Here is a 57,671-nt window from a genome sequence, read left to right on the forward strand (position 1 = left end):
GTGAATAAAATAGATATAGTAGGCTTCCTGTCGAAAAAAGCGCTGTTGAAAAAAGAAGATATCGGCCTGATTGAAGTGAAAGATTTCTTTTCCTTCGTGGCAGTAGTGAAAAGCAAAGTAGGCCACGCACTGGAACTGGTGAAGAATGAAAAGATCAAGAATAAGAAAGTGAAGATTGATATAGCAAGATAGGATATACGAAAATAAATTGCAGGCAGCGGTACACGTACTGCTGCCTGTTTATTTTAAGGCTCCCTGTAAAACGAATGCGTTAGCACTATTTTGCCAACAATATGATCATTAAAGGTTTCCAGCTCTTCCGCGGGGATCCATAATTCATTATGAATATCTCCGCCAACATTTTCTACGGTATATTTTTTCAGGTACTGACTGTCGACATCAAATTTAGTAACAAACCCCGCCCCATAGGCCGGAACATTCCATTCAACGGTGATCTGCACCGCATACGCTTCATTCATCACAGGATAAAAAATCGGCTGGTCAGGCAACCTCGGAGGGAAGCGCTGCCACCCCGAAGCCTCGATCAGCTTTAATTCCCCTTCGCCTACAGGGCGGTATAATGTGGTTAACTCCATTGGAAATAATTTGACTAATTTTAAAGACGAATTTAGCGAAACACCAATGAACGGCAAAAACACCACCGCAAAGATCCCCAGTTATGTGCTGCATAATTTCCGCCACCTGCATCGCCAGGAGGGAGATACCTCCGGCTTCGGATACAACAGCCTGGCGCCGGAAAAACGTATCCCGGGATTTGAGATATATTCCAGCGAAGGCCTGAAACCTGCCATGGGCCCGCTGAAATCAGACTTCTACCGCATCAGCATCACCCTCAGCGGTGGCGTAGATGTACGGCTTGGACTGGAAGAATTCAGGCACCGCGCCGGCACATTGAGTTTTACGTTTCCCGGACAGATCTTCAGTAAAAGCAATATGAGCGCCGATACCTTCGGCTATTACATCCTGTTCAATGCCGATTTCCTGCAGCAATTCCTGCCTGCAAACCAGCTGCCCGCTGAGTTCCCGTTTTTCAGCTACGAAGGCACCCCGTTCATTCAGCTGGATGAAGCCGCTATTACGGCCGTTGCGGCCGAATGCTGCAAGATCAACGACGAGCTGCAACGCTCCCTGCCAGGGCAGGAGCAGGCCGTGAAAATGCACCTCTACCTGCTGCTGCTGGAAGTAAAAAGAAGTTATCTGGCACAACAACTGCACTTAACGCAAACGGATACACGTAATACCTACCTGGTGGCCCGTTTCAAAAAGCTGGTCAGTCAGCATTTTCTTACCAGGAAAAGAGTGGCCGACTATGCCTCCCTGCTGGGCGTTACGCCCAATCACCTGAACCGCACGGTAAAAGAAACGACCGGCCACACTGCATCTGCGGCCATTGCCGATATGCTGCTGCAGGAGGCCAAAGCAGTGCTACGTTATACGGATACTTCCGTAGCGGAGATCTCCTATCAACTCAATTTCAGCGATCCTGCCGGTTTTAACCGCTTCTTCCGCGAACAAACCGGACAAACACCACTGGCCTACCGGAAGAATGCATGATCCGGTTAATACAATGCATAATACGGATAACAATCGCTTCCCGTTTCTGCTCCAATTTTACAGTCATAAAACAGCATGTTTATGTCACAGAAATTCGGAAATAAAAAAGTGATCATTGCCGGAGGCTCTTCAGGAATAGGACTGGCTACAGCAGCTATGCTGGCCGCTCAACAGGCAGAGGTAACCATCACCGGCCGTAATGCAGATAAATTGTCCCAGGCAGCCAGTGCCTATCCGGGAATTCGTACCGCCACCCTTAATAGCTGCGATCGCACTGAAACAGATGCTTTCTTCAAAACACATGGCCCTTTCGACCACCTGGTGATTGCGCTGAGCGGCGCCAAAGGCGGCGGTAAATTTGCCGATCTTTCCCTGCAGGACCTGCGCGATGGCTTCGAAGGAAAATTCTGGCCCCACCTGAACACCCTGCAGGCTGCACTGCCTTACGTCAGCAAAGGCGGCAGCATAACGCTGGTGACTGCCGTATCTGCTATTTCACAACAGCCGGGTGTATCCGGACTGGCAGCCATCAACGGGGCATTGGAACTGATGATTCCTTCCATTGCAAGAGAGATACAACCCTTACGCATAAACGCAGTTTCACCGGGTGTAGTAAATACACCGTGGTGGGACTTCCTCCCTGCTTCTGCTAAACAGGAAGCCTTCAACGGCTATGCCGCTGAAACACCGGTGGGCAGGGTAGGAGAGCCGGAAGAAGTGGCCGAGACCATTCTTTTTTTGATGGGAAATGGTAATATAACAGGAACGATTATACGCTGCGACGGTGGACTTGGGCTTTAAACAGCATCCCCGCTAAGGCCGCAACGCTTTCATGACCTGCTGAAAGGTTGTCTTCAGCAGGTCTTTCGTAAGCGAAAAAGGCTGACCCGACATACCTGCATTTTCGAGGTGAAACCTCATCAACGTGTAAAAAGTGCCATATGCCAGTGCCCAGAATATCTCTGTAGGCAACTCCACGATCTCTTTCTTTGCCACGGCATTCTCAACAAATTGCCGCATCATTTTCCGGAAATCATTTTCCTGCGTAGTATCCTGCTTCTTGATCAGTGGAGAACTCCGGAGCTGTTCCCAGAAATAATGGTGCATCGGATGTTTCAGTATAAATTTATACCGGTTCCGCCATTGCAGCCATAACCCGGTTTCAAAATCCAGGTCGGCATGGAAATCCTTTAAGGTTTCCTGTACAAACATCTCAGCGGTATAAGCATATAACTGGTTGAGCAGATCCTCCCGGTTCTTGAAATAGATATAAATAGTAGACACCGAAATACCAGCCGCTTTGGCCAGTTTGTGCATACTCAGTCCATCGAAACCTTCATGAACAATCATTTCTATAGCCTTCTCGCGGATGGCAACAGCTTTATTTTCATCTTTTACACGCATGGTGCAAAGATAAAAGAATGATTGTTCTTTTATAGTGTTGTCAGAAATTTATTTCAGGGCAGCAAGAGAACTGCCTGCCGGCAGCTCGTAGGGCTCTTTCCCGGCTTCAAATACCCGGGCACTCCCGTTGCCTTCCAGTGTGAGGGAGCCATCTTTGCGGTAAATCCAGCTGCCTTCTCTTAATCCCAGTACAGGTGTATTGTTTTGGGTATGGTATTCCCGTATACGTGTTTCCCTCGTTTCTCCCATATGCTGGGAACCGGCAACCGGATCCTGGTAATGGGGATTGATATTAAAAGTAAGCAGGCCCATGGTCGCGAAACTGGGTGGATATACGATGGGCATATCGTTGGTGTTTTGCATGGTCAGGCCGCCTATATTACTCCCCGCGCTGCATCCCATATAAGGGGCGCCGTTCTTCACTGCTTCTCCCAATACCTCCATCAATCCCAGCTCATGCAATTGCTTTACCAGCAGGAAAGTATTGCCGCCTCCCGTGAAGAAACCCTTTGCGGCTTTTATGGCTGCCACCGGATCGCTGAAGGTATGCAGTCCACGTACTTTTATGTTAATGCTCCCGAAAGCTTCCGTAGCGCGACTGGTGTAATCATCGTGCGAAATGCCGCCGGGCCTTGCAAACGGAATAAATATAATCTCATCGATCCCTGCATACAACGTTTTCATGGATGGTTGTAAGTAAGCCAGGTACGTTTCTCCAAACAGCGTGGAGGTGCTTGCCAGTATAAAATGCATCATATCCGAAAATTAAGCAAATGTAGGCCAAATAAGGATTTAAAAAGACAAGCGCGCGTTGGTGGTCTACTGCTGTAATCTTTCCAGTATTTTCTTCCCGTTGGTATTATCGGGGTTGAGCGTGATGGATTGCTGGTACATCCTGATGGCTTCCTGCCGCTGGCCACTCTTTAACAGGGCTTCTCCATAACTGTCATAAGCATTCCAGCTATCCGGGTAAATCTCCGTCACCAGCTTGAATACGGCGGTGGCTTCTTTCAGCTGCCGGCTACTCATCATCCGGTAGGCCCAGTCGTTCAGATCTGTTTCCGATGCGTTAAAGCCCGGATGCACTTTTTGCAGCTCCCGGTAAACCGGTAAAGCGGGATCAAAGCCCTTTTTCCTGAGTTGCATACGCAGTGTTGTTATCGGGTCGGCAGCCGGAATGTCCGGATTATAATATCCTGCCAGTTCATCTATGAAGTCCTCCGGATAAGAACCTGCCATGTTGGTCAGCACTACAATGGCCAGATCATCGTTCGGATACACGAAGAATGCTGAACGTCCGCCACCGGTGGCGATAACGGCACTATGACGGGGGCGTGGTTTAGTGACCCAGCCCAGCGCCCATTGTGTGGGCGTGCCATTGTTAAAGGTACCGGGCGTCCAGAGCCGGGTAAGAGATGCCTTCGAAGTAAACAGTTTGCCTTGCTGCAAACTGATGATCCAGTTGGCAACATCGCTGGCTGTGCTATTCAGGCCAGTGGCCGTGCGGCGGCTGGGGGCAACCTCTGCATAGTTCATCACCAACGTGTCGGCAGGCAGCTTTCGTCCATCCATATACGTTACATACCTGTATCCCTGTATCATATTTGGGATCACATCTCTGGAATCGCCAAACACAGTTTCCTTCATGCCAGCCGGTTCGAACTGTTTCTCTTCAAACACCCTCACAAACGGCTGATGGCTGTATTTGTCGATGATCTTTATTGACGGTGAGTTTTCAATCGATGAGGGCAGCATTGGCCAACCCGGTGAAGAGTTTGAAGGAGAGTTGAGAATAGGGCATGAAGAAATTGCGCGAAGATCTTAGTGAATAATACTATTATTCGCTAAGATCTTCGCGCAGTTTTTTAATTCTTCATCCCCTATTCTTAATTCTTTTATTATTTTCGTTTTGGTTGGACCATTACAAAATCTCTTCCACGGTATACATGAGCATATATAATGAAAAAGAACTATTCCAAAAAATAGCCGACGGAGAGGAAATTGCTTTCAGACAACTGTTTCACGAGTATAATGCCAGGCTGCTACCATTTATTTATAAGATATGTAAGTCGGATGTGATTGCCGAAGAATTAGTACAGGAAGTTTTTCTCCGGGTTTGGGTGAATCGCCGTGAACTCGCGGATATGGAGAAACCAGCGTCCTGGATCTTTCGCGTGGCATCTAATCTATCTCTTTCCTACCTCCGGGCACTATCGGGTAAAGAACGTAAGCTGCTGAATATTGATGCCGCACCTGAGCCGCCATCAGAAAATATGTTGGAGCAACTTACTATGAAAGAGCTACAGCTGCTGATAGAAAAAGGAGTGGCACAACTGCCGCCCCGGCGCCAGCAGATCTTCCGCCTTAGTCGTCAGGAAGGCCTTAACCATAAAGAAATTGCAGATAAACTGGAGCTGTCTCAGAATACAGTGAAAGATCAATTAGTCATTGCACTGAAGTTTATCAGGGAATATATTCACCGGGAGTGGGGCGGGCTGGTACCTGTAATGCTGCTGATCAGCGCACTTTAAAAAAAAATATTTTGTTGGAACAGTCCTTCTGTTATATTCCTGCGTTTTATTAGAGGTAGGCATTTATTATCACCTAAAATCAGACCGGCTTGACTAAAGAACGGATGCAGTATTTGCTGGAGCAATACATGGCTAACAGACTGTCCGGCGAGGAACGCACAGCATTCTTTGATGCATTGGAAAACGATCCTCAGCGGGAGGTGCTGGAGCTTACTTTGCAACAGATGATGGAGGAAGCGCCGGTAGACCTGCATTATGAGCAGGAACGCTGGGAAAAGGTAGTAAATACAGTTATTGCTACGCCGGCTAAACAGCCAGTAAGGTCGCACAGGGTATTCAAAATCTGGCGCATGGCTGCCGCTGCAGCAGTATTGGTGATAGCGTTGCTGGCTGCCTGGATATTGAGGAACCACGCAGGTTATTCAGCAGGTACGGAGCAGGAAAGCCGGGAGCTGGCTTCACATACACAAGTGAACTTGCACAGGCCTGCGCCTACGCTGAAGCTTTCTGATGGTACGGTGCTCGCGCTCGACACGGCCGCCAATGGCGTGCTGGTGAAACAGGGAGGGGCAGTAGTAGTAAAGAGTAGTAATACATCCTTGTCATATAAAGGGAGTGATACAGATCAATCAGTAAACTTTAATACGCTTTTTACACCCCGCGGATGCCAGTATCAGGTCGTTTTACCTGATGGCACCAAAGTATGGTTGAACACTGCCAGCTCGCTTAGGTTCCCGGTAGCTTTTACTGGTAACGAACGTACAGTGGAGCTAACAGGAGAAGGATATTTTGAAGTAAGCACTCAGCCTCATCAACCATTCTTTGTAAAGGTGAATAATCTCCGCATCGCGGTGCTGGGTACACACTTTAATATAATGGCCTATACCGATGAAACGGCCATTCGTACAACCCTGCTGGAGGGCGGAGTAAGATTAACAGCCGCCTCTGGTGAGGTAACACTGAAGCCCGGCCAGCTGGGAGCACTGACCAAATATGGTAAATTGGATGTGACAACGTTAACAGACCCCGAAGCTGCTATAGCATGGAAAGAAGGTTCCTTCCGTTTCGATAACAACGATATAGCCGGTGTCCTGCGCCAGCTTTCACGATGGTATGATGTGGAAGTCATCTATACCGGAAAGATTCCTGACTGGCATATTACCGGTAAGATGGAAATGAACCTTACGCTCCCGCAGGTATTGCAGGTACTGGAACAAAGTGGTTTAAAATATCACCTCGAAGGAAAAAAATTAATTGTCATGTAGCGCATTATCACGTGTCATGCGCATCGATATAATAATGAAACAATGATAGGTACCACGTTATACAAAGAAAGTCCGCTCAGAAAAAGCCTGGAGTGTTGGTGACACTTTAGCTATACGAGGGCTCAACCATTCACAAATATTTCCACTTATGAACTGACAGCTGTCAGGTTTAAACAATTGTAAAATTATGTTTTTGATGTCTTTGTTAAAAGGCAGGTTATCCTTTTGCCTTTTTGTCAACAAAATCATGTTGAGAATGAAACTCGCCTCTTTTTTGATCCTGATTATCTGCCTGCAGTCGAGCGCCAGGGGATATTCACAAACGGTTACACTGAAGGAACGGAATGCAGATCTCAAAACAGTATTGGAGAAGATCGAACGCCAGACGGGATATCATTTTGTATATCGCGGCGAATGGTTCGATAATATTCCTCCCATAACGGTTGAAGGACATAACATGTTGCTGCAACAGGCGCTGGAACTGTGCTTCAACAAACAACCGTTCAATTGGGTAATTGTGGGCAAAACAATAGCGCTCAGGCAGCTGTCTGCTGCCCGCGAATTTCCGCCAGTTACGCTGCAGGGGAAAGTGACGGATGAGAATGGTGCTCCCATACCTGGCGCCAGCATACGCCTGAAAGATGCCCGTGCAGGAGCTGTTTCTGATGCTAGCGGTCATTATTCACTGCAGCTGACAGGTAACGCCGGGGTATTGATATTTACCTGTGTCGGATTTACGACGAAAGAAGTATCGTGGAAAGGTGCACAGCAACTGGATGTAATACTGCAACGCCAGAGTACCGGTCTTAATGAAGTAGTGGTGGCAGTTGGTTATGGTAGTGTGAATAAACGCGACCTTACCGGATCCGTCGCCAGTATCCGGGCGGATGGTATTGTCCAATCCAAGGCAACATCTTTCCAGGAAGCTATACAGGGTAAGCTGGCCGGCGTTCAGGTTTCGTCTACTTCCGGAGAGCCGGGGGCTGCTGTAAATATATCTATAAGAGGCGCTAATACTATTTTCGGAGGTACGAGCCCGTTATTTGTTGTAGATGGTATCCCATACGACGCCAATCCCGGAGAAATTGCTACCGCCAGCATAGGGAATGGCGGTGCATCCAATCCGCTGGCCACCCTGAATCCTGCCGATATAGAATCGATTGATGTATTGAAAGATGCTTCGGCAACAGCTATCTATGGCTCACGGGGCGCCAATGGAGTTGTAATCATTACAACGAAGTCCGGAAAATCCGGCCAGGCCAGGATAGACTACGACGGTAGCGTGATGTTCTCTTCTGCTACCCGTAAGCTGCCGGTACTGAGTGCCAATGAATACCTGAACTATCGCAGAATTGTGTCTCCCAACAGTATATTGTTTTATAGAGATACCAACCGCGACGGGATATACGGTGACGATGGCGATGAACCGGTGAATCTCGACTCGCTGTCGAAGCACGACTGGCAGCGGGAAATATTGCGAACCGGAACAACCCAGTCGCATAATATCAGCATCAGCGGAAAAAAGAACGGAACCTCTTTTGCTGGTGGCGTCGGTTATCTCAACCAATCTGCCATCATAAAAAACAACGACTATCAACGATATAATCTCCGGTTGAAAATAGATCATGAACACGGCCGTAACCTGAAACTCGGACTGAATGCAAGTACGGCCTTCAGTGAGCTGAATGGCGCTACTCAAAGCGGTGGCGGAGATGCCTTGTTTAATGGTGTTGTACAGAACCTCGTAATATCGAAACCGGTGGAGTTCTATGATCCGCTTTGGGATAGGGCAGGCCGTTATATTTCGCCGGTTACAATGATCGATAACGCCTACAAAAATGTTTCTGTTATACAAACGAATATGAGTGGTTATGTGAATTATAAACTGGCAGAGGGCCTTTCCCTCAATGTTTCCGGAGGAGGAATACTCACCAGTTCAAAAGGGAAGGAATTTTACGGGAAACTTACCAGCTGGGGAGCTGGCGACAATGGACTGGGAATTATCCAGGAACAGCGTGCTTATTCGCTCTATAATACCAACCAGCTGTCGTATGAAAAATGGTTTAATAAAAACCATTACCTGAACACCATGATCGCCTTCGAAACAAATAGGTATAACTACGAATTCTTTTCCCTGCAAAAATCCAATTTTGCTGACGAATCAACAGGCATCAACGATATCAGTAAAGGCACCAATGTAAAGTCTACCGGATCATACCGGGATGTGAACAAACGTCTCTCTTACTTCGGCCGGGTTAATTATACTTTGTTGACAAAGCATCTGTTCACTGCTACACTGCGTGCCGACGGTTCTGATAAGTTCGGGGCTGGAAACCGTTTTGGCTACTTCCCATCTTTCGCTTACTCATGGCTTATGTCCGAAGAGTCCTTTATGAAAGCGCAACAAATTTTCAGCAACCTGAAACTAAGACTCAGTTACGGACAAACAGGTAACGAACGTATCACCTCATATAGGTATCTGTCGGCGTTGGAAAATGCATACTATGGCGGCGATCTGGGACTGGCGCCGGCTTCCAGGGCTAACCCGGATCTGAAATGGGAAACTACCATACAATACAATGCCGGTATTGATATGGGATTCCTGAATAATCGTCTGGAAGTAAACCTGGATGTTTACAGCAAAAGAACCAAAGACATGCTGCTGCCGGCTTATGTTCCCTCTCGTACTGGTTATACCCAGCAATGGCAGAACCTCGGAAGAGTGGATAACAACGGAATAGAATTACATATTTCATCAAAGAACATTGATCGTAAGGATTTTACCTGGCAAACTGATTTCAATATCAGCAGTAATAAAAATGAAGTAAAAGATATCGGGAATATAGGCTTCATTCCTGTTACAATGGGTGGCGGATGGATACAGGATGTAGGAAGGGTGTCCGTAGGACAACCATTAGGAACAGCCTATGGGTATGTGTTTGATGGTGTATACCAGGTCAGCGATTTTACCTGGCAGGATAACAGCGACCCCTCTATCCCGCACGATAAAAGGGAATATAAATTGAAAGATAAACAAATTCAGGTCGCCGGTGTAAACGTACGGCCCGGGTCATTCAAATTCAAGGATCTGAATCATGATGGTGTAATAGATTTGGATCATGACCGTACTACTATCAGCAGAAGCCAGCCAAAGTTTTTCGGTGGACTTAACAATACTTTTCGCTTCAAAAACTTTGATCTCAATATATTTCTGGAAGGATCTTACGGTGCGCAGGTATTCAATGAATCCCGCTACCAGCTGGAAGGTGGAGTGCTCGAAACCTGGATGAATATAACGAAGGATTTCTTTTATAACCGGTGGAGTATTGATAATCCTACCAATAAATACGGCGACTTCGGAGCACTTAATAAAACTGCCATGCTTGCTTCCAGTTATTATGTGGAAGATGCCTCTTATCTGCGTCTTAAAAATCTGTCAATTGGCTATCGGCTGCCTGCTTCTTTGATCCGGAAAAAAGGAATATCAGATGTACGTATTTATTTCACGGGTACTAATCTGATTACCTGGACTAAGTATACGGGCTACGATCCGGAGCTGAATTCCGGCAACCCATTATTGCCGGGTTTCGATCGCATTTCTTATCCAAGAGCAAAATCTTTCGCATTCGGATTGAATGCTTCATTTTAATTCCAATCTACTATGAGAATAGCTCACAATATTTGTCTTTTATCACTGTGCGTGTTAGTAAGCAGCTGCAAAAAATATCTTGATACTAAACCTTACTCTTTTAATACAGTGGAAAGCCTGTACAAAACGGCATCAGATGCAGAGCTGGGCCTAACAGGCTGTTACAGCATTCTGAATGCAACCTCAATACAAGGTACAGGATTTGGTGAAACCTTTGCTGTGGCTATGCCATTCATGTTGAATGCAGGAACAGATGAACTGCTTACACAGGATGGATTTACCAATCCTAATTATGCCCCCTTCGGTACACAGGGAATCACCAGCCAGAATGAAACAATCCGGAATAATTGGTTTTTCCTGTTTGCGGGTATCAACCGCGTTAATTACCTGCTCGAACAATTACCGGGGACATCAGTGGATGAGGCCAGGAAAAAACAGATGACAGGGGAGGGGCACTTTTTGAGAGGACTGTTATATGCCTATCTGGCAATGGAATATGGAGGTGTACCTGTTTATACGTCGTCGGTACAAAAGCCGGAAGTACAACGGGCAACTTTGAAAGATGTGTATACCCAGGTGATATCAGATCTGCAATTTGCTTATCAGTCATTACCAGACAAAGCTGCTTTACCTGGCAGAGCCGGCAAATGGTCGGCTGCAGGCTACCTGGCAAAGGTCTATGCTTATCTGGCGGCTTGCAAAAAAAACAATGTGGGGCAAGACCTGAACAGTGCCCTGAATAATTTCAGTTGGGTGGATGCTGATAATATGTATAACCAGCTGAAAACTCTTACAACAGATATCGTTGGTAACAGCGGCTATAAATTAACCGCTCACTATGACTACCTCTTCAGGGAAACTACCCGCCAGGCACAGGGAGAAGAAAGCCTGTTTACAGTGAGAGGAAGTACCAGTTCCGTCAATGGTAATTATAATCTCTGGCTTTTCTGGCAGATTCCGATCGGTAGCAGCTTAGCTGGCGGCGGATATGGATGGTTCAGGCCCACAGGAGAATTGTTCTTTAAGTACAATGCCCTTGATATCCGCAGGACACAAAACCTGACCTTACAGGTAGATCCCGCAGGAAATTCAGAAACAATAGAAGGACTGAGATACTTTGTTCCGCTTCCCTGCACCGATCCGCGTAACGGCAATTATTGCGTTGGTAAATTCAGATACAGAGACCCTGCAACCAAGGCCATTTCCCAGGCCTGGTCTGATGGTGATATTTTACTGCTACGTTATGCAGATATCTTGTTGTTACGGGCCGAAGCACTTTATTATACGGGAGATGAGACCGGCGCAAGAAGTTTGTTGAAACAGGTGCGAGCCAGAGCTGTGGCGGATCCGGGCAATGTAGACATATTGACGGGCGCATATTTTAATACTGATTTCATTACTGAATTATTGGACGAACGGTCGAGGGAACTTTGTTTTGAAGGATGGAGAAGAATGGACCTGATACGCTTTGGCCGGCTGGGAACAGCGCTCAGTAAGCTGAGCAACGACAAAGGCCGGTGGAATACGATTGTACCACAGGTACAGGCAAATTGGAAGCCATACAGGATATGGTTCCCTATACCTAAAACTGAAATAGAATTAAGCCCCCTCGAGCAAAATCAGGGGTACTAGAAACTATATCATCTTCCAAAAAAAACGTTATGAGAACTACCAAAAACTTCATCTTATCGGCGTCGGTGCTGCTTTGCAGCATTTTGTTGGGTGCCTGTACCAAACAAGAGCAAACGGGATGGGGCTGGGAAAAGCTCCAAACAGGAACCAATGTAAAAGTGACTGCCAACGGCCTCACCACCCCTGTCAATTTACTGACGGACGCTGATTTCCAGAAAGGCTTCAATGTGTTGCATCCAACCACCGGAGCAGTACAGGGACCTTTGCAATACACCACAGCTAATGGTACACCGGTATGGAACCTGGCACAATGGTACAGTGTTTCCAGCATCTATGGTGCAACTCCTGTTGTGCTGGGCTCGGGCTCTACTCAGTTTGCCAATCCATATAAGGCAGTGACCCTGGGCCCACTCACCTCTACAGATCACAGCCTCATTTTCGCCATCAATGGCCAAAGCGAATTTAACAATGTCTACAGAAAGGCCAGTGATCCATTCCCTGCACTATTGGCAGATCTGAAAATTGCAGACCCCGACGGATGGTTGGGTACCACTACTCCCTTTATTGGCGTGCTGTCGTCTGTTCAATTTAGTATCGATGCATTATTGCAATACCATAACCGTAACCAGCAACCTGGATACGATTCAGCTATTCACGCTATTCAGTTCAGCTGCACTTTCCTGATCCAGAACCTGCGCCAGGGAAATCCCGGCTATGGCAAATCAATGTATTTCCTCGTGATGCTGTTCGATGACCGGTATCCGCTGCCAGGAAAATCTGTATCAACCGACTTGTTTACCGGAAAACTAATCTACGATGTAGGCTTAACACCATTCTCCACCAGCGGTCTCACCGTCGGACAATGGAAAACGGTCTCCGGTAATCTTCTTCCGCTCATCAAAGACGGACTTAATGAAGCCTGGAGCCGGGACATATTGACCGAATCACAAAGCTATAATGATTATAAGATATCTTTGTTCACCATGGGATGGGAGTGTCCTGGTCTGAACATAGGCACTATGCAGGTCAGGAACCTGAGCCTGGTCGCAAATTAATTACCCGGTTTTATGAAGGATACATTGAAATTATTTGTCTGTTTAGCGCTATGCGCCTGCAACAGCAGCCGTCAGCTGGGACGACAGGCAAAAGAAACCATTGCTGTGTCCCTGGTAGCCGATAGCACCTTTGGCAATGGAATCATACTAAGAGGAACCAACTCAGGGAACCCGGTTACCAGTGATACATTTAAACCATTCAGCGATGCACTTGGGCCTGCCTGCTGGATGCTTTCCGAATGGGGAAGTTCGCATCCGCTGCGCACAACAGTTGCAACAAGAAATGATACCTCCGTTTCTTACAGTAATGAAGGGAAAAAAATTACATTCAATAGAAGTGAGAACGGCACCGGGATAGAAATGGAAATATTCACATCCAGGGAATTCCACGCAGCGCGGAAATCCGGGGAAGACTGGCCTCACCTGTTGCTGGAGCAGGAGCTTAGGCCACAACTGAGGGTGGATAGCATAACTTCCCTCATGCTGAACCTGAATGCCCGACTGATGTATTGTAATAACAGGATGAAGTCGCAGGAATTTGATCCCAAAATACATACAGCGCAATTTTCATTATACCTTGCAGTGAATAACCGCAACAGGAATTCTCCGGGATACGGTGATTATGTATGGTTCGGTGTACCCCTGTACGATTATCGCTATAAACATATCAATCTTTATAAAGCAAAAGATGTTGGGAAGGCCGATGCTACCGGGAGATTCATATACAGTATAGCGGGCCGCAGTGCGTATCAGGGAAGTTTCCATGATCAGGACTGGAAGCATATTGCGAAAGACCTCTACCCCGAGATCCGGAAAGCCTTTGAAACAGCCAAACATAACGGCTACCTGACAGCATCCTCCTGGGAAGATATGTATATAACGGGAATGAATATAGGATGGGAAGTACCCGGCACTTTCGATGCAGGGTTACAGCTGGAAGGATTGTCGCTGGTGGCTACCGTGAAACCTGTGTTATTAAAAGTAAGGATAAACGGCACACCAGGCCGGGACTGTGATTTTGCAGGTAACAGGGCTATACAGGATGCATTAGAAAGCATCCATGATGCCTCCCCTGCTAAACCGTATGTTATTGACGTGGGGCCTGGTGTTTATAAAGCTTCGCAACCGGATGACTTTAACAGTAAGGGAAGTAGTACCGGCAATTACGCATTTATCCGCGGAAAGGATGATGTGTCATTGAGAGGTATTAATAAAGACAGTGTTATTGTCCGCGGTCAGTTGCCAGATAACCTGGGGTCTTCATTTCCCTATGAGAGTTACCAGACTGTTTATTGGAATGCCCGATCGGGAAGTATCAGTAACATCACTATTACAGCAAAAAATATCAGGTATCCGGTACATATCGACGGAGGAGCAACTGGTTTGTCTGGCGCCCATATACGGCTGGAACATGTTAATCTGCTCCATTATGGCAACACAGGGAATGCCACCCGTTGGAAAAGCTGGCACCCGCTTGGACTTGGAATGTCGGAAGGCCAGGTGGTTGAGGTGGTATCTTCATTGTTGCAATCGCCATCCTGGCCTTTGTATATGCATACAAATGGTGATTTTAAAAGAGCTTCAAAGCTGTTATTCAGTAATTGCTGCTTTGAGGGAACAGGTGCATCAAAGCTGCTGGCCTGTTTTCAAAGCCTGGGAAGCCATCGCGAAGATATGATCAGACTGGAAAACTGTACCTGGAAAAAAGGATATGTTATGCAGGCGGATGATGTGCCATATTTATCTGATCGTAAAGAAGGGATACACTATGATCATTGTGATTTGAAAATCACCGGCCGCGGCAATGGTCCATTTCTTTGGAGCCCCTCCTTTCACGGACAAGTACTGAAAATCATATCACGGGCAGCAGAAGGAGGGAGTGTGATGGTGGACACCCTGAGTAGTGCATACAAAGTTATTATGCAAGGCCCGGAGGAAATAGGGCGTCAGACGCTGGCAGCAGGTGAGGTGTTAGCAGGTGGATACGCCAGCCGGAAGGGAATGAATGCAGTAAAGGCCTATGCAAGAGGATGTGTAGATGTAGAGGATATGCCAGATATGAAAAATCGCTACAACCGGTCGTTGGGCAAGCGGTTGGGAAATTGTTCCCAACAACCGAAGATATTGGGTATCATGATTGATGGCAGGAGATATGAAATAATATTCAGTAAAGATTACGCAGGCCCCGGTGCACTCAATGATACTATCCCGCCTGCTTTCAGCAATGAAAAAATATTGGCGGATATCCGGGAAGCCATTGGAAACGTAGCCGATATTGCTTTGTGGTCTGCCGGCAACAACTACTATCCTGCCTTCACAGATAATATAAGTAACGGCACCGCAGCCGAACTGATCAAAAAGGGAATGGTAGTACAAATGAACAGCAACCGGCGATTGATACCTGCGATGCCCGGAACCGGGAATATCCTGGGAGTGGCCCTGGACGATATGCTGCCGGGTGAAACAGGGAGGGTATTGACAAAGGGTTATCTCTCCACCAACAACCAGCAACCCTTCCACCTGCTGCTGAGCGATAAAACCCGGATAGAAAAAGGTACGGCACTCAAAATAAGTCCTATACCAGGCATACTCACCATCTCCGATACCGGCGGTCTTTTTCATGCAATAGAAGAAAACCTGATAGAAATAAGGAACTAAGAATGGAGCGATTAAGTACCCCGGTGGGCCGCAGTAAGTAATCGCATTACTCGCTGCGGCCCACCGGGGTGCTTAACCCACGCTCCAAAATATTTTTTCCCATTTTAATTGTTAATTTGACAATTATTTTGTTCTTTTGAACTACCGCTCAGGAATCAACCCTATGCCGGTGATAAATCTTCGTTATGAAAAAACAATATCGATACATCCGTACGGGTATTCTCGGACTCCTGTTGTCTGTACAGGCGGCTCAGGCTCAGAATACGGTTACTCTCAAGCCAGGGGCCGGTGCTCCGGTTATCAACCGTAATATTTACGGGCACTTCGCTGAACATCTCGGACATTGTATTTACGATGGTTTTTATGTGGGAGATACTTCACGTATTCCCAATACCCGTGGCGTACGCAACGACGTGATCGCTGCCCTCAAAAAAATGAAAATTCCTTTGCTGCGTTGGCCCGGTGGCTGTTTTGCAGATACTTACCATTGGAAAGACGGCATCGGGCCGAAAGACAAAAGGCCCACTATTGTTAATACCTGGTGGGGAAATGTAACAGAGAATAACAGCTTTGGTACACACGACTTCCTGAATATGTGTGAAGAACTGGGCGCAGAGCCTTACCTGGCGGGGAATGTGGGAAGTGGCACCGCGCAGGAACTGGCCGATTGGGTGCAATATGTCAACTTTGCAGGCAAAAGCCCTATGTCTGACCTCCGCAAAGAAAACGGCCGCCAGGAGCCCTGGAAGGTACGCTTCTGGGGAGTAGGCAATGAGGCCTGGGGCTGCGGTGGTAATATGCGCCCTGAATATTATGTAGACCTCTATCGCAAGTATGCTACTTTCATGCACAGCGAATGGAAAAATGATCATCTCTTCAAGATTGCTTCCGGCGCTAATTCCGGCGATTATAACTGGACGGAAGTACTGATGAAGAATATCCCGCGCCATATGCTGGAAGGTGTTGCGCTCCATCACTACGCGGTCATCGACTGGAACGATAAAGGTGATGCTGTCAATTTCTCTGAAAAACAATACTTTACCACTATGAGAAACGCTTTGTTTATGGATACACTTATCCGCAAACACTCCGCTATCATGGATAAATACGATCCCGAAAAGAAAGTGGCGCTGGTAGTAGATGAATGGGGCGGATGGTACAATGTTGAGCCGGGCACCAATCCGGGTTTCCTTTACCAGCAAAATACCATGCGCGATGCAATGATCGCCGGCGCTACGCTGAATATCTTTAATAATCATGCCGACCGGGTACGCATGGCCAACCTCGCACAGGCCGTCAACGTATTGCAATCCGTTATTCTCACAAAAGGCGATAGCATGCTGCTCACGCCTACCTACCATGTAATGGAAATGTACAATGTGCACCAGGATGCTACACAGATACCGGTAGATGTACACAGTAACGACTATACGTTTAATGGTGATAAACTGCCGGCTGTAACTGCCTCTGCATCGAAAGACAAGAATGGGGTAACACACATCTCCGTCGTAAATATCGATGCCCATAAGGAACAAACTGTTACGCTCGATACACGCGCGGAAAACTACAAGTCCATCAGCGGCCGGATCCTGGCTTCTGCCAATCTGCAGGACTATAACAGCTTTGCACAGCCGGATAAAATCAGGCCCGTTGCATTTAAAGGCGCTACTTTGAAAAACAACATCATACAAGTAAAGCTGCCGCCGTTTTCTGTAGTTGTATTGGAACTTAAGTAAGCAATCCTGATACGGATAATGACACGGCGGCCGGATCATCAGGCCAGGTGATTGTTTCGCCCCCTGAACCTGCCTGGTACTGGTCGCCTGTCATTGTCCATTTTTTTATCTCTTTTTATAAGTGTCATATTAACAATAAATATGAAAGAAGCATATGTCATTGGTGTGGACTTTGGCACCGACTCTGTCAGGTCTGTTATTGCAGATGTGCGGAATGGCGCGGAAATAGCATCGTCGGTATTTCATTATCCCCGCTGGAAAGACGGGCTTTATTGCAATGCAGCACAGAGCCGCTTCCGGCAACATCCACTCGATTACATAGAAGGACTGGAAGCTTCCATCCGGCAATGCCTGCAACAGGCCGGGCCGGTAGTTACGGCAGCCGTCAGGGCCATTTCCGTGGATACCACCGGATCTACACCGGTTGCTGTGGATGAAACAGGAACTCCCCTGGCACTGACTCCTGGCTTTGAGAACAATCCCAATGCCATGTTCGTACTTTGGAAAGATCATACTGCTATTAAAGAGGCTGCTGCCATAAATGCTACCGCGGCGGGTTTACCGGAAAACTACCTGAGATTTGTAGGAGGGATCTATTCCTCTGAATGGTTCTGGGCAAAACTACTGCATATACTTCGTGCAGACGAGGCCGTTAGAAAAGCCACCTGGTCGTGGGTGGAGCATTGCGATTGGATACCCTTTCTCCTCTCCGGAGGCCGGCATGCCAGCCAGCTGAAACGCGGCGTTTGCAGTGCCGGACATAAGGCATTATATGCTGCTGAGTTCGGAGGGCTGCCACCGGATGCATTCTTTTCGGCAATAGACCCGCTGTTACAGGGATTTACCCAGCGGCTTTTTTCTACTACATACACTGCTTCAGAAGCGGTAGGTACCCTGTGCCCGGAATGGGCCGAACGACTGGGACTACCTGTCAGCGTAGTGATAGGAGTGGGGGCTTTCGATGCGCATATGGGCGCCGTAGGCGGACAAATAGAGCCCTATCACCTCAGCAAGGTAATGGGTACTTCTACCTGCGATATGCTGGTAGCGCCCCTGGAAGAAATGAAACATAAGCTGGTAAGAGGTATATGCGGGCAGGTGCCAGGTTCCGTGATACCGGGCATGATGGGCATGGAAGCCGGGCAATCAGCATTTGGAGATGCCTACGCCTGGTTTACGAATGTGTTATCCTGGCCACTGAAGCATGTACTGCCTTCGTCCGAACTGGTAGATGCGGCCACCGCCGATCGACTGGTAAAAGACACTACCAGCCGTTTACTTACCAGCCTTGCTCAACAAGCTGCCCTGATTACGCCGGATGAAAACAGTGAACTGGGGATCGACTGGCTGAATGGCCGTCGTACGCCGGATGCTGACCAGTCGCTGAAAGGCACCTTAACCGGCCTTAACCTGGCTACCGACGCTCCGCGCCTTTTCCGCGCCGTTGCAGAATCAACCTGCTTTGGCGCTAAATCGATTGTAGAACGCTTTGAACGGGAAGGCGTACCTGTTAAAGGTCTGATTGGTATCGGAGGTGTGGCGAAGAAGTCTCCCTTTATTATGCAGATGATGGCAGATGTAATGAATATGCCGATCCGCATACATCGCTCTGAACAGACCTGCGCACTGGGTGCCGCCATGTTCGCCGCCACCGCTGCCGGCCTGTTCGAAAAGGTAGAACTGGCAATGGATCAGATGGGACAGGGCTTTGAAATAACTTATTACCCCGATGTACAACGGGCCGGGATATACGAAAACAGGTATCAGCGGTATAAGGCACTGGGGGCATTTACTTCTACTCTAAACGTCGACTGATCTCTCTATGCAACGATATCAACATATCCGGCAGGAAGCATACGAAGCTAATATGCAGTTACCTGCGCTGGGCCTGGTACTCTTCACCTTCGGCAACGTTAGCGCCGCTGACCGCAGCCTGGGTGTTTTTGCCATCAAACCAAGCGGGGTGCCATACAATGAACTATCTCCTGAGAAAATGGTGATAGTGGATTATGAAGGGAAAACAGTAGAAGGGCCATTGCGCCCTTCTTCTGATACACAAACACATGCTGTACTCTATAAACACTGGGAGCATATAGGTGGAATTGTACATACACATTCTACCTACGCTACGGCCTGGGCACAAAGTCTTCGTGATATACCCATCTACGGTACCACTCATGCGGACCATAATACCGTAGATATTCCCTGTGCACCTCCAATGAGCGATGAGATGATAGCCGGGCAATATGAGTATGAAACAGGATTCCAGATCATGAATGAACTGGCCCGCAGAAGCCTCTCTTACGAAGATGTAGAGATGATCCTGGTTGGCAACCACGCTCCGTTTACATGGGCTAAAACCCCGGCCAAAGCGGTGTATAACAGCGCGGTACTGGAATCAGTAGCACATATGGCATACCTGACCGAACTGCTCAATAAAAATGCGCCACGACTGAAAGATGCGCTGATAAAAAAACACTTTGAACGTAAACACGGTCCCGGTTCATACTACGGACAATAAACCAATACAACATGATTCAACTTAAAAAATTAGAGGTCTGGTTTGTAACCGGTAGCCAGCATCTTTACGGCGAGGAAACGCTCAGACAGGTGGCAGCGCACAGCCAGGAAATAGCAACATCGTTACACAACGATAGCCGTATACCCGTTAGCGTTATATACAAACCGGTGGTGAAAACCCCGGAAGAAATATATGCAGTGTGCATGGAAGCTAATGCAGCTCCCAATTGCATCGGTGTGATAACCTGGATGCATACCTTTTCACCGGCCAAAATGTGGATACGTGGGCTCAAAGCCTTGTCTAAACCAATTTGCCACCTGCATACCCAATATAACAGAGACATTCCCTGGGGAGAGATAGACATGGACTTCATGAACCTGAACCAGAGCGCTCACGGCGACCGCGAGTTCGGATTCATGATGAGCCGCATGCGTATTAACCGCAAAGTAGTCACCGGGCACTGGCAGGATCCGGAAGTACTGGAAGAACTGGGGGGATGGGCCAGAGTGGCCGCAGGCTGGCACGACTGGCAGGGCGCCCGCTTTGTTCGTTTCGGAGATAACATGCGCTACGTAGCCGTGACCGACGGCGATAAGGTAGAAGCGGAAGCTGCACTGGGCTTCTCCTGCAATACCCACGGGATCGGTGATCTGGTACAGGTGATCAACGCCATTTCAGATAAAGAAGTGGATACACTGGTGGCAGAATACGCAGACGCCTATACGATATCAGCAGCCTTATTAAAAGATCCTGCCCTGAAAGATGCTGCCAGAATTGAACTGGGCCTCAAATTATTTCTGGAAACCGGTAATTTCAAAGGCTTCTCCGATACCTTTGAAGACCTGCACGGCATGGTGCAGCTCCCAGGGATTGCTGTACAACGCCTGATGAAAGCAGGTTACGGCTTTGCCGGGGAAGGCGACTGGAAAACTGCTGCCCTGGTAAGAGCCATGAAAGTAATGGGCAGCGGACTTCCCGGTGGTAACTCTTTCATGGAAGACTATACCTACCACTTCGATCCTGCCAACCCACTGGTACTGGGCTCTCACATGCTGGAAATATGTGAATCCATCGCCAACGGAAAACCATCCTGCGAAAAGCATCCGCTGGGCATCGGCGGTAAGGCCGATCCGGTACGCCTCGTGTTCAACGCCGCCGCAGGACCAGCTATCAACGCTTCCGTCGTAGATATGGGCAACCGTTTTCGCCTGCTCGTAAATGAAGTGGAAGCAGTAGCCCCCCCAAAGGATTTACCAAAGCTGCCGGTAGCCCGCGTGCTCTGGAAGCCATACCCCGACATGAAGAAGGGCTGCACCGCCTGGATACTCGCCGGTGGCGCCCATCATACCTGCTACAGCCAGAACCTCACGGCTGTTCATATGCAGGACTTTGCAGATATCGCCGGTATAGAGCTCGCGCTTATCGGCAAAAACACCGATCTGCGCGAGTTCAGAAATGAACTCAGATGGAATGATGCAAGCTATTAAACTTCGTATAGCCGGCCCCGGAGCCGGCTATACGGCTAACCGCTAAAAGCCAACAGCTGATATGCTAGATGTCCTCGTTTTTATCACTTACTTCCTGATCGTTTCCATTTATGGTTACTGGATTTACAGGAAAAAGAAAAAATCGTCCACGGATACAAAAGATTTTTTCCTCGCGGAAGGCTCCCTCACCTGGTGGGCCATCGGAGCTTCTCTTATCGCCTCCAACATCTCCGCCGAACAGTTTATCGGTATGAGCGGGGATGGCTTCTTCGTAGGACTGGCCGTTGCCGCCTATGAATGGATTGCCGCCATTGCGCTGATCATCATCGCCGTGTGGTTTATTCCCATCTACCTGAAAAATAAAATATACACGATGCCGCAGTTCCTGAAAACGCGGTATAATGAAACAGTGGCGCTGATCATGGCCGTTTTCTGGCTCTTCCTGTATGTATTCGTTAATCTGACCTCTATCTTATACCTCGGAGCACTGGCTATTAACGGCCTTTTAGGCGGTCAGTACCTGCATGTGGTAATGATTGCATTGTCCATTTTTGCTGTGTTTATTACCCTCGGTGGTATGAAGGTGATTGGTTATACAGATGTAATACAGGTGAGTGTACTGATCATAGGCGGACTTGCCACTACCTATATGGCCCTCACCCTGGTGAGTGAGCAATTCGGATTAGGACACGATGCCATTGCCGGATTTAATGCATTGATGAAAGATGCCCCCGATCATTTTCATATGATTCTGGCTAAACCCACCGCCGCTTCTTCTCAGGAATATATCAATAAGTATCTCGTGTTACCAGGTATCCTGATGTATGCAGCCGGACAGTGGATCGTGAATCTCAACTACTGGGGATGTAATCAGTATATCACACAACGCGCACTGGGAGCTAATTTGCAAACAGCGCGTACAGGTATTCTCTTCGCAGGCTTGCTGAAGATCATGATGCCTGTTATTGTGATGCTGCCAGGTATCGCTGCTTATGTGCTGCATAAGAATGGTCACCTGCCCGGACTTGAGAACAAAGATGGCGCTTATGCTGCCATACTTGGCTTCCTCCCTTCCGGTCTGAAAGGACTTTCCATCGCGGCTCTCACAGCTGCTATCGTTGCATCGCTCGCAGGTAAGGCCAACAGCATCTCTACCATCTTCACGCTGGATATTTATCATAGATACATCAGCAAAGAAGCTGACGAATCCCGCCTGGTTTGGATAGGCCGCATTACGGTGGTAGGTGCCATGTTACTGGCCATCCTCTTTACCTGGAACGATCTGCTGGGTATTGGCGGTGCAGGTGGATTTACTTTTATTCAGAAATACACCGGGTTTATCAGTCCGGGTGTGTTTGCCATGTTCCTGCTGGGCATGTTCTGGAAACGCACTACCGGCGCGGCTGCCGTAGCTGGTATCATCACCGGGTTTACCCTCTGTGTATTCTTCAACCAGTTTGCACCGGCAGTAACCGGGCATGAAACGATCTTCTATACTGCCTATCCGAATGGCAAAGGCGGTTACGAGATTCCTTTCCTGATCTGTATGGGCCTCGCCTTTATGTTTACCATGATCGTGATGATCCTGATCAGCCTTGCCGGTCCTAAAGTAAATCCCAAAGCATTTGTATTCGATAAGGGAATGTTCAGGATCAGTCCGGCTACAACCGTATTAATCGTAGTAACCCTCTTGCTCCTTTCAGCGCTGTATATACGGTTCTGGTGACGCATAACCCTGAAGAGATGGTAAAGGATGATTATCTTTATAACAACTCTTCAGGGTTCATCTATAATAAATTGACAGCTTGAAAAGATATTCGCAACAAACCAGGTTATTATTTGCCGTAGACTGTATCATTTTCGGATTCGACGGACAGGAATTGAAATTATTACTTATTCAGCGCGGCTTTGAGCCTTGTAAAGGAAAGTGGAGCCTGGTAGGAGGGTTTGTGCAGATGGATGAAAGCGCGGAAGGTGCTGCCAGTCGCATATTGCGTAACCTGACCGGACTTGATGGCCTGTACATGGAGCAATTGCATACCTTCAGCGCTCCCGATCGTGATAGTGTGGAACGTACCATTTCTGTTGCCTACTCCGCGTTGATAGATATTCAGAAATATAAGCAACAGCTGGATGAAGATTTCCATGCAGTGTGGTTTCCCATCAATCACCATCCCGATCTGATCTTCGATCACAAAGCAATGGTAGACCTGGCCAAGGAAAAGCTGCGTTACAAAGCCGCATTGCATCCATTGTTGCTGGAACTGCTGCCAGGGAAATTCACTATCCCGCAACTGCAGCACCTCTATGAATCCGTTTATAATACTTCCTTTGACAAAGGAAATTTCAGCCGTAAAATCCTTTCTACCAAATTACTCGTGAAGCTTGCCGATAAAGATAAGTTGAGCTCAAAGAAAGGAGCCTTCTATTATAAAGTGGATCGTAAGAAGTATAACGCCAATTTTCATGCATTCCTCAACTTTGTACCTGATCCTCACGTATTGCAGAAGAATATCCGCTGACGGGATTAAGAATATTTAAAAAGTTAGCTTAATTTAGTTACATTACAGTTAACGTTTGACAGTAGCGGGAGATGTGTTCCATAAGAGCACTTTTTTTATTTAGAATAATATAATTGTTAAATTGACAATTAAAATGATTAAAAGAACACTGTTGTCTGTATTAATGGGCGTATGCACTACATCGTTAGTTGCACAGCAACCACTGAATCTCGTTGTAAAAGTCAATGAGGTGAAAGCGCCGGTGTCGCCCAACATGTGGGGAATATTCTTTGAAGATATTAACCTCAGCGCCGACGGAGGCATTTATGCAGAACTGGTGAAGAATCGATCGTTTGAATTCAACTGGCCGTTGATGGGCTGGGAGATACCGGAAGATGTGAACCGCAACGGGCAGATCCTGATCGTAAACCGTCAGGAAACCCATCCTGCCAACCCCCGCTTTGCGAGGATAACAGTAACGGGCACACGTAGTTTTGCTATCGACAACGAAGGCTTTCGCGGAATGGGTATAAAAGAAGGAGAACAGTATAATTTCTCCCTCTACGCCCGCCAACAGGGAACTATACCGGTGAAAATCACGGCTACCCTGATAGACAGTACCGGTCATGAAATTGGAGGTGCTGCCATCACCGCCGAAGGGCGCGACTGGCAACAGTATAAGGCCAGCTTTACCGCCACTGCCACTACACCTAAGGCTAAGCTGCGGATAAGTTTCAGCGGCCCCGGCGTTATTGACGCAGATATGATTTCGCTCTTTCCCCAACATACCTGGAAACAGCGCAGTAACGGTTTGCGGGCCGACCTGGTACAGCTGCTGGCGGATCTCCATCCGGGATTCCTCCGCTTTCCGGGAGGCTGCATAGTGGAAGGCAGGGAGCTGCAGAACCGCTACCAGTGGAAGAAAACCGTGGGCGACGTAAACGAACGCACCGTCATCATGAACCGCTGGAATAATGAGTTCGCGCATCGCGCTACGCCTGATTATTACCAGTCGTTCGGCCTGGGCTTTTTTGAATACTTCCAGCTGGCGGAAGATATCGGCGCTTCTCCCTTGCCCATCCTTAACTGTGGCATGGCCTGCCAATTCAATAGTGGGGAAGTGGTAGCCCTGAATGAACTGGATCCATACGTACAGGATGCACTCGACCTCATCGAATTCGCTAACGGCGACGTAAGTACGAAATGGGGAGCACTGCGGGCTAAAATGGGACATCCGGCTCCTTTTAATCTTCGTATGATGGGCGTAGGAAACGAACAATGGGGACCACAATATATTGAACGCTACACGGTTTTTGCAAAGGCTATTAAAACAAAGCACCCGGAAATCAGGCTGGTAAACAGTGTTGGGCCATACCCCGGCGGGGAATTATTCAATTTCCTCAACGATACCCTCCGGAAAACTGGCGCCGATATCCTCGACGAACACTATTACAGCTCTCCGGAATGGTTCCTGAAAAATGCATCGCGTTATGATCACTACGACCGGAAAGGACCGAAGATCTTCGCTGGCGAATATGCTGCCCATGCTAAAGGAGTGGGCAATGCTGATAATAAGAATATCTGGCAATGCGCACTGGCAGAAGCCGCTTTCATGACAGGCCTGGAACGCAATGCGGATGTGGTGGTGATGGCCTCCTATGCGCCGCTGCTCGCACATGTAGACGGATGGCAATGGGCGCCTGATCTTATCTGGTTCGATAACCTGCGCGCTTACGGCACTCCCAATTATTATGTACAACAACTATATGCCCGTAATAAAGGCACCGCTGTTGTACCTCTCCTGAATAACGATAAGCCAGTTGCCGGGCAGGACAGCGTATATGCTTCCGCGGTAGTAGATGATCCGAAAGGAGAACTGGTGCTGAAAATTATCAATGCCGCTGCCAGCCCGAAACCCGTTACTATTGCTGTGAATGGCATAAAAGGATGGGCCGGTAAAGCCACTCAAACGGTGTTGAGGAGCAACAACCTCCAGGCCGTCAACTCATTGGATCAGCCTTCATATATATATCCCGTGGAAAAGAGTATAGATGTGAAAGGAAAGGCAATACAGGCCGAAATAGCACCCTGGTCGTTTTACGTTATCCGCGTGAAAATCAGGAAATAACCTGTGCTGCCCAGTTGATCACCGGCTGCAGAACCCGTTTCTGCAGCCATTTTTTATGAAAAGACAGTATAAGGCCGCAAACCGCCCAATTGTGAATGAATTGTAAAATGTTAAGCTGGGAAGAAAATGTTTGCCTTTAACAGGAATATCCCGATATTTAATGACTCTTTTTTCACACAATACCCAAAAACGTTATGGCTATGAACACTAAGGCGCTCACAGCGCTTTTGATCTCAGGCGGTTCCCTGTTGGCATCCTGCAACAATGGGAAGTCCGCGAAGCATGAGAACAAAGATTCCACGGAAACTGCAGCAACAAGCCCTTCTTCTGCCAAACCGGCTAACTTCGGTAATGCAGATGGACAGGACGTTTTGCAGTACACACTCAGGAACGCAAACGGAATGGAGGTGAAATTCCTCAACTATGGCGGCATTATTACCGACATCATCACTCCCGATAAGAACGGGCAGAAAGGTAACGTAGTATTGTCGTACGATTCCTTGTCCGGCTACCGCCAGAAAGGCCAACCCTACTTTGGCGCCCTGGTAGGCCGCTACGCCAACCGTATCGCCAACGCAAAATTTAAGCTCGACGGTAAGGAATACACGCTGGCGGCTAACGATCACGGCAACACGCTGCACGGTGGTCTGAAAGGTTTCGACAAAGTGGTATGGGCAACTGAACAGGCGCCAACCGACACGTCTGTAACATTATCGTATGTAAGCAAAGATGGGGAAGAAGGATATCCCGGTCAGCTTACTGCTAAAGTAACCTACACGCTGACTTCAGACAACGCACTGAAGATCTATTATGAAGCTGCCAGCACTAAGCCAACTCCGGTAAACCTGACCAATCACTCCTATTTCAATCTGTCTGCCGGTAAAGACAGCACCATTCTCGGACATGAGCTGACGCTGAACGCCGGCAAGTACACTCCGGTGAATGATAAACTCATTCCTACCGGTAAACAGGATCCTGTAAAAGGAACACCGATGGATTTCACCACCGGCAAAAAAATAGGTGCTGATATCGACAAGGTAAAAGGTGGCTATGATCACAACTTCATCGCCGACGGGGCATCCGGCGAGTTACGCAAAGTCGCTACTGTATACGATCCCACCAGCGGTCGTGTAATGGAAGTGCTTACCACCCAGCCAGGTATCCAGTTCTACACCGGCAACTTCCTGGACGGCACGCTTACGAATACACGTAACGGGCAAAAATACGTTCAGCACGCTGCGCTTTGCCTCGAAACCCAACACTTCCCTGATTCTCCGAATCAGCCATCCTTCCCGTCTGCTATCCTGAAACCAGGTGAGACGTTTAAGGAAACAACCGTGTATAGGTTTTCTACTAAATAACAGCTGATAATTAAGAATTGAGAATATAGAATTAAGAAAGAGAGCGGAGATAGTAAACGTGAATATTTAATCCGCGTTTACTATCTCCGCTCTCTTTCTTAATTCTATATTCTCAATTCTTAATTCTAGAAATTCGGGTTCTGCACCAACACGCCCTTACTCCTGTCTATTTCCTGCTGTGGCATTGGGAAATAATAGTGCTTGGGACGGTTGAACTTACGGCCTGTACCACCTCTGGCGATGACACTACCATCATAGGCAAGTTTGGGCATGCTGTAGATGGAAGCGATATCAACCAGTTTGGCTTTATCCCAACGGATCAGATCCTGGTGGCGTTCGTTTTCTCCGCAGAGCTCTACACGGCGCTCGTGCATGAGTTCTTTCATGCCGGCATTGGCTACCGGAGCTAATGTGGCAGAGGCTCTGCGGCGAACAGCATTGATTTCTGCATCGCCGGCTCCTGCGCCTTTGCTCCTGATCTTCGCTTCTGCTACCAGCAGATAAATATCTGCAGAACGCATTAGCGGCGTTTTAAGCGAGTAATCAAGACCGCCTGATGGTTTCCATGCACAGAACTTTTTATAGTGGTATCCGCTCCAGGACGCATCTGCCTTATAAGTTGCAATACCTGTTCCTATATCTACCTGATCTCCGGGCTGCATGATACAGATATTCTTGCGGGGATCGCCGGCTTCGAATTCATCTACCAGCCCTTTGGTAGGGTAGAAGAAGCTCCAGCCATTCCAGTTACGTGGGGCATGATAGGTAATGAAATCAGAGTAACCATTGCCATCCACTGTTTGCACGGCCAGCAGCATCTCGGAATTATTACCGGTAGCTACTTTGAAGTTGTCTGCGTAATTAGGTGCCAGTGCATAATTGGCATTGGTAGTTACTTTGCTGCCGAACTCAATGGCCTTATCCATTTTTTCCCAGTTCATGTACAGCTTGCAAAGTAATGCCCAGGCAGTTCCCTTGCTTACACGGCCTTTGTCGCTACTGCCATAGCTCTCCGGCAGCTGATCGGCTGCTGCCAGCAGGTCGCTTTCTATCTGCGCGCGAAGTTGATCGGCTGGTACTTTAGGCTTGGTGTAATTCGCTTTCAATACATCGTCTTCTGTTACCATCGGCGCATCTCCATAAACAAGCAACAAACGCCAGTAGGCGAAAGCACGGAAGAAATGTGCTTCTCCCAAACAACGGTTTTTAATAGCCGGATCTATATCTGTTATTTTAGGAACATAGATCAGTACGTTATTAGCACGGTTGATGGTTTCATATTTCCATCGCCAGCCCACTCTTACACTGTAGGTAGATGGATCATAAGTAAAGGCTTCTATAGCTGCATCATAGTCATGATCACCGCCTCTTACCTGGTCGTCTGAACAGTTATCGAACACAAATTCATTGAAGCCGGTGTAATCTTCTTCCAGCAAAATGTTATAGATACCAGTTACGCCATCTACGGCATCACTCTGATTCCTCCAGTAGTTGCCGGAGGTGTAATAACCTTTCGGCTGCACATCAAGCACGCTTTTGCAGGAGGCAAACATCAGCGCAGATGCTAACAATATATTTTTGATCTGTTGCATGGTTGTCGGGTTTAGAAGTTAAGGGTTGCACCAAAAGTAAAGGTCCTCGCCTGCGGATAAGCAGCTACGTCTACACCACGCTGGCGGTTACCATCGGGGGTGCCGTTGTTGTATCCGAATACCGGAGTCAGACCGGAATAACTGGTCAGCATAAACAGGTTTTGCGCGGCCACATATACGTGCAGCTCTGATATACCGCTATGACCCCAAACTTTAGATGGAATGGTATAGCCCAGTGATGCATTCCTCAGAGAGAAATAATCGCCGCTTTCTACAAACCGGTCGGAGGTACGGTTGTTCTGATTGTCGTTGCTCAATGTCATTCTTGGTACTGAATTGCTGGTACCAGCGCCATGCCAGCGGTTCAGCGCATCTGCATACATATTGTACGGATAGTTGGCATCCATACCCTGCATTTTATCTGCGTTATAGAGCTTTACGCCGCTTACACCTGCGAACGACAGGCTCAGGTCAAAACCTTTCCAGCTGGCGCCTGCCTGTATGCCGTATACCATTTTAGGATTCGGACTGCCGAGGTTCACACGGTCTTTATCATCAATCACGCCATCGCCGTTGGTATCCACAAAGCGCACATCACCCGGACGGATCTTATCCTTGTTCGGATCGTTGGCAATGTTCGGATCTTTATTGATATCATCCTGTGTCTGATATATACCATTGGTTTTCCAGCCGTAGAATGAAGCCAGTGGCTGTCCTACATAAGTACGGGAAATTTCCTGTCCCTGACGGCCATAAGCGGTTGAGCCGATATAAGAGTTGGGATCATATAACTTTGTTACCCTGTTTTTAATGAAAGAGGCATTAGCGCCAATGTTGTAACGGAATGCGCCTTCGCCGCCCTGGTAGTTCACTTCCACTTCCCATCCTTTGTTGTTCAGCTGGCCGATGTTCCGGTCAGGAATAGCAGAAGTACCATGCAGATCCATTTCCGGTGCAGGCACCAGCATGTCGCGGGTGTTCTTATTAAACCAGGTAATGGTGGCATTCAGCCTGTTCTGGAGGAAACCTGCTTCCAGGCTGATATTGGTCATCTCAGCTTTTTCCCAGGTGATATCGGGGTTAGGCAGGCTGGAGTTCCATACGCCAGTATACGGGTTTTCGCCAAAGTTATAACGACGGTCTTTGATAATAGGGGCGAGATACTGAAACTCAGTTACGTTCTGATTACCGAGCTGTCCCCAGCCTCCTGTGATTTTCAGGTTGCTTACTGCCTTTACATTTTCCTTGAAGAAGGCTTCGTCCGAAATACGCCATCCTGCCGAGAATGCCGGGAAATATCCCCAACGCTGGCCCGGAGCAAATTTGGAAGATCCATCTGCACGGAAGGTGACGGTAAGCAGGTATTTGTCTTTGAACCCATAGAAACCTCTCACAAAGCCGGAGGCAATGGCATTGGCATTGTAATAATTTCCCTGCGCATCATGTATATCATTACCGTTACTCAGTACACGCTGGTCGGGCGATTCATCATTATAGCCCCAACGGTCGCCCCGGAAGTAAGAACCATTATAGGTTTGCTGGGAATAACCACCGGTAAGGGTAACGTGATGTATCTTGCCGAGGATCTTGTTATAAGTCAGAAATACTTCACCCAGCTGGTTATTGAAGGATTCATTTTTGTTAAACAGTTCCGCATGATCACGTGTTCTGGTTTGATCCAGCACTTTAGGCACGAAGCTGTATTGGTTGGCAAGACTACCATCGAACCCATAGTTACCACGAAGTGTGAGGCCATCCATGATTTCCACTTCTGCATACACACTGGCCAGCATACGGTAAGTCTTTGTCCATGTGTCGGTAGTGTTGGCAGTATACACGGGGTTATTGATATCGCCCAGTTCATTGCTGGCTTTGGAGCTGCCATAGCTGCCATCAGGATTGTATACCGGAATGGCAGGGTTGAAGCGAAGCGCGCTGAATATAAGTCCTGTTTGTGATGAATAAGTGTCCGGGCCACTGTTCTGGCGATAAGTCAACTGCAGATTTTCTCCGATTTTAACCCTTTTGCCAAGTTTATGTTCTGAGTTGATACGTACATTATATCTTTTGAAATAAGAATTAGTGATGATACCATTCTCATTATAATATCCTGCGCTGAGCATATAGTTAGAGGTCTGGTTGCCTCCGCGTAAGCTTGCATCCACATTGGTCACATTACCGGAGCGGAACAAGGCGCGCTGCCAGTCGGTACGCTGGGTGGCATAATACGGATCCTTCCAGATCGGCTCAATGGCCACACCATCGTTGGTGTAACGTTCCTGCTTCAGTTTCACCAGATCCGGCGCAGTGAGCAGCGGAACATAACGGGTCACGTTGCTGACGCCACGGTATACGTTGATGGATCCTTTCAGCTTTTCACCATAGTTACCTCTTTTAGTGGTAATGATGATAACACCATTGGCTGCCCGTGTACCATAGATAGCGGAAGATGATGCATCTTTCAGTACTTCCATGGAGGCGATATCATTAGGACTTACGTCAGAAAGGCCACCAGCAGGTACTCCATCGATGATAACAAGTGGCGATGCATTGTTGATTGTACCTGTACCACGGATACGTATATCCGGAGCACTACCGGGAGCTGCATCGGAACGAACGATGTCGACGCCTGAAACCCTTCCCTGTATGGCCTGAGCAGGATCCGATACCGGCAGGTTCTTAATATCGGCCCCTTTAACGGATGCAATGGTGCCCGTTACATCGCGGCGGGTCTGCACGCCGTAACCTACTACCACTACTTCGCCAAGCCCTTTGGCCGTTTCTCCCAACGATACATTGATAACGGTTTTGTCGCCAATGGTGATAGTTTGTGGTTCAAACCCGATAAATGAGAAATAAACCGATTTAGCACCGTCCGGTAAAGAAAGGCGGTAATTCCCTTTTGAATCGGTGGCAGTACCGCTGCCTGTGCCGGGCACGGTAACATTAACCCCGGGCAGACCGGCCCCATCAGCCGCGCCCGTTACTTTTCCTGTGAGGATCCTCTGCGCCAGCGCAGTGCTGCAAACTGAGCATAGGAAGATCATCAGAAAGCATAATTTTCCAGTGAATGATTGCTTCATAGTAATGAATAAGTGAGTGTGTGAATACGTGATTGGAAAAACAAAACTTAAACGCTGCTGATTTGTTCCTGTTGGTCGTTTTTAATTATGGCTGTTACAGTTGTTTTGATGGTCATGGAATATCTGTTGCTAAATCGTTGTACTATTAACAGTTACAGTTGTTTGATTGATGAATTCCCGGGTTCCAAAAAATCAGATGAAAAAGTGTTGGCCTTTCACGGGTACTACACGCACAGCAATGCTCTGCCAGAAAGGTAATAATTTTTACAAATGTAGTGGTATTGTTTTTTCAACTAGTTACGAAATCGATTAATTAACTATTAATACTGCCTTTCCGGCTACTGCAGTGGGATCGGCTGCTTTTATTACTTCTGGTGAAGATACTGGAAAGGGTGGTCAAAAAACGGGCAAAGGGATTTGGACATCTTTATTACTTTTAAAATTCATCTGATAAAACATATACATGATAAAGCTTTCCCGGCTCTCCGGCCTGTTGTTGCTGCTAGTAATCCCATCCCTGCATTCCTTTGCCCAGCAGCCGCTGAGCCGCTATACACCCAGCCATGAAGAAATAGTACAACGCTATCATAAAAGTAAACTGCTCGACAGCCTTACCAAAAAAACAGTGTTCAGGCATAATGTAGATGCCCACTGGCTTCCGGGCGATACCGCTTTCTGCTACCTGGCAGGCAACCCTGATGGAGATACTACGATGTACCTTGTGAATGCTTCTTCCGGGCAGAAAACCATCGTTGCAGATTCACTACGGAAAACGCGCCTGCTGGCCACTGGCATAGTTCCTGAACTGATACGCGCACACGAACCTGTACGCTGGGATATCTTTGAAACAGATGCCACTTCACCTGATAAGCAGTGGAAAACAGAAATTATTAACGGGAACGTATATGTGAAATCGCTCACAACAAACGCGGTTACTGCTTTAACCAACGATGCTGATACTTCCCGTAGCTATTACGGCGCCCTGGCCTGGTCGCCCGACAGCCGCTGCTTCATTGGCTACAAGGTGCGCCCGGTAACAGATTCTTCAGTGTTCTATGTATTGTCGGACGTGCCAGGTACCACCCGCGGTCAGCTGCGCTCCCAGTCATATAAACAACCTGGCGACCCATTCACCACCTGGCAGATGCTCATCTTCGATCCCGCCACCCGCAAAGTAACACCCGTAAAGGAAGATGCGATCGATTTCCTGGGAACGCCCGTACTTCACTGGCGTCATCAGCAACCGGGCTATTTCGTTTATGAAAAGGTAGATCGCGGCCACCAGCGTTTTCGCGTCATTGAAGTGAATACAACTAACGGAAACACCCGTACGATTTTGGAAGAGCGCACATCCACTTTTATATATGAATCCAGGCTTTATACACATTATTTACCCGAAACCAATGAAATGCTGTTAACTTCCGAGAAAGACGGATGGAGGCATATCTACCTCGTTAACACGCTTACCGGCACGCAACATCAAATAACCAAAGGCCCCTGGGTGGTCAGGGGTGTCGACAGCGTAGATGCGGTTAACCGCGAAATATGGTTCAGAGCCAGCGGCCGCAATGAAGGAGAAGATCCCTATTTCGTTCATCATTACCGGATCAGCTTCGATGGTAAAAAACTGCTGGCATTAACGCCGGATACCGGCGATCACCTGGTATTCTTTTCTCCCGGCCGCAAATATTATATCGATAAGTATTCACAGGTGAATGTGCCCCCCGTTAATGAACTCCGGCGTACGGCCGACGGAAAACTGGTAGCCACCCTCGAGCATGCTGATGTGAGCGCCTGGCGCGCACTGGGCGTGCCTTTTCCCGAACCGTTTAAAGCTACGGGCCGCGATGGTAAAACCGATATCTGGGGAATCGTTTGCCGCCCCTCCAACTTCGATACTACTAAGATGTATCCCGTCATCGAAAACATCTACGCCGGTCCTCAGGATGCTTTCGTCCCCAAAAGCTTCATGAGCTACTATACAGAAATGCAGGCCCTCGCTGATATGGGATTCATCGTTGTTCAAATCGATGGCATGGGAACCGCTAATCGCTCCAAGGCCTTTCATGATGTATGCTGGAAAAATCTGGCTGATGCCGGCTTCCCGGATCGAATACGCTGGATTAAAGCTTTGGCAGAAAAATATCCCTTCGTGGATACCTCACGGGTAGGGATATACGGAACTTCCGCAGGCGGACAAAATGCGCTGGGCGGACTCCTGTTCCATCCCGAATTCTATAAGGCCGGCGTAGCTTCCTGCGGTTGTCATGATAATCGTATCGACAAACAATGGTGGAACGAACAATGGATGGGCTATCCGGTGGGTAAACACTACGACGAACAATCCAATGTTACCAACGCAGAAAAACTCAAAGGCAGCCTGTTGCTCATCGTAGGGGAGGCCGATACCAATGTGCCGCCTGAATCTACCTACCGCGTTGCCAGCGCCCTTATTAAAAGCGGAAAAACTTTCGAATTCCTGCCACTCCCGGGAATAGGCCACACCAGCGGCGGTACATATGGAAGGCAGCGGCGCTGCGACTTCTTTGTGCGTCATCTCCTACAGGTGACACCACCTGATATCAATACAAACGAATAAACCTGCTCTTGTCAGCCAGGCTTATTCTGTGATCATCTCTGTTTCTTCCTTATGCCGTGGCTGATAATACAGATAATAATACATCAATATAATCAGTCCGGTAAAGAACGGGATTAACGCCAGGTGCTTATAGGTAATATCACCTGCGATTACGTGGGCATCAAAATGAAAGAACTCACTGATCATCCAATAGGAGTTGGCAGTGATCCATACAGAGATAGCTACATTATGACAAAGTTCTGACATAAACTGGCGGGTGCGCCAGGCAATGACAATGGAAATGATCAGTGTTGGAAAAATCATTGCCACGCCCAGTGGCTTCCATATCATACACCAGCTGATATCTTTCAGTAACCAAAAAACGATATGCAGGTTTTCCATCTTACGATAGGTTAATGGAATACTGTATACCGGGGAACTGGTGGCTTGTTTGCTCATATTGTATTTTTATCTGGTTGAAACGAACGGTAAAGATATTCTTTATCTTCTTTTTATTCCAGCGAACCTTCAGTGATACCTTATCCCGGCCCTCATCATTGCCGCAGGACCGGCCCGTTTTTTAAACGTGCTGAGCAACATGATACTGGCACTCACGAATGAACGATACTTATCATGAGGTATGTAATGAACCAAATGCTATAATGGTTTTAATGTTACCGGTTGGTTAAGTAATGTGAGATAATCATTAAATTTGAGGATAACTATTTTGTCATGAAAATCCAAAGCTCTTTTAAATGGCTCCTGCCTGCTCTCTTGATATTCGGTTGCATGCAGGCAAACGCACAGATTGACCTCGGTGTTCGCGGAGGCATCAGTATTCCCAATCTCACTGCCGGCGGCAGCGTAAAAAATCCTCTTAATAGCGGCTACAGCTCCCGACTGGGGCCTGATTTTGGCATATTCGGAGAATACCACGTCAGCAAACTTTTCTCTGTTGAAGCAATGGTCGATTACTCATCACAAGGAGGTAAGAAAACCGGGTTGCAGGCATTTCCCAATCCTATGGGGCCTACTCCTCCTTATTTTTACTCCGACTTCAAAAGTGAAGCAAAGCTCAATTATCTCATGGTGCCCATCCTGGCTAAATTCGGCTGGAACCTGGGTCACTCTCCTTTACGCCTCTACGTGGATGCCGGCCCCTTCTTCGGCTTCCTGCTAAACGCCAAACAGGTAGTAACAGGCAGTGGCCCGATTTATTTAGATGAAGCAGGTACACAGCCAACAGGCCAGAATTTCCAAAGCAGCTCACAGAATATCAAGGACCAGCTGAATACCTTCAATATTGGTATCAGTGGAAACCTCGGACTGGCTTATCTTTTCGGCCGTAACCAGGTATTCATCGAAGGTGGTGGCAACTATGGTTTCCGTAACATTCAGAAAAACGACGGTATCGGTAAAAATAACACCGGCGCTGGCACGGTTTGCCTGGGCTACGGATACAGAATTAAAAAGTAATTAGAAATCAGGAATGAAGAATTAACAAACAGCGCGAAGACCTTAGTGAATAAAAGTAAATCGCTAAGGTCTTCGCGCTGTTTGTTAATTCTTCATTCCTGATTCTTAATTATCTTCGCAGGGTTCTTTAACAGCAACAATCTATGATACATATTTCCAACGAAAAACTCTCCGTTCAGCTAAACCCTCAGGGAGCAGAATTGCAGAGCATTATCCGCAAAGACTCCGGTCTCGAATATCTTTGGAATGGAGACCCTGCCTTCTGGGCTAAACGAAGCCCGGTATTATTCCCGATAGTAGGTGGTTTAAAAGATAATACCTATCAGTATAACGGCCAGCAATATACGCTGGGCCGCCACGGCTTCGCCAGGGAACAGTTGTTTACAGTAACCGAACAGGGCAGTGAACATGTGAGATTTCTTATGTCCGACAACGATGCTACAAGAAAAGTATATCCATTTCGCTTCGAATTCAGCATACTGTATCTGCTGCAGGACGATCAGCTACAGGTAACTTACCAGGTACTGAACCTCGACGAAAAACAGTTGTTGTTTTCTGTAGGTGCGCATCCTGCATTTAAGCTACCGTTGATACCTGATACTACCTACGAGGATTACTACCTTTACTTCAACAAAGAAGAGAATGCCGGTATCTGGCCATTGTCAGCAGGTGGGCAAATAGAAACTGCTCCAATACCCTTCCTGGATCACACCCATGAACTACCCCTGAAGAAATCATTATTCTATAACGATGCACTGGTCTTCAAATCCCTGGAATCCACTGCCATCAGTATAAAAAGTAAACGCACTCCTCATAGCCTGACCCTCGAATTCGAGGGCTTCCCTTACATGGGTATCTGGGCTGCCAAAGATGCTAACTTCGTTTGTATCGAGCCCTGGTGCGGTATCGCCGACAGCGTAAACGCCTCCGGCCTCCTCGAAGATAAGGAAGGCATCAACCGCCTCGCTCCCAATCAAACCTTCGAACGTACCTGGACCGCTACTATTAATTAAGAATAGAGAATGAAGAATTAAGAAGTAGAGCGAAGACCTTAGCGAGTAATAATAAATCGCTAAGGTCTTCGCTCTACTTCTTAATTCTTTACTCTCTATTCGTAATTCTAAAAATTATATCCTGCCTTCAGTCCAAAGAAACCTTTTGTTCCATTCTGGAACCAGGCTTCATACTTGCCTTCTACGTCCAGGCCAAGGAAACGGATGCCAATTCCTGGCGCCACCAGCGCACCAACACCGTTGTTATAGTCGCCGGTAAATTTAGCAGTACCACCTTCTACTTTTACATAAAGCAGAGAGATCAGCTGATACCGTAACCCCAAACGAATAGGCACCACTTTCGCGTTCGGATAGTCGTAAGTGTTAGTACCAACACCCGTGGCAACAGTTTTACCCCCGAATTGGAAGTAACTGATAGATCCTACCGCTGTCAAACCAGCTACCAGCTTTACATCGGCGCCTATACCAATACCGTAACCGGTATTATGTGTTTTGCTGAAATCGCCGGTCGGAAAACCCGCTTCAACAAAAGGGCCTATGCTAAATCTTTTCAGCTGCGCCTGCGACGACTGTGTGCCTACACAAATAAAGAATAACATAGTAGCAAATGCCAGAAAGATTTTTTTCATAATAACTAATTTTTCAGAGGATTGGTTACAAGCAAAAATTATGCTTAAAAATAAGGAATCCTTCTGGAAATCAGGAATTGTGTATCATGGCATGTGGTAAAACCAGTCTTTCTCCTTCGGCTGAGGAATGATGCGTACTGCCATTCCCCTTCGTTTCTTCAATACGCGGTGGTATCAGTTTGTACACCACCGGAGTGACTATACGGGATAATAAGGTAGAGCTGATCAGCCCTCCAATCAACACAATAGCCAACGGTGCTATCAACGGATTAGTAGATATCGCAATCGGGATCAGACCACCTATTGCCGTCAGCGAGGTAAGCACAATCGGGAGGAAACGTACTTCTCCTGCCTGCCGTATTGCGGCTTCGAGCGGCATGCCCTGCATACGCAGCTGATTGGTAAAGTCTACCAGCAGGATCGTGTTTTTTACCTCAATGCCTGCGAGCGCTATCAACCCTATGATGGCCACGAAAGAAAGTGTATTGCCTGTAAGCCACAGTGCAATGGCCGCTCCCACGATTCCCAGGGGGATCACCGACAATACGATCAATGTACTTTTAAACGTCTTAAACTGCAGGATCAGCACCGCAATGAACATAAATACGGTCACAATGATCACTGTTAAGAATCCACCAAAGGAGTCTTTCCGGCTTTCCAATTCTCCACCCATCTCATATGTATATCCGGTGGGAAGCTTCATGGTATTCATCTGCGTGATAACATTATTGATCACCTGATCTGTCAGAAAACCCTTTTTAATGAATGCACCTATTGCTACTACCCGGTTTTTTTCCTGATGTTTAATGGTCAGGGGAGATGTTTCCAACTCCAGGTGTGCTACTTGAGAAAGTGGTATCGCGGTTCCCTGGTTGTTGTTCACGTACAGATCGTGGAACACGTCCAGCGTAGGTTTGCCGTTTTTCTGCCTGGTAAGCAATATGTCATATTTCACATCGTTCTGATCATTGTATTGCCCCAGGTTTATACCGGCAACGGCTAAACGAACTACCCGGTCGATGTTGACGGTGGGAATACCCAGCTGTTGGGCTTTTTCCCGGTCAATTTTTACGCGTATGTCCGATTTTAGCGTACTTACCGGATTGTTGATGTAAATGGTGCCGGGAATTTTCTCCAGCATTTGCTCTACTCTCCCGGCAATCGAACGGAGTGTATCCAGGTTGTCGCCGAAAATGCGCACTTCCACGGGAGCTGATACCGGAGGGCCCTGTTCGAAATTCTTGACTTCTACTTTCGCCCCGGGATAGGGTGTCCACTTCCTGCGCAGTGATTCTATCAGCTGCGTCTTTTCAGCGGGACTACTATGCGGCAACAGTTGCACGAATATCTGGGCGTAATCACTCCGCTCATTTTCCTGTGTCTCGTTGTAATAGATCCGCGGATTTCCCTTTCCGATATTGCTCGCAAAAGTACCAATCAGCTTCTCCCGCTTCAGCGTCGATTCCAGTTGACGTACTATACTGTCGGTATATTGAAGGTTCGATTGTGGCGGCGTGAATACATTGATGAGGAACTGCGGTTTTTCTGATGAGGGAAATAAACTGAATCCGATCACTTTGAAGATCCCTACAGAAGCAATGAATATCACCAACGATACCACAATGGTGATCAATGGCCGGTGCAATGCTTTGTCGAGCAACCTGGCATAACTGCCATGGATCACCTTTTTGAGTAACCGCATGAACAGGTTCCCGTCCGGATGCCCGGTATGTTCCTTCAGCAAACGGCTCGATAAAAAAGGAATAATCGTCAGGGATACAGCCATAGAGGCCAGCACGCTGAGTATAACGGCCAGGGGCAAACTCCTGATAAAGTCACCACTGCCTTCAGGCATAAATACCAGCGGCATGAAAGCGATCACCAGCGAAGCCGTACAGCCAATAACTGCCAGCCCTATCTGCGACGTGGCTTTCAGGGTGGCTTCCATGCGGCTATGCCCTTCAAGCATCCAGCGTTCAATATTTTCTACCACCACAATACTGTCGTCTACCAACAGCCCCAATGCTACTACCAGTCCCACAATGCTAAGCTGGTTCAGGTTATAGCCAAACAACTGTAGCAACACGATGCCTATGGAAAGGGAGAGGGGGATGGAGATCATCACTATCAGCGCCGGCCTTTGTCCCAATGGAAGCAGCGTAAAAGCCACCAGCAGAATGGCGATGATAAAGTCTTTACCTAACCCGCTCAGCCTGCCATTCACGGCTTCGGCCTGATCAAAATACTGTACCTGGTCGATGTTGGCCGGTAGCGTTTTCCTGAATCGTTCCAACACCGGCTTGTATTGCTGTTGCGTTTTGGTGATATTCTCACCTGATTTCTGCGCAGCAGACACTACAATGCAACGGTGACTATTGAGGCGAACAAAATATTTTTCATCTTCAAAACCATAATAAATACTGGCGATGTCTTTCAGGAATATATTTTTCCCGTTGGCGCCCGATACAATGGTGTTGCCGATTTCACTGATGTTCTGATAATTGCCGCTGGTTTTGATATTGAATGTTTTTTCTCCTGCATCAATACTACCACCAGGTATATTCGCCATTTCGCTTTGTATGGCTGCCATCACGGTATTGACCGGCAAATGCAGCTGCGCCAGTTTGTCCAGCTGCAACTCTACGCGTACCTGTTGATCCGGTAATCCATGTGTCTTCACATTCTTCAGAGAAGAAACTTTTTCCAGTTCATCCTGCAATTTGTCTGCATAGTACCTGAGCTGATCGCGTGACGCATTTTCTGAGATAAGCGCCACCTGCAACACGTTTACGTCAGAGGGCTCCAGCTTCTTCACTTCTATACTGTAGATGTCCGCCGGAAGATCTTTCCGCTTGTTATTCACCTCTCTTACCAGCTCCTGGTATTTCTGTTCTACATTGGAGCTGTATTTGTATTCAACGCGCATAACTGCTACGCCGTCGTTGATAGTAGTACGTATCCGTTTGATATCATCCAGTGCATAGATCTCCTTTTCCATCGGATCTACTACAAGATCTTCCATATCTTTCGGGCTTGTGCCGGGATATACCACCACCACCGTATACTGAGGAGCCCTCATTTCAGGGTCTTCCGACCGGGGCATATTGAGGATGGTAGTGATGCCCAGCACTATGATCATGATAAAGATCACCAGTGTGAACTGGTAATTTTTTACGGCATATCTGGCTATTTTCATGGTAATGATGTTATTGGATGATACGGATGGGTGACTGATCCTTCAGATAAGCGCTGCCGGAAATAATAAGAGCCCTTGCCTGTTCCATGCCTGCGCTGATGAGTACATTGTTCTTTTCCATGCCTGCGATGGTGACCGGTATTCTTTGAGCCGTTTTATTGTCGTTGGTCACAAATACAAATCCCGTGGTGCCGTTACCGTCCAGCAGCGCGGCATAAGGAATACTCCAGGCGGTACCGGTGGCAGCGGTGCTGGCGTCGATATGACATCTCCCAAACATCCCTGCTGCAATAGCGGTTGTTTTATTACCGGTCACCTGCACGTCTACGAGGAAGGTACCACTCTGGGGATCTATTCCTTCTGATTTGCGTGTAACCGTTCCCGGTATACTTTCTCCGGATGCGCCGCTTACTTCAATGCTGGCTTTGTCGCCTGTTTTTATCTGCGCCCACTCTTTATCGCTGACGCCTACACGAAGTTTCCAATGGGCGCTGCTGGCGCCGTTCGTTTGCAATACAGGCGTGCCGGCATTTACCATCTGGCCGGCGCTTACCAGTTTGTGCAGCACATAACCATCCTGTGTAGCATGAATAGAAGAGTAGCTGCGGTTGAAACGGGAGGTGCTGAGCTGCTGGTTAGCCTGATCCATGGCTGTTTTGGCATTGTCGAGCTGCTCACGGGTGGCAACGCTGTCGTTGTACAGACGCTGCACACGCTGGTAATCGCGTTGCGCTTTTTCGAACGACAACTGATCCCGTTGCACCTGTGCATCTATTTCCGTAAGGTTAAGGGTAGCCAGCAACTGTCCTTTGCGTACCGGATCTCCTTCTTTCACCAGTATATTGTTGATGATACCATTGGTTTTAAAAGAGAGATATACTTCATCGTCGGTAGTGAACTGCCCCGAAGCATTGATGGTAACTGCTGTGCCCTGTTTTTCCAGTGGCAATATTTTTACTGGTATGGTATCTGAAACTGTGGCGGTAGCCGCAGGCTTGCTGCCACAGGAAAACAAAAGCAGGGAAAGAGGTAGCAGGAGCAATGTATTTTTCATAAAAGGTAAGTTTATTGATTGTTGTTATTGATATTGTAAGATGCCTCCGCACGTTCCACCGATGCATACGCTGTTTGCACAGATGCCTGTGCCATCGTGGTCTGTAGCCGGGCCTGTGTCAGCTGGTTCTGTGCATCCAGCAATTCTATATACAGCAGCTGCCCTTCTTTATACACTTTCATCTGATCGCGATAATATCGCTCTGCAAATGATAACTGACTTTGTGCTGTCTTAAAATTCTTCAATGCTGTCTGATAGTCATTCAATGCCTGGTACAGCTGTAGTTGCAGGGCATCGGTAGTTTGAGAAGCGGCGTTCGTAATACTCGCTACGTCGTTGGCAGCCTGCCTGATCCGGTATTTATACCGGTGGGAGCCGAACAGGTTCCATTCGAGATTCAGTCCAAACAGGTAGTAACGTGTCTTATTATCAAAATTTGCGAGGGTGCCCTGCGAGCCAAGATCCAAAAAAGTGTTGAGCTTGGGTATCAAATAGGAGCGCTGCAGTTGCTCGTTCAACCGCAATGCTGTGGTAGCACTCTTATATTGCACAAGCTCCTCTCTTTCATTGATGTCTTTTCCTGGTAGTAATTCAGGTACGCTCAGCAGGGTGCTGTCCAGCGTAATGTCTTCATCCAGCCCACGGTTCAGCAAAAAATTAAAATAGGCTTTGGCATTTTTCCGGGTATTGATAGCCTGTGCAATATCCCCATCTGTTTTTTCCTTCTCCGTTTGCGAACGGTAAAGCGCAGTGTTATTCCTGATCCCATTCCGCACCATGCTCTCATTAATGCGTATATTCTCATTGATCAGCGCCAGCGCAGTGTTGTAGATGGCTACGGCCTGTGACGACTGATAATACCGGTAATACGCGGTTTTAATATCCCGCACCAACTCCCGTTTGTATACATTCAGCGCTGCCTGCTGCTGGGTGATCTGCTCTCTTTTTATCTTCTGGTTATAATAAATCTCCGCGTTAATCAATGGCAGACTCGCCCTGAACTTTGCATCATAAAAATTATCAGGATTCAGCTGCTCCGAAACATTGCTGAGCGATTTGAAATTGTGACTGTTCGTAAGCTGATTCAATGTGCCATACACCGGGTTCATGATATCCCCGATAGGAATATCGATGGTGCGGCCGCCGGAAGCTTTGGTGTAACTGCCCAGGAAAGCCACATTGGGCCCGAAAAGACTGCTGGCCTCCTGTAATGCGGTCATCGCCTTGTTCAGCTGAAAATGCTGCTCTTTCAGCCCTTTATTGCTTTGAAATGCGGTTTGTATGTATTGATCCAGCACCGTATGCTGGGCAAAGGAGCGGAAAGCGCTGGTGAGCAGGCATATTAACAATGCTCCTTTTGTGATTGATGTGTACATAGTGAACGGTGTTTATTAAGATCGAAAAAAATAAAGCCAGTGCGGCTTTCGTTATCGATGTTGATATACTTAACAGTGTTTATTACTGTGCTTTAAAAAAAGCCCGGAGGCTTTTATGATGACGGATTACGCTTTTATCATCTCAAGATATTCTTTGGCCGCCTGCCGGATCGCGCCCGGGATTTCTTCGTCTGTTATCCCGGATACCTTGGTACATCGGCCCCGCAGGTAAAGACTCATAAATCCATGTGCAAACGACCAGAGCGAAAGCGCTCCAATAGTGGCATCTGTAAATTTTATCACCTTCTTCTCTATACATTCCTTCACCAGGTTATACAACGCATCATAAGAACGGTCTCCATTCTTCCACTTATCACCTTTTTCAGCATTCATGGGCGCCTTGATAATAAACATCAGGTCGTACAATTCAGGATGATCCATGGCGAACTGCAAATAGCCATAGGCCAGCTGCTCCAGCCGTTTGAAAGGATCAGGGTCGTTAACCTTGTCCGTAAACTCCTGCGCAAGCGTATCAAATGCTTCCGACTGCACATCATACAACAACTCGTCCTTGTCTTTATAGTATAGGTAGATGGTAGCCGGACTGTACTCTATCCTGTCTGCGATATTACGGATGGATACCTTGTCATAACCATCTTCCACAAACATTTTAATAGCTGCGTCTACAATACGCCGGCGCATCTCCGCCTTTTCACGCTCTTTTCTTTCTATTATGCCCACGTTAAATTGTTTACAGTGCAAATATACTGAACAGTGTTTATTATCCAAATTTATTTTTGAAGATACCACCGCAATGAGTTATTCTACAAAAATCTCATCGCAGCATAATGCCGGCTGCTTGCCAGCTACCTGCCTCCAGTCGGGCAAAGCACCAGGGCATTTCGCCGTCACACGGATATACCGTGCTGTGCCGGAAACTGAGAAGGAATAACTCCCGATGTGTACGCTATAATCTTCTTCCGGCTTCGGTATTTCCTTTGCTCCAACCCGGGTGAAATGTTGCCCGTCGGCCGACACCTCCACTACAACTTGCGCTGGTTGAAAGATATAATGCCGCGCATCCTGCAGGAAATCCATGCTCACCTGACGTATAGCCCTGGCCGTGCCCAGGTCTATCGTGGCAATCATATCTTTGCCATAAGTGAAAAGCCAGTTATAACTGAAGTCATTACCGCCACGCAGGCCGTCCGTAAGGGTATGCTCTTTCTTAGGTGTAAACTCCGGCGTAAAAGGATGAGCCAGGGTAACCGGCGCTCCTAAAGCCAGGCTGCGCACCCATTTCCTGCCAAACCATTCTTTCCATTCTGTTTCATAGGCATCAGGAGTAAGTCCTCCTTCAGCCAATTCCCTGACACCGGCTGCTTTACAGGCTATGGTGAATTGCCTTACCCGCTCCGGCCACGAAGGGTTAACACTGCCGTTGGCCAGCAGATACCCGTTTTTTTCGGTTCCAAAGAAACGGGACTGCTGCAGCATTACATACTCCAGTTGTAACTGCACGTTATTAATACGCTGTAGCAGCGTGGCATTATTGCCTGCTGCTACCCTGGCTTTATCCAGCTGAGATGTATACTGCTGCAACAAGGCCGGCGAAAGGTAGCTCAGCGAGCTGTATACAGGGTTACCATATATATCCAGGTTACTATGGGTATGCTGAACTGCAGCGCTCAATGCATCCATATATTGTGCGATGAAGGGCGCCGCCGCGCCATAATACCCTTTCAGAAAATCGTCGTTGATCTTTTTGATATCGGCATTCGGTTGCCATAACAGGTAAGCCTGTACGTAACTGTTCCAGGCTGCCATGTCGCTCTGCGTTTCGCCGCTTCCCTGCGAGAATACCCCCTTCACATGGTGACTGGCAAAGTATTGCATGTTAGGCTGCAAATGATGGTAATCCGGAAACGGGCAAAGGTAATTGGTGAATTGTGTGGTGTAATCCCAGATAAAAAGGTTGCTGGTGGTGGCTTCCCAGTCTGCCAGGTTTTTGCGGAACGCTGCTGCTGAATTTTCCTGTGCCAGCGGCGCTTGCCGGAACGCGTCTATGGTGCTCAGCATGATATACACATTGGGTGCGGGCTTTGTTTTTAATGGAGCTTTGGCCGTATATCCATAAGCAAGCGTGGTGAAATGTTGTTCCGGGAATTCATGTGCCACCCGGTTAACGAAGCGTATCAGGGAACCCTGCGGCCCGCCTTCTTCTGCGTCTGCTTTGGCACATTGCTCGCAGGTGCAGGCACCAGGACCATCTTCGGCGGAGATAGACCAATACATGGCATCCGGGTTTGCGGCAATGGCTTTCTTCAGCCAGGCTACCGTTAAGGCATATACGTTTTCATTGCTCAGGCACAGCTGCATAGGCTGCCGCCTGCCATTTACGAGCGAATAATATTCAGGATGTTCCCTGAAGTAGGTTTTTGGCGGCACCAGCTTGAAAAACGAATGCCCCCAGAGCCCCCACAGGTCTTCAAACCTGTGCAGGCCATGCCACCACAAATATTCCTGATCCATAGCTGCAGGGTAGTAGGTTTCCCTATATGAGAACATGGGTTCAGACAAATCTTCGATGGCATCTTTCAGACGTATATCCTTCGACGTTGGAACCTGCGCCGGCCCCTGATCATACTTACGGCAACCCATATACGCTTCCAGGATATGATATACGCCGTATACCACGCCCTGCCCGCTGCCTCCACGTATATAGAGCAGCTTATTGCTGGTACCGGTGTAATATCCTTCATTTTTAATGGTAGCCGGCCCCGCGCTGTGCGCCGTATTACCGATAAATACGGCCGGTGCATCCTGCTTATACTCGTTTTCTTTGATCAACGCCAGCTTCGCCCCGGATATGCGTTGTATATAGTCCTGGAAAATGCCGGCGGCTTTGCTTTCTGCTTTGGTAGCCTGCTCAGGTATCACTATCACATAGTTGCTCTTGCCCTGTTGTACCAGCATCAGCTCTTTGCCATTCTGCTGACAGGCGCCATACAACAAGGTGGTCATTAACAAAAAGCTATTCATAAAATTCCGCATTATTAGTATGTTAAAATCTCCGCCTTACCTTCAGGGGATATCAGCGGCCCTGCTTTCCTTCAAATTCTTTACCAAAGGTGCTAAAAAGAAAACAGCAGCGTTCCTGCGGGGAGATGCCAGCTGGCAGAAAACGCCCACCATAGTAGAGAAGAATAGTTTTGGATGGCCCCTTCAAAAATTAAGGAAAAGTTTTTAATCAGGGATAAGTTTTATATTACATCGTGACAAATTTTGCTGCCCTCGCAAAGATAGAATTCCGAATGCATTTAGCTATTTTTATCCCTTTAAGGAACTGATTATATGAAACTTTCTTTGGCTAACAGGCTGTACCTTGGCTTTACACTGGTAGTGGTACTCGTGCTGCTTGGAGGATACCTCACTTGGCAGACATTTACTACGCAAACGCAGGAAGCCGGATGGGTACAGCAAACCTATCGCGTGTTGAATAATGTTGAAAGAATACAACGGCTGCTCTTTGATATGGAATCGTCCCGGCGGGGTTTCCGGAGCACATTCAACCGTCATTTCCTTGAACCTTATGAGCTGAATCTGCCCAAAGTGGCACCAACAGTAAATGACTTGCGTACCATGGTGGCGGATAACCCGGTGCAGTACGGGAATGTGGATTCCCTGCAAACGGCTGTCAACACGCTATTGAGCTATTGGAATGAGCTGGACCATGCCTCAGAACATCAGCGTTTTGAACAAAATGCCAGTATCACAGAAAAAGAAGCCCTGTTGATGGATCTGGTCCGGGCCAGGATGTCGGCCCTAACCACAGAAGAACGACGCCTGCTGACTAAGCAGGAAAAAGATAATAGCATTTCCTTTACCAAAGCGGTGAAATCCCTGATGCTGAACAACCTGTTCATCCTCTTGGTGGGCTTTGTACTGATGAGGGTAACTTATCTGGAGTTTAAAAGAAGAATGCGTGCCCAGGAAGCACTTAATAATAAGCTGGATGAAGTTGTAAAACTCAATACAACTGTTAATGAACGTAACTGGTTGCTGACAGGGGCAAACGAAATGAACGATAGCCTGCATGGAGTGAATAATCGGGAAGTGCTGTTGCAACATTCACTGGAAACCCTGGTCCGTTTTGTACCATTTGCGGCCGGTGCCATTTATTGTTACGATGAACTACATCGGGAATTGCATTTGGCTGCGTCCGTTAATATGCCGGTTGCTGTCCCGAAAACAGTGCCGCTGACAGAGGGCTTTATTGGTACCAGCGCCACTGCCAGGAACATACAGGTGGTCCCTGAAGTACCGGCAGGATACTGGCAGCTGAGCTCAGCCAGCGGAGGAATGATACCCGGCGCCCTCGCTTTTGTTCCACTCCGGATAAATGAAGAAATACTGGGAGTGATAGAACTGGCCGCATTTAAAGAAATAACACCGTTGCAACTACGCCTGATGGAAGTATTATCAACGGATATTTCTGTTGCGCTGAATGCTGCTAACGCCCGGGCTAAAATATTAGGGCTGCTTCAGCAGGTGCAGGAACAAAAAGAAACATTACTTGCCCAGCAGGAAGAATTACGGCAATCCAACGACGAACTAAGCCGCCAGTCAGAGGTACTTCAGGCCTCCGAAGAGGAACTGAGGGTACAGGAAGAAGAACTACGGCAGGTGAACGTGGAAATGATGGAGAAGAATACCGCCCTGGAAGCCGCCAGGAGTGCGCTGGCACTTAAAGCCGGTGAATTGGAGGCCAGCAGCCGCTATAAATCTGAGTTCCTCGCTAATATGTCGCATGAATTGCGCACGCCACTGAATAGTGTGCTCATCCTTGCAAAAATATTACAGGAAAATAAAGACAACAATCTTACAGGGAAACAGATCGAATATGCCGGTATCATCTATAAATCAGGTTCCGATCTGCTCCAGCTTATCAATGACGTGCTCGACCTCTCGAAAATAGAGGCCGGTAAAGTGGACCTGAATTATGACGAGGTGCGGATAAGTGCCGTCATCAGCGACTTGTCAGATCTGTTTGAAGTACTTTCACAGGAAAGGAAGATCCGGTTTGTGAAGAAGGTGGCTCCGGATATCCCGGAAACGATCCGGACAGACAAACTTCGGCTCGAACAGGTGATCCGCAACCTGTTGTCAAATGCATTTAAGTTCACCCCGGCAGGCGGAGAGGTAACCCTTTCCTGGTACATGAACGACCCCGGCATGCTTGGAGTGAGTGTCAGCGATACCGGGCCGGGAATCCCGCAGGAACAGCAGGCACTTATTTTTAGCGCTTTCCAGCAGGGAGATGGCTCTATCAGCAGGAAATACGGAGGCACCGGGCTTGGACTGAGCATCAGCACTCAGCTGATGGCACTGCTTCATGGTGGCATCCGTCTGGAAAAGAGCAGCAGCGAAGGCAGCACCTTTTCCATCCACCTGCCGGTAAACGAGGAGGCAATATCGGTAATAGCGGAAACACCAGCTGCCACAAATGAAATACAAGCCGTAACACACATAGTAAACGACGACCGGGATAATATCAACAGGCACGATAAACTGGTACTGATTATTGAAGATGATGTCCGGTTCGCAGACATACTTCGCGATTTTGCACGCGATCAGGGATTTAAAACCGTTGTTGCCAATAATGGTCAGGATGGACTGGACTACGCCCGGAAGTATCTGCCGACTGCCATTATCCTCGATATGAATTTGCCGGACATCGATGGCGCCAGTATTCTAAAAATCCTGAAAAGCAATGAACAGCTGAGTAAAATACTGGTACACGTGGTGACGGGTGCCGATATGCCCCGTATGCGGGAAGATAACATATATGGCTATACGAGAAAGCCGCTGAAACTGAAAGATCTCGAGGATGTATTCGCCGGGATCAGTGACCGGATACAATCACGCCTGAAGAAGGTATTATTGGTATCCTCCGGCCCCCTGACCGGTGAGCACTCTCTTCCGGCAATGAGTGAAAAACGCAACCTCGGCACTGCCTACGATATTGCCGATATCGACAGGGCCGAACGCTTCCTCTGGGAAAAACAATATGATGCAGTAATTGTTGAGATCAGCGAACCGCTCGACACTGGTATTGCACAGCTGCAAACACTTTCCCGGATCACCGAAGTACGGGATACTCCACTGATCGTGTACCTCGATCAGGATATTACCTCCACAGAGGAACAACAACTGAAAAAATTCGCTTCCACTATTGTCAGGAACGCTGTGCATGCACACGACCGTCTCATGGATGAACTGGAACTTTTCCTCTATAAACTAACGAAACAAACATCTTCCGGCATTGTCATGAATGAAGACATAAACGGAACGCTGTCCGGTAAAACGGTATTGCTGGCAGATGATGATATGCGCAATGTATTTTCCATCAGCGCCCTGATGCAAGAACATGGCGCCAATGTGTTGACTGCAGCCGACGGGAGGGAAGCTCTCGAAATATTGGATCGCAATCCCCAACTGGACCTCGTACTGATGGATATCATGATGCCGGAAATGGACGGCTATGAAGCCATCGGCCGTATTCGGTCGGATACACGTTTTCAGAAACTCCCGGTGATAGCGCTTACTGCCAAAGCAATGGCCGGCGACCGGCTGAAATGTATCGAAGCTGGTGCCTCTGATTATATCGCCAAACCGGTCGACAATAACAGACTGCTCTCCCTCCTGAGGGTATGGCTGTTTTCATGATCAGCCCGGATGCTGGAATAACAGATAACTTAAGATATATTAGCATTGCAAATAAAAGTTGAGAGATGAAGCCACAACGAAAAACATTTACAATACTACTGGTAGATGATAAGCCGGAGAATCTTGTCTCCCTGAAACATATGCTGGAAGGGGAAAACAGGGAGATATTAACAGCAACTTCAGGCAACGATGCCCTTAAAATATCATTACGGCATAACGACATCGGCCTGATTATGCTGGATGTACAAATGCCCGATATGGACGGCTATGAAGTGGCAAAATTGCTCCAGTCGAACCCCAGAACAAAAGATATTTCTATCATCTTTGTAACTGCTATCAACAAAGAAGAGCAATACGTGATAAAGGGTTTTGAAGAAGGCGCTGTCGACTATCTTTCCAAACCCCTGGATATAAACATCACCCGGGCAAAAGTAAACGTGTTTGAAAAACTTTATCTTTCTCAGCAGGAGCTGAAAGCGGCCATGGTAGAGAAAGTACAGATCAATAAACAGCTGGAACGCTTCATGTATGTAGTGGCCCATGATCTCAAATCCCCGCTCTCAGGGGCCATCAGCCTGCTTACAATGATCAATGAAGATGAACGGATTCAGGAGGCTCCGGACCTGAAAGAATATATGAGCATTGCACTTGGGGCCATTAACCATCTTACCCAAATGATCGCTGCTATCATGGACTATACCCGTCATAGTGATGCTGAGCAGGTCGTAGAAACAGTAAACGTAACAGAACTCATCAGGCATCTGACGGAAGTATTATTCCCGCCGGCCAATATCCGTATTGTCACCAACGGAAAGCTGCCGGTATTGGCTACCAACCGGCTGAAATTGCAACAGGTGTTCCAGAATCTTGTCTCCAACGCTATCAAGTACAACGATAAAGCAGAAGGGCTTATTACTATCGGCGGAACCGATAAAGATGAGTTCTTTGAATTCTATGTAAAAGATAACGGTCCGGGCGTAGAAAAGCGGGACACTGATCGTATATTCCGTCTTTTCGAGCGACTGGATAACGACGGCAAAGAAGAAGGCACCGGAATTGGGCTGAATATATTCAAACTGCTGGTAGAAGAACAGGGCGGTAAGGTATGGGTAGATTCTGTACCCGGCGAAGGCAGTACTTTCTATTTCCTCTGGCGTCAACACTATTAACTGAAATTAAGAATATGGAATGAAGAATTAAGAATGAAGGCGAAGACTTAATCGGATAACCACATTTCGATGAAGTCTTCGCCTTCATTCTTAATTCTTCATTCCATATTCTTAATGCTATTTCCCTACTTCCAATACGCGGAAAGTTCCGGGAACAACAGTGCTGCCGTTACGCTCTGCAAACGGGAGATAAATGTGATGAGTTGATGGATCAATAGTCAGCGTCTTGGCACCTTTATGGGTAGCCACGGTAGCCACTGGCTGATACTTATCAGCTCCTGCTTCATGAATAACTGAAAGTGTTCCTTCTCCGTTAGAAGCATAAATATTTTTCTCTGCTGCATCAAATGCCACACCGTCGCAACCATCGCCAATAGGCAGATCTGCGATGACCTTGCCGTTGTCGGCATCCATGATCACCAGTAATTTATTGTCGCAACCTGCAAACAGCCGCCTGGTGTGCAGGTCTATCGCCAGTCCCGTAGGTGCTTCTCCTTTGCCCAGCGGCCAGGTGGCCGTAACTTTCTGCTGGCGGAGATCTACTTTCGTTATCTGACTTTTGTCTTCCAGGTTTATATAGATATTGCCTTTTTCATCCGAAACCGCGGTTTCCGGCCTGCCACCAAGTTCTATCGTTGCTACTACCTTATCGGTAGCTGGGTCTATAAGGCTCAGGTTCTTGCTGCCGCCATTACAGGTGATGATCTTACCTGAAAACGGTTCGTACATAATAGCATCCGGATTAGCACCTGTCTTGATTTCCCCCAGTACTTTATTGGTTTTGATATCAAAAACAGTGACAGTATTCAGCTTCCCGTTGGAGGTATAACCTTTTTTGAACTTTTCTGCAAAAGCAATTCCATGCACGCCGGTAGTATTAGGTATCACCCCGGTACTGTCGCCGGTGTTTTTGTCCAGTATATTCACCTGTGTGCCGTGCGATGCATACAGCTGATTGGTAACAGGGTTCAGGGCTATATAATCCCACTTCCCGTCACCCCCCGCCTGGAAGGTCTTCAGGATCTTGTATTGGCCGGATTGGGCCCTGACAGCCCCCGCCATCAGGATCACTGCAGCTGCAATAAAGTGCTTTTTCATAGTAACAGATTTAGTTTTGCTGCGAAGTTCGGATGAGATTCTGTAGATAAACTGGAGTAAATCATCAGAATCATAATTAACTTTGCGGCTTACCAAAAAAAAGGATTATGAAGCTGCGGCCTGAAGCATTTCTTTTCGATATGAATGGAACTATGATCAATGACATGGAATATCATCTCGAAGGCTGGTATAACATGCTGAAGAAACTGGGTGCTAATTTATCCCGTACAGAAGTAAGAAGCCACATGTACGGCAAGAACGAAGAACTGCTGGTACGCGTTTTTGGCGAAGATCATTTTACTCCCGGGCAGATGGATGAAATAGCGCACGAGAAAGAAGTACTGTACCAGGAAGCCTTCCGGCCTCATCTCCGGCTGATCGAAGGTTTACCGGCATTCCTGGAAAAAACTGCCCTGGCTGGCATCCCGATGGCGATAGGCACTGCTGCCAATAAATTCAATATAGATTATGTGCTGGACAACCTGGATATCCGTCATTATTTTAAAACAGTGATAAGTGCTGACGATGTTGCCGCCAGCAAACCCAATCCGGAAGTATTTCTGAAATGTGCTGCCGCATTGGGCGTTACTCCCGCCAACTGCATCGTTTTCGAAGATGCGCCTAAAGGGGTGGAGGCCGCTGCCAATGCAGGGATGAAAGCTGTGGCACTAACCACTATGCATACACGGGAAGAGTTTGAACAATACGATAATATCATTGCTTTTGTCAGCGATTACACCGGCCCGGTGTTACAACAATTGTTTGTGGCAAAAGGGTAATATTTACAATTATAATTTCCAAATGTCGGCTGCGTACCATAAATTGCTGAGTTATAATAAATCGTTTACTGGTATGACACGTTATTCCGGGCAATCTAGAATGTTAGTGGCCGTTGATTGTATCATCTTTGGCTTCGACGGAGAATCCCTCAAACTGTTACTGATCAAACGTGGTTTCGAACCCATGAAAAATAAATGGAGCCTCATGGGTGGCTTCGTTCAGGGAAATGAAAGCTTCGAAACTGCAGCTACCCGTATTTTGCACAAACTCACAGGCCTGGAAGGCGTTTATATGGAGCAGCTGTTTGCCTTTGGTGAACCCTCCCGCGACCCGGTAGAGCGTACAGTGTCTATTGCCTACTTCGCCCTGATAGATATTAATCAGTATAAACTCCAGCTTACCGACGAATATAAGGCCGAATGGGTAGCGCTCGACCAGCTGCCGGACCTTATTATTGATCATAGTGAGATGGTACAAATGGCACAGGAAAAGCTGCGCTACAAGGCTGCCATACACCCCATTCTGTTTGAACTGCTGCCGCTTAAATTCACGATTCCCCAGCTGCAACTACTATACGAAGCAGTATATAGTGTTACGTTCGATAAACGCAATTTCAGCCGGAAGGTCCTGTCAACCGGATTACTGATCAAACAGAAAGATAAAGACCGGCTCAGCTCCAAACGCGGCGCTTTCTATTTCAAACTGGATAAACGCAAATACAACGCTAAATTCAACGCTTTCCTGAATTTCGTTACAGATCCCGGAAACCTGAAGTAGCAGAAAGAAAAATGGCTATATCCTAAAGGATACAGCCATTCCGGTATTCATATGAAGGTCCGGTTATTTTCCGAAGCACTTCACCATTTTATGGAAGATCTGGTTATTCTCGTATACGCCACGGAAAAGCTGTGAGTTAGGCCCGTAGGCAAATACCATCACAGGGATGCCGGTATGGTCGTTGGTGGCGAAATGGCCACGCAGTGTGCCTGTTGCTATATCGCCATCCATCAATGCCAGGCCGCTGGTTTCATGATCAGCGGTAACGATGATAGTGGTTTGTTTGTCCTGATCGGCAAAGCGAAGTGCTTCTCCTACTGCTTCATCAAAATCCAGCATCTCCCGTACCAGGTAGTCCAGGTCATTGAAGTGGCCGCCATGGTCTATTCTGGAGCCTTCTACCATCAGAAAGAACCCTTTACCGGAAGCATTCAGCTGCTGGAGTGCCTTTTTCAGCGCTGTTTTCAGGTAACTTCCCCTGCCATCGCGCATGGAGCTCACTGCTTTATTGCTCAGCACCACCAGGGTACGGTTTTTCGTACTGGTATTCCAGTTATCCAGGTTGTCATATACCTGTATACCCGACTCGGTCAGCGCTTTACTGAAATCTTTGTTCAGCTGCTCTCTGCCGCCGCCTACTGCCAGCTGCAGCTTGCTGCCCAGTAACTGCTTTTCAAGGGTATAGGTGCTGTCCCTGTCGGCAGCGTGGCCATAGAATGCTGCCGGTGTAGCACCGGTGATCTCTTCCGTTACGATGACGCCACTCTGGATTCCTTTGGGGGCCAGTATTTCCGGCAACACTGGTACGGATACGTAGGTGTTGTCGAGCCCAATAGCCCGGTTATGGGTTTTATCGCCGGTACTCAGCGCAGATCCGCCCGCCGCTGAGTCGGTATGGTAGTTATCGGTCGATTGCGTTTTGGATAATCCCAGCTGCTTCATCTGGAAAATATTCAGGGCGCCTTTGTTGGCGGTATAGCCGGAGAACATTTGCGCCAGCCCGGTTCCATCCCCGATAAACAGGATCACATTCTTTGAGCGTACCTGCGTGGCGTCCGTCACATACGTGGGCGTATATACGTTGTGCACGGGCAAACCGGCAGCGGTAGTGCGTGCGGTGCTGTGCAACACGTCGTACAACTCAGTAGGGTAATCGGTGCCGATCCAGTCAACCCCCAGATCCATCAGCTTGTAATACGTGGTTTTGGTAGAAGGGGCGCCCCAGAAACGGAAAGGGAATCCCTGCTGATGCACTTTATCAATCACCGCCGATACCTTTTCCAGGTCTGCCGGCACCAGGGTACCCTTGCCATTCCAATGGCTGTAATCGTGAAAATCCACACTCAGCATGGCTATACGTTGTTTTAACGCTGCCGGATATACGCTGTCTGGCCGGCCATCGAAATAGAACATAGGATCAAACCGGCTCCATTCCGACTGTGGCGGCAGATTCCCCGAAATAACCAGTTTCACAGCTGCGGGATTAATACTCCGGTCGAAATATTTACGGTAAGGCAGTAACAAGTCCTGTAATGCCTGCAGGGTAGGGCTTCCGGCTGTTTTGATATCGATCAGCAACTGCATTGGAGCACCATCTGCATAGGGCTTGCCATTATATAATGCAAACTGCCTGAGCACGGGCTGCAGATACATTTCCCTGAATGTCCGGAACGGCTCAATCGCGCTGGGATCATGCGCTACATATAGTTCCCCGTTTTTCAGGTGCACGTCGGCCTCAATGGAACCGAATTCCAGGGCCGCGGCCGCATAAAACGGAGTGGCTCGCTCATAGTCGTTATGGGAATGGGCCTGCGCCATGGTATATTGTTTTACCTGCGCCTGCAGCTGGCTCACCAGTAATGCACCGGATAGTGCAAACAGAACTCTTTTCATCTTATCGTAAACGTATTTTAAAATTCAATAACAACACTCTTTTTCGCGCGGGCAAAGGTAGGTACTATCTTACCCGGCATCCCTCTGCCGGGTGTTTATCTTTATGTTAAGAAAATCGATTTAGCTTCGGTGTTAGTAAGATAAAAACATGTTTTGGTATCATAACTGTAAAAAGGAAACAGGAAATACGGCAACGGGTCAGAGTGTTGGCCAGTTTTGCACCAGCTCTCTCAAAAGGTTTTGCCCCTCGCGCCATTCGCCCAACGATGATTCACTGTTGATATGTCCTTTGGCGCCGGAGTTTACAAAGCGGCTGCCCCAGTGATGGGCAAAGAAAACGGCGCGTTCCAGGGTGCAGTAGGTATCATTGGTGCTGGCTACCACAATACTCTTGAAAGGAAGCTTTATCATAGGAATGGGAGAGAAGCCGGTTGCTGCTGCCGGAAACCCCGGTCGCTCCGTATCTGCTGGCGCTACCAGCAATGCTCCTCTGATCCTGCTGCTGGTCTGCCCCGCCCAGTGCGCTACTGCAATACAGGCCAGGCTATGCGCTGCTATCACTACTTCCGGCCCCGCAGCTGCTACTGCCTCTTCTATCGAGGCTACCCAGCGCTCCCGCGCAGGCGAGTCCCAGTCGCCCTGTTCAATACGCTTTGTTCCCGGTAAAATCTCCTCCCATATTGTTTGCCAGTGAAGCTCTCCGGAACTACCAAGCCCCGGCGCAGTCAGTACTTTAATTTCCATGACTATAGCGTTATGTCATGAAAGATAGTGAAAAAGAATTACCACTAAATAAAGAAAGGTCGAAAGAATTCGACCTTTATTGCTAAAATTCCACGTTATGGCACTCAGGTCCATAAAAAGTTAATCATAAATGATCCGGCATAACCGGTATATAAAGCTTGATTTTCGCGATTTTACGGGGTACCAGTTTCCTGCATACAAAAGTAGTGAAGGTTAAACGATTGTCAAGGATTTAGCAAACATTATTTAAAAAAAATTGAAAATACGCCCCGGTTAATGTATTTTTTCCCATGATATTTCATCTCTAAGACATATAAACTTACTTTTTATCAATCAGGCTTTCATGAAAAACACTGTTTGCTGCCTAATGCTGGTGTTGTACGGCTTAACCGCCCGGGGCCAGCAACAACCAGTGGTAACGCTCGACTATTACTACAACAACGAATTTAAAAAGGATAAAGACGGAAACACGGTCAGATGGCATTATATCTGGGGAGAATCGGACGACGGAGGGCTTTCTGTCTGGGGGCATATATTTGATTCCCTCGGTGTAAAGCGCGATAGTCTGCTGGAAGCTCCGACAGCAGCTAATCTCCGGCATACTTCCATCTACATGATCATCGATCCGGATACAGAAACAGAATCTCCTCAACCACATTTCATGGACACCGGTGCTGCTGAGGTACTTTATAAATGGGTGAAAGCAGGAGGTGTGCTGGTTTTAATGGAGAATGACTCTGCCAATGCAGAGTTCCGGCATTTCAATCTGCTGGCCGAAAAATTCGGTATACATTTTAACGGCGATAGCCGCAACCGCGTACAGGGCCGCCATTGGGAGCAGGGAGCTTTTCTGCTGCCACAGGGGCATGAAATATTCCCCACCGCTGGTAAAGTATATATCAAGGAACTTTCATCACTTACCGTGAAATCTCCTGCCAGAGCTGTTTTTCAGGATAATGGATATACCATCATGGCAGTGGC

General features: G+C 47.7%; 42 protein-coding genes (2 of these 42 running past the window's edge). 26 read left to right on the forward strand and 16 right to left on the reverse strand.

Annotated features, from left to right (window positions below; translation table 11 throughout):
• Window positions 1-192 carry the final stretch of a DEAD/DEAH box helicase gene (locus UNH61_RS08230; protein WP_326991600.1) on the forward strand. It extends 1,140 nt beyond the left edge of the window, so the window shows 192 of its 1,332 coding nt (coding positions 1,141-1,332); the start codon falls outside the window, past its left edge; it ends in the stop codon at window positions 190-192.
• 53 nt (window positions 193-245) lie between these two features.
• On the opposite strand, the gene UNH61_RS08235 is transcribed toward UNH61_RS08230, so the two are convergent.
• On the reverse strand, window positions 246-596 hold the full coding sequence (locus tag UNH61_RS08235) for an ADP-ribosylation/crystallin J1 (protein WP_326991601.1): 351 nt from the start codon (window positions 594-596) through the stop codon (window positions 246-248).
• Window positions 597-606: 10 nt separating this feature from the next.
• Between UNH61_RS08235 and UNH61_RS08240 the strand changes: the two genes are divergently transcribed.
• Both UNH61_RS08240 and UNH61_RS08245 read left to right on the forward strand, forming a co-directional pair.
• On the forward strand, window positions 607-1,575 hold the full coding sequence (locus UNH61_RS08240; RefSeq protein ID WP_326991602.1) for an AraC family transcriptional regulator: 969 nt from the start codon (window positions 607-609) through the stop codon (window positions 1,573-1,575).
• Window positions 1,576-1,656: 81 nt separating this feature from the next.
• Window positions 1,657-2,376 (forward strand): SDR family oxidoreductase, encoded by a 720-nt coding sequence (locus UNH61_RS08245; RefSeq protein ID WP_326991603.1) that lies wholly within the window; start codon window positions 1,657-1,659, stop codon window positions 2,374-2,376.
• A gap of 12 nt (window positions 2,377-2,388) precedes the next feature.
• Here UNH61_RS08245 and UNH61_RS08250 read toward each other — a convergent pair whose 3' ends face one another.
• The 3 genes from UNH61_RS08250 to UNH61_RS08260 all read right to left on the reverse strand — a co-directional run bounded on the left by UNH61_RS08250 (window position 2,389) and on the right by UNH61_RS08260 (window position 4,734).
• Complete coding sequence (locus UNH61_RS08250) at window positions 2,389-2,979, reverse strand: TetR/AcrR family transcriptional regulator (protein WP_326991604.1); 591 nt, start codon at window positions 2,977-2,979, stop codon at window positions 2,389-2,391.
• 48 nt (window positions 2,980-3,027) lie between these two features.
• On the reverse strand, window positions 3,028-3,735 hold the full coding sequence (gene pepE, locus UNH61_RS08255; protein WP_326991605.1) for a dipeptidase PepE: 708 nt from the start codon (window positions 3,733-3,735) through the stop codon (window positions 3,028-3,030).
• 63 nt (window positions 3,736-3,798) lie between these two features.
• On the reverse strand, window positions 3,799-4,734 hold the full coding sequence (locus UNH61_RS08260) for a serine hydrolase (RefSeq protein WP_326991606.1): 936 nt from the start codon (window positions 4,732-4,734) through the stop codon (window positions 3,799-3,801).
• 191 nt (window positions 4,735-4,925) lie between these two features.
• Between UNH61_RS08260 and UNH61_RS08265 the strand changes: the two genes are divergently transcribed.
• From UNH61_RS08265 to UNH61_RS08330, 14 genes are all read left to right on the forward strand, one after another.
• Complete coding sequence (locus UNH61_RS08265) at window positions 4,926-5,510, forward strand: RNA polymerase sigma-70 factor (RefSeq protein ID WP_326991607.1); 585 nt, start codon at window positions 4,926-4,928, stop codon at window positions 5,508-5,510.
• Between the two features lie 89 nt (window positions 5,511-5,599).
• A complete protein-coding gene (locus UNH61_RS08270) occupies window positions 5,600-6,775 on the forward strand; it encodes a FecR domain-containing protein (protein ID WP_326991608.1) in 1,176 nt (391 codons plus the stop codon).
• Between the two features lie 247 nt (window positions 6,776-7,022).
• A complete protein-coding gene (locus UNH61_RS08275; RefSeq protein ID WP_326991609.1) occupies window positions 7,023-10,424 on the forward strand; it encodes a TonB-dependent receptor in 3,402 nt (1,133 codons plus the stop codon).
• Window positions 10,425-10,436: 12 nt separating this feature from the next.
• Complete coding sequence (locus UNH61_RS08280; protein ID WP_326991610.1) at window positions 10,437-12,056, forward strand: RagB/SusD family nutrient uptake outer membrane protein; 1,620 nt, start codon at window positions 10,437-10,439, stop codon at window positions 12,054-12,056.
• 29 nt (window positions 12,057-12,085) lie between these two features.
• Window positions 12,086-13,111, forward strand: coding sequence for a hypothetical protein (locus tag UNH61_RS08285; protein WP_326991611.1), 1,026 nt, complete (start codon window positions 12,086-12,088; stop codon window positions 13,109-13,111).
• Between the two features lie 12 nt (window positions 13,112-13,123).
• Window positions 13,124-15,769, forward strand: a complete 2,646-nt coding sequence (locus tag UNH61_RS08290) for a hypothetical protein (RefSeq protein WP_326991612.1) — start codon at window positions 13,124-13,126, stop codon at window positions 15,767-15,769.
• 185 nt (window positions 15,770-15,954) lie between these two features.
• A complete protein-coding gene (locus UNH61_RS08295; protein ID WP_326991613.1) occupies window positions 15,955-17,505 on the forward strand; it encodes an alpha-L-arabinofuranosidase C-terminal domain-containing protein in 1,551 nt (516 codons plus the stop codon).
• Between the two features lie 141 nt (window positions 17,506-17,646).
• Window positions 17,647-19,320 (forward strand): ribulokinase, encoded by a 1,674-nt coding sequence (locus UNH61_RS08300; RefSeq protein ID WP_326991614.1) that lies wholly within the window; start codon window positions 17,647-17,649, stop codon window positions 19,318-19,320.
• Window positions 19,321-19,327: 7 nt separating this feature from the next.
• Window positions 19,328-20,026, forward strand: a complete 699-nt coding sequence (araD, locus tag UNH61_RS08305) for an L-ribulose-5-phosphate 4-epimerase AraD (RefSeq protein WP_326991615.1) — start codon at window positions 19,328-19,330, stop codon at window positions 20,024-20,026.
• 11 nt (window positions 20,027-20,037) lie between these two features.
• Window positions 20,038-21,513, forward strand: coding sequence for an L-arabinose isomerase (gene araA, locus UNH61_RS08310; protein ID WP_326991616.1), 1,476 nt, complete (start codon window positions 20,038-20,040; stop codon window positions 21,511-21,513).
• 61 nt (window positions 21,514-21,574) lie between these two features.
• Window positions 21,575-23,239, forward strand: a complete 1,665-nt coding sequence (locus tag UNH61_RS08315; protein WP_326991617.1) for a sodium/solute symporter — start codon at window positions 21,575-21,577, stop codon at window positions 23,237-23,239.
• A 79-nt stretch (window positions 23,240-23,318) separates the two neighbouring features.
• Complete coding sequence (locus tag UNH61_RS08320; RefSeq protein WP_326991618.1) at window positions 23,319-24,035, forward strand: NUDIX hydrolase; 717 nt, start codon at window positions 23,319-23,321, stop codon at window positions 24,033-24,035.
• A gap of 133 nt (window positions 24,036-24,168) precedes the next feature.
• Window positions 24,169-26,142, forward strand: a complete 1,974-nt coding sequence (locus UNH61_RS08325; protein ID WP_326991619.1) for an alpha-L-arabinofuranosidase C-terminal domain-containing protein — start codon at window positions 24,169-24,171, stop codon at window positions 26,140-26,142.
• Window positions 26,143-26,342: 200 nt separating this feature from the next.
• Entirely contained in the window at window positions 26,343-27,503 is a 1,161-nt protein-coding gene (locus UNH61_RS08330; protein ID WP_326991620.1) for an aldose epimerase family protein, read from the forward strand.
• A 125-nt stretch (window positions 27,504-27,628) separates the two neighbouring features.
• Here the strand turns inward: UNH61_RS08330 and UNH61_RS08335 are convergent, their stop codons facing one another.
• Entirely contained in the window at window positions 27,629-29,095 is a 1,467-nt protein-coding gene (locus tag UNH61_RS08335; protein ID WP_326991621.1) for a RagB/SusD family nutrient uptake outer membrane protein, read from the reverse strand.
• Between the two features lie 11 nt (window positions 29,096-29,106).
• A complete protein-coding gene (locus UNH61_RS08340) occupies window positions 29,107-32,142 on the reverse strand; it encodes a TonB-dependent receptor (RefSeq protein ID WP_326991622.1) in 3,036 nt (1,011 codons plus the stop codon).
• Between the two features lie 499 nt (window positions 32,143-32,641).
• Between UNH61_RS08340 and UNH61_RS08345 the strand changes: the two genes are divergently transcribed.
• Window positions 32,642-34,777 carry a prolyl oligopeptidase family serine peptidase gene (locus UNH61_RS08345; RefSeq protein WP_326991623.1) on the forward strand — a complete coding sequence of 712 codons (2,136 nt, stop codon included), beginning with the start codon at window positions 32,642-32,644 and terminating at the stop codon, window positions 34,775-34,777.
• A gap of 21 nt (window positions 34,778-34,798) precedes the next feature.
• Here the strand turns inward: UNH61_RS08345 and UNH61_RS08350 are convergent, their stop codons facing one another.
• A complete protein-coding gene (locus UNH61_RS08350; RefSeq protein WP_326991624.1) occupies window positions 34,799-35,215 on the reverse strand; it encodes a hypothetical protein in 417 nt (138 codons plus the stop codon).
• A 273-nt stretch (window positions 35,216-35,488) separates the two neighbouring features.
• Between UNH61_RS08350 and UNH61_RS08355 the strand changes: the two genes are divergently transcribed.
• Entirely contained in the window at window positions 35,489-36,232 is a 744-nt protein-coding gene (locus UNH61_RS08355) for a porin family protein (RefSeq protein WP_326991625.1), read from the forward strand.
• Between the two features lie 143 nt (window positions 36,233-36,375).
• On the forward strand, window positions 36,376-37,245 hold the full coding sequence (locus UNH61_RS08360) for an aldose 1-epimerase family protein (RefSeq protein ID WP_326991626.1): 870 nt from the start codon (window positions 36,376-36,378) through the stop codon (window positions 37,243-37,245).
• Window positions 37,246-37,352: 107 nt separating this feature from the next.
• Here UNH61_RS08360 and UNH61_RS08365 read toward each other — a convergent pair whose 3' ends face one another.
• From UNH61_RS08365 to UNH61_RS08390, 6 genes are all read right to left on the reverse strand, one after another.
• Window positions 37,353-37,874, reverse strand: a complete 522-nt coding sequence (locus UNH61_RS08365) for a hypothetical protein (protein WP_326991627.1) — start codon at window positions 37,872-37,874, stop codon at window positions 37,353-37,355.
• Between the two features lie 70 nt (window positions 37,875-37,944).
• Entirely contained in the window at window positions 37,945-41,070 is a 3,126-nt protein-coding gene (locus tag UNH61_RS08370; RefSeq protein WP_326991628.1) for an efflux RND transporter permease subunit, read from the reverse strand.
• A gap of 10 nt (window positions 41,071-41,080) precedes the next feature.
• A complete protein-coding gene (locus tag UNH61_RS08375) occupies window positions 41,081-42,124 on the reverse strand; it encodes an efflux RND transporter periplasmic adaptor subunit (protein WP_326991629.1) in 1,044 nt (347 codons plus the stop codon).
• 11 nt (window positions 42,125-42,135) lie between these two features.
• Window positions 42,136-43,500 carry a TolC family protein gene (locus UNH61_RS08380; RefSeq protein ID WP_326991630.1) on the reverse strand — a complete coding sequence of 455 codons (1,365 nt, stop codon included), beginning with the start codon at window positions 43,498-43,500 and terminating at the stop codon, window positions 42,136-42,138.
• A 126-nt stretch (window positions 43,501-43,626) separates the two neighbouring features.
• On the reverse strand, window positions 43,627-44,241 hold the full coding sequence (locus UNH61_RS08385; protein ID WP_326991631.1) for a TetR/AcrR family transcriptional regulator: 615 nt from the start codon (window positions 44,239-44,241) through the stop codon (window positions 43,627-43,629).
• A gap of 78 nt (window positions 44,242-44,319) precedes the next feature.
• Window positions 44,320-46,542, reverse strand: a complete 2,223-nt coding sequence (locus UNH61_RS08390; RefSeq protein WP_326991632.1) for a DUF4838 domain-containing protein — start codon at window positions 46,540-46,542, stop codon at window positions 44,320-44,322.
• 19 nt (window positions 46,543-46,561) lie between these two features.
• Between UNH61_RS08390 and UNH61_RS08395 the strand changes: the two genes are divergently transcribed.
• The 3 genes from UNH61_RS08395 to UNH61_RS08405 all read left to right on the forward strand — a co-directional run bounded on the left by UNH61_RS08395 (window position 46,562) and on the right by UNH61_RS08405 (window position 51,398).
• Window positions 46,562-46,750 (forward strand): hypothetical protein, encoded by a 189-nt coding sequence (locus tag UNH61_RS08395; RefSeq protein WP_326991633.1) that lies wholly within the window; start codon window positions 46,562-46,564, stop codon window positions 46,748-46,750.
• A gap of 104 nt (window positions 46,751-46,854) precedes the next feature.
• Window positions 46,855-50,229 carry a response regulator gene (locus UNH61_RS08400; RefSeq protein WP_326991634.1) on the forward strand — a complete coding sequence of 1,125 codons (3,375 nt, stop codon included), beginning with the start codon at window positions 46,855-46,857 and terminating at the stop codon, window positions 50,227-50,229.
• 65 nt (window positions 50,230-50,294) lie between these two features.
• Window positions 50,295-51,398 carry a response regulator gene (locus UNH61_RS08405; RefSeq protein WP_326991635.1) on the forward strand — a complete coding sequence of 368 codons (1,104 nt, stop codon included), beginning with the start codon at window positions 50,295-50,297 and terminating at the stop codon, window positions 51,396-51,398.
• 117 nt (window positions 51,399-51,515) lie between these two features.
• Here UNH61_RS08405 and UNH61_RS08410 read toward each other — a convergent pair whose 3' ends face one another.
• Entirely contained in the window at window positions 51,516-52,496 is a 981-nt protein-coding gene (locus tag UNH61_RS08410) for a YncE family protein (RefSeq protein WP_326991636.1), read from the reverse strand.
• 107 nt (window positions 52,497-52,603) lie between these two features.
• Here UNH61_RS08410 and UNH61_RS08415 point away from each other — a divergent pair, with 107 nt between their 5' ends.
• A complete protein-coding gene (locus UNH61_RS08415; protein WP_326991637.1) occupies window positions 52,604-53,275 on the forward strand; it encodes an HAD family phosphatase in 672 nt (223 codons plus the stop codon).
• 73 nt (window positions 53,276-53,348) lie between these two features.
• On the forward strand, window positions 53,349-54,053 hold the full coding sequence (locus UNH61_RS08420; protein ID WP_326991638.1) for an NUDIX domain-containing protein: 705 nt from the start codon (window positions 53,349-53,351) through the stop codon (window positions 54,051-54,053).
• A gap of 63 nt (window positions 54,054-54,116) precedes the next feature.
• Here the strand turns inward: UNH61_RS08420 and UNH61_RS08425 are convergent, their stop codons facing one another.
• Window positions 54,117-55,946, reverse strand: coding sequence for an alkaline phosphatase (locus UNH61_RS08425; RefSeq protein ID WP_326991639.1), 1,830 nt, complete (start codon window positions 55,944-55,946; stop codon window positions 54,117-54,119).
• Window positions 55,947-56,144: 198 nt separating this feature from the next.
• A complete protein-coding gene (locus UNH61_RS08430; RefSeq protein ID WP_326991640.1) occupies window positions 56,145-56,690 on the reverse strand; it encodes an alpha/beta hydrolase in 546 nt (181 codons plus the stop codon).
• A gap of 343 nt (window positions 56,691-57,033) precedes the next feature.
• Between UNH61_RS08430 and UNH61_RS08435 the strand changes: the two genes are divergently transcribed.
• Window positions 57,034-57,671 carry the 5' portion of a hypothetical protein gene (locus UNH61_RS08435; protein ID WP_326991641.1) on the forward strand. Its footprint extends 160 nt past the window's final position, so 638 of the gene's 798 nt are visible here — the first part of the coding sequence; it begins with the start codon at window positions 57,034-57,036; its stop codon lies off the right edge, out of view.

Origin of the sequence: Chitinophaga sp. 180180018-3, assembly GCF_037893185.1 — a bacterium.
In the GTDB taxonomy this organism is placed as follows: Bacteria; Bacteroidota; Bacteroidia; order Chitinophagales; family Chitinophagaceae; genus Chitinophaga.

Coding starts and splice junctions, on each gene's coding strand:
- UNH61_RS08235 (WP_326991601.1), bottom strand. CDS start 596: ATGGAGTTAACCACATTATACCGCCCTGTAGGCGAAGGGGAATTAAAG.
- UNH61_RS08245 (WP_326991603.1), top strand. CDS start 1,657: ATGTCACAGAAATTCGGAAATAAAAAAGTGATCATTGCCGGAGGCTCT.
- UNH61_RS08250 (WP_326991604.1), bottom strand. CDS start 2,979: ATGCGTGTAAAAGATGAAAATAAAGCTGTTGCCATCCGCGAGAAGGCT.
- pepE (WP_326991605.1), bottom strand. CDS start 3,735: ATGATGCATTTTATACTGGCAAGCACCTCCACGCTGTTTGGAGAAACG.
- UNH61_RS08260 (WP_326991606.1), bottom strand. CDS start 4,734: ATGCTGCCCTCATCGATTGAAAACTCACCGTCAATAAAGATCATCGAC.
- UNH61_RS08265 (WP_326991607.1), top strand. CDS start 4,926: ATGAGCATATATAATGAAAAAGAACTATTCCAAAAAATAGCCGACGGA.
- UNH61_RS08275 (WP_326991609.1), top strand. CDS start 7,023: ATGTTGAGAATGAAACTCGCCTCTTTTTTGATCCTGATTATCTGCCTG.
- UNH61_RS08280 (WP_326991610.1), top strand. CDS start 10,437: ATGAGAATAGCTCACAATATTTGTCTTTTATCACTGTGCGTGTTAGTA.
- UNH61_RS08285 (WP_326991611.1), top strand. CDS start 12,086: ATGAGAACTACCAAAAACTTCATCTTATCGGCGTCGGTGCTGCTTTGC.
- UNH61_RS08290 (WP_326991612.1), top strand. CDS start 13,124: ATGAAGGATACATTGAAATTATTTGTCTGTTTAGCGCTATGCGCCTGC.
- UNH61_RS08295 (WP_326991613.1), top strand. CDS start 15,955: ATGAAAAAACAATATCGATACATCCGTACGGGTATTCTCGGACTCCTG.
- UNH61_RS08300 (WP_326991614.1), top strand. CDS start 17,647: ATGAAAGAAGCATATGTCATTGGTGTGGACTTTGGCACCGACTCTGTC.
- araD (WP_326991615.1), top strand. CDS start 19,328: ATGCAACGATATCAACATATCCGGCAGGAAGCATACGAAGCTAATATG.
- araA (WP_326991616.1), top strand. CDS start 20,038: ATGATTCAACTTAAAAAATTAGAGGTCTGGTTTGTAACCGGTAGCCAG.
- UNH61_RS08315 (WP_326991617.1), top strand. CDS start 21,575: ATGCTAGATGTCCTCGTTTTTATCACTTACTTCCTGATCGTTTCCATT.
- UNH61_RS08325 (WP_326991619.1), top strand. CDS start 24,169: ATGATTAAAAGAACACTGTTGTCTGTATTAATGGGCGTATGCACTACA.
- UNH61_RS08330 (WP_326991620.1), top strand. CDS start 26,343: ATGAACACTAAGGCGCTCACAGCGCTTTTGATCTCAGGCGGTTCCCTG.
- UNH61_RS08335 (WP_326991621.1), bottom strand. CDS start 29,095: ATGCAACAGATCAAAAATATATTGTTAGCATCTGCGCTGATGTTTGCC.
- UNH61_RS08340 (WP_326991622.1), bottom strand. CDS start 32,142: ATGATCTTCCTATGCTCAGTTTGCAGCACTGCGCTGGCGCAGAGGATC.
- UNH61_RS08345 (WP_326991623.1), top strand. CDS start 32,642: ATGATAAAGCTTTCCCGGCTCTCCGGCCTGTTGTTGCTGCTAGTAATC.
- UNH61_RS08350 (WP_326991624.1), bottom strand. CDS start 35,215: ATGAGCAAACAAGCCACCAGTTCCCCGGTATACAGTATTCCATTAACC.
- UNH61_RS08355 (WP_326991625.1), top strand. CDS start 35,489: ATGAAAATCCAAAGCTCTTTTAAATGGCTCCTGCCTGCTCTCTTGATA.
- UNH61_RS08360 (WP_326991626.1), top strand. CDS start 36,376: ATGATACATATTTCCAACGAAAAACTCTCCGTTCAGCTAAACCCTCAG.
- UNH61_RS08365 (WP_326991627.1), bottom strand. CDS start 37,874: ATGAAAAAAATCTTTCTGGCATTTGCTACTATGTTATTCTTTATTTGT.
- UNH61_RS08370 (WP_326991628.1), bottom strand. CDS start 41,070: ATGAAAATAGCCAGATATGCCGTAAAAAATTACCAGTTCACACTGGTG.
- UNH61_RS08375 (WP_326991629.1), bottom strand. CDS start 42,124: ATGAAAAATACATTGCTCCTGCTACCTCTTTCCCTGCTTTTGTTTTCC.
- UNH61_RS08380 (WP_326991630.1), bottom strand. CDS start 43,500: ATGTACACATCAATCACAAAAGGAGCATTGTTAATATGCCTGCTCACC.
- UNH61_RS08390 (WP_326991632.1), bottom strand. CDS start 46,542: ATGAATAGCTTTTTGTTAATGACCACCTTGTTGTATGGCGCCTGTCAG.
- UNH61_RS08395 (WP_326991633.1), top strand. CDS start 46,562: ATGTTAAAATCTCCGCCTTACCTTCAGGGGATATCAGCGGCCCTGCTT.
- UNH61_RS08400 (WP_326991634.1), top strand. CDS start 46,855: ATGAAACTTTCTTTGGCTAACAGGCTGTACCTTGGCTTTACACTGGTA.
- UNH61_RS08405 (WP_326991635.1), top strand. CDS start 50,295: ATGAAGCCACAACGAAAAACATTTACAATACTACTGGTAGATGATAAG.
- UNH61_RS08410 (WP_326991636.1), bottom strand. CDS start 52,496: ATGAAAAAGCACTTTATTGCAGCTGCAGTGATCCTGATGGCGGGGGCT.
- UNH61_RS08415 (WP_326991637.1), top strand. CDS start 52,604: ATGAAGCTGCGGCCTGAAGCATTTCTTTTCGATATGAATGGAACTATG.
- UNH61_RS08420 (WP_326991638.1), top strand. CDS start 53,349: ATGACACGTTATTCCGGGCAATCTAGAATGTTAGTGGCCGTTGATTGT.
- UNH61_RS08425 (WP_326991639.1), bottom strand. CDS start 55,946: ATGAAAAGAGTTCTGTTTGCACTATCCGGTGCATTACTGGTGAGCCAG.
- UNH61_RS08430 (WP_326991640.1), bottom strand. CDS start 56,690: ATGGAAATTAAAGTACTGACTGCGCCGGGGCTTGGTAGTTCCGGAGAG.